The 55,694-nt window shown below is 63.6% G+C and carries 52 protein-coding genes, 1 tRNA gene and 1 riboswitch (2 of these 54 running past the window's edge); of the genes, 25 read left to right on the top strand and 28 right to left on the bottom strand.

Translation table 11 applies throughout. From position 1 onward, the window contains the following. A protein-coding gene (locus LB556_RS20620) for a GlxA family transcriptional regulator (protein WP_411908600.1) crosses the window boundary here: on the top strand, positions 1 to 349 show its 3' portion. 590 nt of this gene lie to the left of the window's left edge; the window shows 349 of its 939 coding nt (coding positions 591–939); its start codon lies off the left edge, out of view; its stop codon occupies positions 347 to 349. Positions 350 to 428: 79 nt separating this feature from the next. Here LB556_RS20620 and LB556_RS20615 read toward each other — a convergent pair whose 3' ends face one another. From LB556_RS20615 to LB556_RS20580, 8 genes are all read right to left on the bottom strand, one after another. Continuing rightward, positions 429 to 1,214, bottom strand: a complete 786-nt coding sequence (locus LB556_RS20615) for an ABC transporter ATP-binding protein (RefSeq protein ID WP_224569571.1) — start codon at positions 1,212 to 1,214, stop codon at positions 429 to 431. Next, positions 1,211 to 1,984, bottom strand: a complete 774-nt coding sequence (locus LB556_RS20610; protein ID WP_224569570.1) for an ABC transporter permease — start codon at positions 1,982 to 1,984, stop codon at positions 1,211 to 1,213. The genes LB556_RS20615 and LB556_RS20610 overlap by 4 nt, the downstream gene beginning before the upstream one ends. Positions 1,985 to 2,052: 68 nt before the next feature. Continuing rightward, a complete protein-coding gene (locus LB556_RS20605; RefSeq protein WP_224569569.1) occupies positions 2,053 to 3,003 on the bottom strand; it encodes an ABC transporter substrate-binding protein in 951 nt (316 codons plus the stop codon). Positions 3,004 to 3,166: 163 nt separating this feature from the next. Then, a complete protein-coding gene (locus LB556_RS20600; protein WP_224569568.1) occupies positions 3,167 to 3,508 on the bottom strand; it encodes a peptidase inhibitor family I36 protein in 342 nt (113 codons plus the stop codon). A gap of 89 nt (positions 3,509 to 3,597) precedes the next feature. Beyond that, positions 3,598 to 4,443, bottom strand: a complete 846-nt coding sequence (locus tag LB556_RS20595) for a DUF1194 domain-containing protein (protein WP_224569567.1) — start codon at positions 4,441 to 4,443, stop codon at positions 3,598 to 3,600. A gap of 94 nt (positions 4,444 to 4,537) precedes the next feature. Beyond that, a complete protein-coding gene (locus tag LB556_RS20590) occupies positions 4,538 to 7,099 on the bottom strand; it encodes an FAD-dependent oxidoreductase (RefSeq protein WP_224569566.1) in 2,562 nt (853 codons plus the stop codon). Positions 7,100 to 7,299: 200 nt separating this feature from the next. Continuing rightward, the gene (locus tag LB556_RS20585) at positions 7,300 to 7,563 is read right to left on the bottom strand and encodes a hypothetical protein (RefSeq protein WP_224569565.1); all 264 of its coding nucleotides are present in this window, start codon (positions 7,561 to 7,563) and stop codon (positions 7,300 to 7,302) included. 127 nt (positions 7,564 to 7,690) lie between these two features. Then, positions 7,691 to 10,177: a mechanosensitive ion channel family protein gene (locus LB556_RS20580; RefSeq protein ID WP_224569564.1), complete on the bottom strand. Its 2,487-nt coding sequence runs from the start codon at positions 10,175 to 10,177 to the stop codon at positions 7,691 to 7,693. A 198-nt stretch (positions 10,178 to 10,375) separates the two neighbouring features. Between LB556_RS20580 and LB556_RS20575 the strand changes: the two genes are divergently transcribed. From LB556_RS20575 to LB556_RS20555, 5 genes are all read left to right on the top strand, one after another. Then, positions 10,376 to 11,635 carry a sarcosine oxidase subunit beta gene (locus tag LB556_RS20575; RefSeq protein ID WP_224569563.1) on the top strand — a complete coding sequence of 420 codons (1,260 nt, stop codon included), beginning with the start codon at positions 10,376 to 10,378 and terminating at the stop codon, positions 11,633 to 11,635. A gap of 9 nt (positions 11,636 to 11,644) precedes the next feature. Beyond that, on the top strand, positions 11,645 to 11,941 hold the full coding sequence (locus LB556_RS20570; protein ID WP_224569562.1) for a sarcosine oxidase subunit delta: 297 nt from the start codon (positions 11,645 to 11,647) through the stop codon (positions 11,939 to 11,941). Then, entirely contained in the window at positions 11,938 to 14,931 is a 2,994-nt protein-coding gene (locus LB556_RS20565; RefSeq protein WP_224569561.1) for a sarcosine oxidase subunit alpha, read from the top strand. Before LB556_RS20570 ends, LB556_RS20565 begins: the two co-directional genes overlap by 4 nt. Continuing rightward, positions 14,924 to 15,511, top strand: a complete 588-nt coding sequence (gene soxG, locus LB556_RS20560; protein ID WP_224569560.1) for a sarcosine oxidase subunit gamma family protein — start codon at positions 14,924 to 14,926, stop codon at positions 15,509 to 15,511. Before LB556_RS20565 ends, soxG begins: the two co-directional genes overlap by 8 nt. A gap of 168 nt (positions 15,512 to 15,679) precedes the next feature. Then, the gene (locus LB556_RS20555; RefSeq protein WP_224569559.1) at positions 15,680 to 17,122 is read left to right on the top strand and encodes an MFS transporter; all 1,443 of its coding nucleotides are present in this window, start codon (positions 15,680 to 15,682) and stop codon (positions 17,120 to 17,122) included. A 27-nt stretch (positions 17,123 to 17,149) separates the two neighbouring features. On the opposite strand, the gene LB556_RS20550 is transcribed toward LB556_RS20555, so the two are convergent. Further along, the gene (locus LB556_RS20550) at positions 17,150 to 17,854 is read right to left on the bottom strand and encodes a nitroreductase (protein ID WP_224569558.1); all 705 of its coding nucleotides are present in this window, start codon (positions 17,852 to 17,854) and stop codon (positions 17,150 to 17,152) included. 171 nt (positions 17,855 to 18,025) lie between these two features. Here LB556_RS20550 and LB556_RS20545 point away from each other — a divergent pair, with 171 nt between their 5' ends. The 5 genes from LB556_RS20545 to LB556_RS20525 all read left to right on the top strand — a co-directional run bounded on the left by LB556_RS20545 (position 18,026) and on the right by LB556_RS20525 (position 25,687). Next, positions 18,026 to 18,622, top strand: a complete 597-nt coding sequence (locus LB556_RS20545; RefSeq protein ID WP_224569557.1) for a helix-turn-helix domain-containing protein — start codon at positions 18,026 to 18,028, stop codon at positions 18,620 to 18,622. Positions 18,623 to 18,710: 88 nt separating this feature from the next. Continuing rightward, on the top strand, positions 18,711 to 21,164 hold the full coding sequence (locus tag LB556_RS20540; RefSeq protein WP_224569556.1) for an FAD-dependent oxidoreductase: 2,454 nt from the start codon (positions 18,711 to 18,713) through the stop codon (positions 21,162 to 21,164). Then, positions 21,161 to 22,066 (top strand): homocysteine S-methyltransferase family protein, encoded by a 906-nt coding sequence (locus tag LB556_RS20535; RefSeq protein ID WP_224569555.1) that lies wholly within the window; start codon positions 21,161 to 21,163, stop codon positions 22,064 to 22,066. Before LB556_RS20540 ends, LB556_RS20535 begins: the two co-directional genes overlap by 4 nt. Next, the gene (locus LB556_RS20530; protein WP_224569554.1) at positions 22,059 to 23,240 is read left to right on the top strand and encodes a pyridoxal phosphate-dependent aminotransferase; all 1,182 of its coding nucleotides are present in this window, start codon (positions 22,059 to 22,061) and stop codon (positions 23,238 to 23,240) included. The genes LB556_RS20535 and LB556_RS20530 overlap by 8 nt, the downstream gene beginning before the upstream one ends. Beyond that, a complete protein-coding gene (locus LB556_RS20525; RefSeq protein ID WP_224569553.1) occupies positions 23,237 to 25,687 on the top strand; it encodes an FAD-dependent oxidoreductase in 2,451 nt (816 codons plus the stop codon). Before LB556_RS20530 ends, LB556_RS20525 begins: the two co-directional genes overlap by 4 nt. Before the next feature lie 167 nt (positions 25,688 to 25,854). On the opposite strand, the gene LB556_RS20520 is transcribed toward LB556_RS20525, so the two are convergent. Genes LB556_RS20520 through LB556_RS20490 form a run of 7 tightly spaced genes read right to left on the bottom strand, consistent with a single transcriptional unit; the run spans position 25,855 to position 32,401 of the window. Next, positions 25,855 to 26,442, bottom strand: a complete 588-nt coding sequence (locus LB556_RS20520) for an NAD(P)H-dependent oxidoreductase (RefSeq protein ID WP_224569552.1) — start codon at positions 26,440 to 26,442, stop codon at positions 25,855 to 25,857. After that, positions 26,442 to 27,023, bottom strand: coding sequence for an NAD(P)H-dependent oxidoreductase (locus tag LB556_RS20515; RefSeq protein ID WP_224569551.1), 582 nt, complete (start codon positions 27,021 to 27,023; stop codon positions 26,442 to 26,444). Before LB556_RS20515 ends, LB556_RS20520 begins: the two co-directional genes overlap by 1 nt. Then, positions 27,023 to 28,426: an FAD-binding oxidoreductase gene (locus tag LB556_RS20510; RefSeq protein ID WP_224569550.1), complete on the bottom strand. Its 1,404-nt coding sequence runs from the start codon at positions 28,424 to 28,426 to the stop codon at positions 27,023 to 27,025. Before LB556_RS20510 ends, LB556_RS20515 begins: the two co-directional genes overlap by 1 nt. After that, the gene (locus LB556_RS20505; protein ID WP_224569549.1) at positions 28,426 to 29,727 is read right to left on the bottom strand and encodes a cytosine deaminase; all 1,302 of its coding nucleotides are present in this window, start codon (positions 29,725 to 29,727) and stop codon (positions 28,426 to 28,428) included. Before LB556_RS20505 ends, LB556_RS20510 begins: the two co-directional genes overlap by 1 nt. A gap of 4 nt (positions 29,728 to 29,731) precedes the next feature. Continuing rightward, positions 29,732 to 30,580, bottom strand: a complete 849-nt coding sequence (locus LB556_RS20500) for an ABC transporter permease (protein WP_224569548.1) — start codon at positions 30,578 to 30,580, stop codon at positions 29,732 to 29,734. After that, entirely contained in the window at positions 30,567 to 31,385 is an 819-nt protein-coding gene (locus LB556_RS20495; RefSeq protein ID WP_224569547.1) for an ABC transporter ATP-binding protein, read from the bottom strand. The genes LB556_RS20500 and LB556_RS20495 overlap by 14 nt, the downstream gene beginning before the upstream one ends. Before the next feature lie 11 nt (positions 31,386 to 31,396). After that, positions 31,397 to 32,401 carry an ABC transporter substrate-binding protein gene (locus tag LB556_RS20490; protein WP_224569546.1) on the bottom strand — a complete coding sequence of 335 codons (1,005 nt, stop codon included), beginning with the start codon at positions 32,399 to 32,401 and terminating at the stop codon, positions 31,397 to 31,399. Between the two features lie 288 nt (positions 32,402 to 32,689). Here LB556_RS20490 and LB556_RS20485 point away from each other — a divergent pair, with 288 nt between their 5' ends. Next, a complete protein-coding gene (locus tag LB556_RS20485; RefSeq protein ID WP_224569545.1) occupies positions 32,690 to 33,073 on the top strand; it encodes a RidA family protein in 384 nt (127 codons plus the stop codon). 122 nt (positions 33,074 to 33,195) lie between these two features. After that, on the top strand, positions 33,196 to 33,999 hold the full coding sequence (locus tag LB556_RS20480; protein WP_224569544.1) for a creatininase family protein: 804 nt from the start codon (positions 33,196 to 33,198) through the stop codon (positions 33,997 to 33,999). A gap of 118 nt (positions 34,000 to 34,117) precedes the next feature. Here LB556_RS20480 and LB556_RS20475 read toward each other — a convergent pair whose 3' ends face one another. After that, a complete protein-coding gene (locus LB556_RS20475; RefSeq protein ID WP_224569543.1) occupies positions 34,118 to 34,627 on the bottom strand; it encodes a tyrosine phosphatase family protein in 510 nt (169 codons plus the stop codon). After that, positions 34,624 to 35,670, bottom strand: coding sequence for a threonine-phosphate decarboxylase CobD (gene cobD, locus LB556_RS20470; RefSeq protein ID WP_224569542.1), 1,047 nt, complete (start codon positions 35,668 to 35,670; stop codon positions 34,624 to 34,626). The genes LB556_RS20475 and cobD overlap by 4 nt, the downstream gene beginning before the upstream one ends. Here cobD and cbiB point away from each other — a divergent pair. Beyond that, positions 35,669 to 36,643 (top strand): adenosylcobinamide-phosphate synthase CbiB, encoded by a 975-nt coding sequence (gene cbiB, locus LB556_RS20465; protein WP_224569541.1) that lies wholly within the window; start codon positions 35,669 to 35,671, stop codon positions 36,641 to 36,643. The genes cobD and cbiB overlap by 2 nt on opposite strands. Here the strand turns inward: cbiB and cobO are convergent, their stop codons facing one another. The 4 genes from cobO to LB556_RS20445 are packed head-to-tail and all read right to left on the bottom strand — an operon-like array spanning position 36,644 to position 38,763. Next, a complete protein-coding gene (gene cobO, locus LB556_RS20460) occupies positions 36,644 to 37,258 on the bottom strand; it encodes a cob(I)yrinic acid a,c-diamide adenosyltransferase (RefSeq protein WP_224569540.1) in 615 nt (204 codons plus the stop codon). A 1-nt stretch (position 37,259) separates the two neighbouring features. Next, entirely contained in the window at positions 37,260 to 37,775 is a 516-nt protein-coding gene (gene cobU, locus LB556_RS20455) for a bifunctional adenosylcobinamide kinase/adenosylcobinamide-phosphate guanylyltransferase (RefSeq protein WP_224569539.1), read from the bottom strand. Beyond that, positions 37,768 to 38,568 carry a CbtA family protein gene (locus LB556_RS20450; RefSeq protein WP_224569538.1) on the bottom strand — a complete coding sequence of 267 codons (801 nt, stop codon included), beginning with the start codon at positions 38,566 to 38,568 and terminating at the stop codon, positions 37,768 to 37,770. Before LB556_RS20450 ends, cobU begins: the two co-directional genes overlap by 8 nt. Positions 38,569 to 38,583: 15 nt before the next feature. Beyond that, positions 38,584 to 38,763 carry a CbtB domain-containing protein gene (locus tag LB556_RS20445; protein WP_015317373.1) on the bottom strand — a complete coding sequence of 60 codons (180 nt, stop codon included), beginning with the start codon at positions 38,761 to 38,763 and terminating at the stop codon, positions 38,584 to 38,586. 35 nt (positions 38,764 to 38,798) lie between these two features. Then, positions 38,799 to 38,996, bottom strand: a riboswitch (cobalamin riboswitch). Positions 38,997 to 39,137: 141 nt separating this feature from the next. Here LB556_RS20445 and LB556_RS20440 point away from each other — a divergent pair. After that, positions 39,138 to 40,307 carry an aromatic ring-hydroxylating oxygenase subunit alpha gene (locus LB556_RS20440; RefSeq protein WP_224569537.1) on the top strand — a complete coding sequence of 390 codons (1,170 nt, stop codon included), beginning with the start codon at positions 39,138 to 39,140 and terminating at the stop codon, positions 40,305 to 40,307. Positions 40,308 to 40,310: 3 nt separating this feature from the next. On the opposite strand, the gene LB556_RS20435 is transcribed toward LB556_RS20440, so the two are convergent. Next, positions 40,311 to 41,510: an MFS transporter gene (locus tag LB556_RS20435; protein ID WP_224569536.1), complete on the bottom strand. Its 1,200-nt coding sequence runs from the start codon at positions 41,508 to 41,510 to the stop codon at positions 40,311 to 40,313. A gap of 236 nt (positions 41,511 to 41,746) precedes the next feature. Between LB556_RS20435 and LB556_RS20430 the strand changes: the two genes are divergently transcribed. Both LB556_RS20430 and LB556_RS20425 read left to right on the top strand, forming a co-directional pair. After that, positions 41,747 to 42,745 carry a heparan-alpha-glucosaminide N-acetyltransferase gene (locus LB556_RS20430; RefSeq protein WP_224569535.1) on the top strand — a complete coding sequence of 333 codons (999 nt, stop codon included), beginning with the start codon at positions 41,747 to 41,749 and terminating at the stop codon, positions 42,743 to 42,745. Then, positions 42,742 to 43,212: a methyltransferase family protein gene (locus LB556_RS20425; protein ID WP_224569534.1), complete on the top strand. Its 471-nt coding sequence runs from the start codon at positions 42,742 to 42,744 to the stop codon at positions 43,210 to 43,212. The genes LB556_RS20430 and LB556_RS20425 overlap by 4 nt, the downstream gene beginning before the upstream one ends. A gap of 6 nt (positions 43,213 to 43,218) precedes the next feature. Here LB556_RS20425 and LB556_RS20420 read toward each other — a convergent pair whose 3' ends face one another. From LB556_RS20420 to LB556_RS20410, 3 genes are all read right to left on the bottom strand, one after another. Next, positions 43,219 to 43,605 (bottom strand): MerR family transcriptional regulator, encoded by a 387-nt coding sequence (locus LB556_RS20420; RefSeq protein WP_006203215.1) that lies wholly within the window; start codon positions 43,603 to 43,605, stop codon positions 43,219 to 43,221. Positions 43,606 to 43,753: 148 nt separating this feature from the next. Next, entirely contained in the window at positions 43,754 to 45,172 is a 1,419-nt protein-coding gene (mgtE, locus tag LB556_RS20415; protein WP_224569533.1) for a magnesium transporter, read from the bottom strand. 15 nt (positions 45,173 to 45,187) lie between these two features. Continuing rightward, the gene (locus LB556_RS20410; RefSeq protein ID WP_224569532.1) at positions 45,188 to 45,379 is read right to left on the bottom strand and encodes a hypothetical protein; all 192 of its coding nucleotides are present in this window, start codon (positions 45,377 to 45,379) and stop codon (positions 45,188 to 45,190) included. Between the two features lie 287 nt (positions 45,380 to 45,666). On the opposite strand from LB556_RS20410, the gene LB556_RS20405 reads away from it, so the two are divergent. The 7 genes from LB556_RS20405 (at position 45,667) to LB556_RS20375 (ending at position 54,001) form a co-directional block, all read left to right on the top strand. Then, entirely contained in the window at positions 45,667 to 46,236 is a 570-nt protein-coding gene (locus LB556_RS20405; RefSeq protein WP_411908599.1) for a LuxR C-terminal-related transcriptional regulator, read from the top strand. A 121-nt stretch (positions 46,237 to 46,357) separates the two neighbouring features. Continuing rightward, complete coding sequence (locus tag LB556_RS20400; RefSeq protein WP_224569530.1) at positions 46,358 to 47,548, top strand: aminotransferase class V-fold PLP-dependent enzyme; 1,191 nt, start codon at positions 46,358 to 46,360, stop codon at positions 47,546 to 47,548. Between the two features lie 11 nt (positions 47,549 to 47,559). Further along, a complete protein-coding gene (locus LB556_RS20395; RefSeq protein WP_224569529.1) occupies positions 47,560 to 48,510 on the top strand; it encodes an HpcH/HpaI aldolase/citrate lyase family protein in 951 nt (316 codons plus the stop codon). A gap of 51 nt (positions 48,511 to 48,561) precedes the next feature. After that, positions 48,562 to 49,746: a malate--CoA ligase subunit beta gene (locus LB556_RS20390; protein ID WP_224569528.1), complete on the top strand. Its 1,185-nt coding sequence runs from the start codon at positions 48,562 to 48,564 to the stop codon at positions 49,744 to 49,746. 14 nt (positions 49,747 to 49,760) lie between these two features. Continuing rightward, on the top strand, positions 49,761 to 50,660 hold the full coding sequence (gene sucD / locus LB556_RS20385) for a succinate--CoA ligase subunit alpha (protein WP_224569527.1): 900 nt from the start codon (positions 49,761 to 49,763) through the stop codon (positions 50,658 to 50,660). 145 nt (positions 50,661 to 50,805) lie between these two features. Beyond that, positions 50,806 to 53,490, top strand: coding sequence for a phosphoenolpyruvate carboxylase (locus LB556_RS20380; protein ID WP_224569526.1), 2,685 nt, complete (start codon positions 50,806 to 50,808; stop codon positions 53,488 to 53,490). A gap of 163 nt (positions 53,491 to 53,653) precedes the next feature. After that, positions 53,654 to 54,001, top strand: coding sequence for a hypothetical protein (locus tag LB556_RS20375; protein ID WP_224569525.1), 348 nt, complete (start codon positions 53,654 to 53,656; stop codon positions 53,999 to 54,001). Positions 54,002 to 54,398: 397 nt separating this feature from the next. Here LB556_RS20375 and LB556_RS20370 read toward each other — a convergent pair. Beyond that, a tRNA-Leu gene (locus tag LB556_RS20370) sits at positions 54,399 to 54,483 on the bottom strand. 235 nt (positions 54,484 to 54,718) lie between these two features. Here LB556_RS20370 and lipB point away from each other — a divergent pair. Next, positions 54,719 to 55,462, top strand: a complete 744-nt coding sequence (lipB, locus tag LB556_RS20365; RefSeq protein ID WP_224569524.1) for a lipoyl(octanoyl) transferase LipB — start codon at positions 54,719 to 54,721, stop codon at positions 55,460 to 55,462. Positions 55,463 to 55,469: 7 nt separating this feature from the next. Here the strand turns inward: lipB and LB556_RS20360 are convergent, their stop codons facing one another. After that, positions 55,470 to 55,694 carry the final stretch of a site-2 protease family protein gene (locus tag LB556_RS20360; protein ID WP_224569523.1) on the bottom strand. It continues 1,026 nt past the right edge of the window, so 225 of the gene's 1,251 nt are visible here — the last part of the coding sequence; its start codon lies off the right edge, out of view; its stop codon occupies positions 55,470 to 55,472.

Here is a 55,694-nt window from a genome sequence, read left to right as displayed (position 1 = left end):
CCGCCTTGGCGTGCAGAATTCGAAGGTGCTGACGATCATCGAGCTGATGGAGGCCAATCTCTCCGAGCCGCTGTCGCTGATCGAGATCGCCGACCATGTCGACCTGTCGCGCCGCCAGATCGAGCGCCTGTTCCGGACAGAGATGGGACGCTCGCCTGCCCGCTACTATCTCGAAATCCGCCTCGACCGCGCCAGGCACCTGCTGATCCAGTCGTCGATGCCGGTGGTCGAGGTTGCGGTCGCCTGCGGCTTCGTCTCGGCCTCGCATTTCTCCAAATGCTACCGCGAACTCTACGCCCGCTCGCCGCAGCAGGAGCGCGTCGACCGCAAGCAGCTGCTGGCCGCGTGATCCCAGACCACCACGCGCAGACGACCGAGCTATCAGACGGATTGAGATTTAGGTCGACTCGACCTGAAATCATCCAACTCTAGTGCGCGTCTGCCGTCCGTATCGCTTCGACCCGGAGATCCTCCGTCAGCCGCGCCTTCAGCGCCGAGAATTCCGGGCTGGTTTTCAACGTGTAGTGGCGTGGATGCGGCAGCTCGACAACGACGTCCGACTTGATGCTGCCGGGCCGCGCCGTCATCACGATCACACGCGAGGCCATGAAGATCGCCTCCTCGATATCATGGGTGACGAACAGCACCGTCTTCTTGCGGCGCTCCCAGATGCCGAGCAGCAATTCCTGCATCAGCCCGCGCGTCTGGTTGTCGAGCGCCCCGAAGGGCTCGTCCAACAGGAGAATCTCCGGATCGTTCGCGAGCGCCCGCGCAATTGCGGTGCGTTGCTGCATGCCGCCGGAAAGCTGCTTCGGCCAATGGTTCTCGAATCCCTTCAGCCCGACGAGGTCGACATAGGAGGCAACGATCCCATCCCGTTCCTTTTCAGCCATGCCGCGCTCACGCAGGCCGAAGGCGATGTTTTCGGCGACCGTCAGCCACGGGAACAGCGTGTAGGACTGGAAGACCATGCCGCGATCCGGTCCCGGCCGAGTCACGGCCTTGCCGTCGAGCAGCACGCGGCCTTCGCTTGGCGCCTCCAGGCCGGCGACGATCCTCAGCAGCGTCGACTTTCCGCAGCCCGACGGCCCCAGAATGGTGATGAAGTCATTGGCGGCGACAGCCAGGTCGACCGGCATCAGCGCCCTGACCGGCTGCCCACCGCGCACGCCGGCGAATGTGCGCGAGACGCCCTCGATGAGAAGCTTGCTCACGCCAGGCTCCACGGAAAGAGCCAGCGGTTGAAGGCCTTGAAGGCGAAATCGGACAACAGCCCGATCAGGCCGATGACGATGATGCCGAAGATGATCTGTCCGGTCGCCAGCCGCGATTGGCTGTTGATGATCATATAGCCGATGCCTGAGGATGAGCCGATCAGTTCGGCAACGATGACGTAGGTCCACGCCCAGCCGAGCACCAGCCGCAGCGTCTCGGCGATCTCAGGCGCATTGGCCGGCATGATGACCCGCCTGACGATGCCATTGTTGGCCGAACCCAGCGTATAGGCCGCCTCGACCAGGTCGCGCCGCGTCGACCCGACCTTGACCGCGATGATCAGGATGATCTGGAACACCGAGCCGACGAAGATGACGAGCAGTTTTTCCAGTTCGCCAATGCCGGCCCAAAGGATGAGCAGCGGAATGAAGGCTGAGGCCGGCAGGTAGCGGGCGAAGGAGACAAAGGGCTCCAGGAAGGCTTCCACCGGCTTCCAGGCGCCCATGGCGATACCGAGCGGCACGGCGACGACCGAGGCCAGCACAAAGCCGCCGAAGACCCGCCAGATGGTGATCAATATGTCGAGCCAGAAACGGTCCTCGACCAGCAGCCGCCAGCCGTCCTTGAGCATCGACAGCGGGTCGGCGAGGAAGATGCGGTTGACGTGGCCGCCAAGCGTGATCCAGGCCCAGAAGGTCACGAACAGCACGAAGAAAGAAATGCCGAGCACTGTTCGCAGGCGCGGCGAGACCGGATGCAAGGGGCGCATCTTCGTCCTTTTTCAGCAGGAAAGCGGCGGCGCTGTGCGCCACCGCACCGTATCCAGGGTTTGAACCGTCAATTCGCCACGGCGCTGGTGTCGGCCAGCGTGGTGACGTCGGGCGCCTCCTTGATCAGCCCCATCTGCAGCAGCAGATCGCCGGCGGTCTTGGAAAAGTCCTGGAATTCCTTGGTGAAGAATTGCTTGTTGTCGGCCTTGTCGGCCCATTTCAGGTACTTCGCCGAATCCTCGAATTCCTTGGCCGACTGTTTCACGTCGGCACCCATGATCTCGTAGGACTTCTGTGGATCCTTCTTGATCAGGTCGAGCGCGTCGAAATAGCTGTCGGCCAGCGCCTTGGCGGCGTCGGGATTGGCCTTGAGGAATTCGGGCGTGCAGCCGACCGTATCGAGAACCATCGGATAGTCGAGCGTGGTCGCCAGGATATGGCCCTGGTCGGGCTTGTCGCGTACGGCCGAGATGAAGGGTTCGTAGGTGACTGCCGCATCGTTCTGGCCGGCAAGGAAGGCCTGTGCGGCCGCATCCGGCTCAAGATTGACGACCGTAACGTCCTTGGTCGACATGCCGTTCTTGTTCAGCACCCAGGCGAGCAGGAAATAGGGCGACGTGCCCGGCGCCGAGGACGCGACAGTCTTGCCCTTGAGATCGGCGACGGTCTTGATGTCATTGCGCGCGACGATACCGTCGGCGCCATAGGATTTGTCGAGCTGGAATATCTGCTTGGTGGTCACCCCGCTGGCGTTCCAGACCAGCCAGGTTTCGACCGTGGTGGCGGCGCATTGGAGGTCGCCGCTGGCGATGGCGAGCGGGCGGCTGGCCTGAGGCACCTTCTTCAAGGTCACGTCGAGGCCATGCTTCTCGAATAGCCCTGCGTGCTTGGCAAGCGTCAGCGGCGCGAATCCGGTCCATCCGCTGATGCCGATGGTGACCGATGTGGCGGCCATCACCGGCGCGGACAGTCCGGCGGCAAGCGTCAATGTTGCGGCAAAAACGGCGATCCTGTTCATGTGAGCTCCCCTTTTGTTTTATCTCGGGAGAATTGTCTCACAGACGCCAATCGGCTTGTCAATCAACAGGCTGGTGATGCGTATGCGGGCTGGCGCCTCAGATACAAGCGGGCGGCGGCCAACTGCCGCAATGAGCAGCGGCCGCCTGAAATCCGGAATGGCTTCAATAACCGTCGCAGACGCACTCGGCCGACGAGATGCGGTCGTTCCAGTAGTCCCCAAGCTGACGGGCCCTGCGCCTGATCTCGATCGAACGGCCGCCCATTCGCGCATCCTCATAGGCAATGAGGCTGCAGCCGCGGCGAACGAAGACCGACGACACCCGGTCATTCCAGAACTGGCCGCCGCGAAAACTGACCGAATCATCGGCCTGCATCTCGATCGACCGCCCGCGGAAATTCACATGCTCGAACATGACGCAGGCGGGCTGGTCGTTGTACTGAGCGCTGGCGCTGTCGACAAAAATTACGGACGCGACAGCCGCCAGGATGGCAAGGCGTTTCATCTGATGTCTCCTCGGTTCGACCGTGGCCCCACGGGCTGGATAGCGCGGTCCGGTTGTTTTGCCAATCCTTGCCGTTCTTGGGAATTGCCCTATCGGCTGTCGGGCATCCAGGTGCGGTTGCGCCACATTTTCTCGCCGATCTGGCAGTCGGCGGCGGTCCTGTCCTGCGCCAGCAGCACCGGCGGATGGTCAGCCTCTTCCGCCGCCCATCGCGGCGATCCCGGGCCGGCGAGTTCCAGCACCAGCTTGCGGCGGATGGCTTCGGGAAATTGTGTCCAGTCGTTGACCGGGATCATGAAGGCGCCGGGGCCGCCGATGACGCAGTCGCTGTAGTAACGGTCGAGATCGCTGACGTCATAGACACCGGACAAGCCGCCCCGGGTCATCAGCGGCAGGCCATTGATGACGATGCCTTGCCTGACTACCCCGTCACGGATGATATCGACGGGTGCGCCCTGGTTGTTGGGTCCGTCCCCGGAAATGTCGATGACACGCTTTGTCCCCCGGTAGCCGCTTTCCGCGAAAAGGTCGCTGCCGAACTCCAGCGCACCGGAGATCGAGGTGCGCCGTGCGCTGTTGGGCGGCTGGGCCGACAATTGCGCCACCACCCGCTCCGCGTCGGCCCGGGTTGCGATGACGGTCCAGGGAACGATGACGCGTTGCCACGTGGTGCCGGCCCATTCGACATAGGTGACGGCGATCTTGCCATAAGCGCCATCGGCGATCGCCCGCAGTACATTGTCATGCGTCAGCGCCGCCGCGTAGCCATGGCGCTGGATCTCGAGCTCCTCCGCCGACATCGACAGCGAAACGTCGACCGCCAGCACCAGTTCGACATCGACCGGCTCGTCCGCGCGGGATCCCCCCGACCAGATCATAACCGCCAACGCGACGGCGCTCGAAAGCAGATGTCTTGCAGGTGCAAAAGCAGACATGCCGCAAGGGTGAGCCAGAACCGGTTGCTGAAAAAGAGAAAAGCCCGACCTGGGTCGGGCTCATCCAAAACGCGCGCGCGATTCGTGGCGAGGCTCAGCTGCGCGGCTTGAGATTCTCCGGGTCATAAAGCGGCTTGTAGCCGACGCCGGCGACTTCGACCGGATATGTCTCGCCGAAATACTCGACCTTGAGCTTGCGGCCCTCCTGGGCATAGGCCCACGGCAGATAGGCGAGCGCGATGTTCTTGCCGATCGTCGGGCCATAGGCGACCGATGTGGTGAAGGAGCGACGGCCGAGTTCGTCGACCAGCGTTTCTCCGCTCTCGGGGTCCATCACCGGCATGATGCCCACCGGATAACGGGCAACACCCTTGGAATCCGTGTTCTCGGTCATCACCAGCGTGCACAGCATGGCGGGCTGATGCGCGCGTTCGCGATACTCCACATGCTTGGCCTTGCCGCAGAAATCATTCTCCTTGACCTTGGGACGGGCGAGATCGGCTTCCAGCAGATTGTATTCGGTCAAGAGGTCGGCGTTCTGCAGCCGCAGGCTCTTTTCCATGCGGCGTGTGTTGGCATAGGTCTCGACGCCGAACGGCATGACGCCGGTCGAGCGCAGCGCGTCCCAGACGGCCAGGCCATCCTCGTAGCGCATATGTAGCTCCCAGCCCTGTTCGCCGACATAAGAGATGCGGAATGCGGTTACATCCTTGCCGCCGATCCTGACCGGTTTGATTGCCGCGAAAGGAAAATTGTCAGGTGAAAGCCCATCCGGGTTTTCGACCACCTTCTGCAAGGTCGTCCGTGCGTTCGGCCCCCAGATGCCGATGGTGACGTATTTCTCGGTGACGTCGGTGATGGTGACGTCGAACCCCTTGTCCTGCGCCGTGCGCTGCATGTAACGGAAGTCGCGCGGTCCGGCGTCGGCGCCGTCGATCAGCCGGCAGCGGTCGGCCATGCGGATCACGGTGAAGTCCGCCCGCACCATGCCTTCCTCATCGAGGAAGTGGGTGTAGATGCCCTTGCCGATATTGTTGTCGCCGCCGATTTTGGCCGCGCACAGCCATTCCAGCAGCGCCACGTGGTCGGGGCCTTCGATGTCATACATCGAGAAATGCGAGAGGTTGACGATGCCGCAATCCTCGCTCATCGCCAGATGCTCTGCGTTGGAGACGCGCCAGAAATGGCGGTTGTCCCATTCGTTCTCGCGCACCGGCACACGGTTGCCGTACTTTTCAAGCAGATGCTCGTTGGCGGCATAGCCATGGGCACGCTCCCAGCCGCCCAGTTCCATGAAGTAGCCGCCGAGTTCCTTCTCGCGCTCCCAGAATGGCGAGCGCCTGATGTTGCGGCCCTTGGAGAAGGGTTCGCGCGGATGCACCGCCGGATTGTAGACCTTCATCGCGGTCTCGGTGCAGCGATCCCAGATGAATTGTTCCTTCGTCTGGTGCGGATAGAAGCGCGCATAGTCGATCGCGTGGTGGTCGATCCCGGTGCGGCCGTCGGTCATCCAGTCGGCGATCAGCTTGCCCATGCCGGGGCCATCCTTCACCCAGATGGCGACGGCATACCAAAGGCCCCTCACCTTCTGGCTCTCGCCCATCGATGGACCGCCATCGGCGGTCACTTGCAGCAGGCCGTTGAAGGAATGGCTTTCATTGTAGCCGAGTTCACCGAGGATCGGCGTCAGTTCCATGGCGCGCTCGAGCGGCGCCAGGATCTGCTCCATGTCCAGATCGCGCTGCGATGGCGACAGCCGCGCCTGATCCTTCTCCAGAAGATCGCGCGGGTGGCAAAGACGTGGATTGGTCTCCTCGTAGTAGCCCCATTCGATCTGCCCGCCCTCGGCGGTCTTCGGGTCGCCGGTGTCGCGCATATAGGCGGAATTACCCTGGTCGCGCAGCAGCGGCCAGCCGATCTCCTTGCCCGTGCCGGCGAACTCGGTGTACGGGCCGAAGAAGGTCAGCGGATGGTCGATCGGCATGACCGGCAGATCCTCGCCCACCATCTCGGCGATCAGCCGGCCCCAGATGCCGGCGCAGACGATGACATAATCCGCCTCGATCGTGCCGCGGTCGGTCACCACGGCGCTGATGCGGCCGTCCTTGACGACAAGCGACTTCGCCGGCGTGTTGGCGAAGGATTTGAGCTTGCCGGAGGCTTCCGCCTGGTCGACCAGCTTGCCGGCAACGGTCTGCGAGCGCGGGATGACGAGGCCGGCGTCCGGATCCCAAAGGCCGCCTTGCACAAGATCCTGTTCGATCAGCGGGAATTTTTCCTTGATCTCGTCGGGTTCGACCAGGCGCGCGCGCGTGCCGAAAGCCTTGGCCGAGGCGATCTTGCGCTTGATCTCGTCCATGCGGCCGTCATCGCCGACACGGGCGACCTCAAGGCCGCCGACGCGCGCATAGTGGCCCATCTTCTCGTAGAAATCGATGGAATAGAGCGTCGTCCAGCAGGACAGGAAGTCATGGCTGGTGGTGTAGCAGAAGTCCGACGCGTGCGCGGTCGAGCCGATATCGGTCGGGATGCCCGACTTGTCGATGCCGACAATGTCGTCCCAGCCGCGTTCGATCAGATGATAGGCGATCGATGCGCCGACAATGCCGCCGAGGCCAATAATGACGACCTTCGCCTTTTTCGGAAACTCTGCCATTGCCCGCGACTCCAGAATGCTGCTGCGGGCGGCGTCGGCGCCCGTTTGATCGGCGCACAATATGCAGGCGACGGGCACGGCGCTACCGCCTGTTTGCGACACGCCGCGGATGCGGCGCGACCCGACATGAACCAGGAAGATCGAGGCTTGTCAGGCGAAGGCCGGACAGAACCCCGGCCCTTCTAGTCATACCACCAGGATTACTTGATGCGGGCGACGCCGCCGGAAATCTCGACGGTTTCCGAACCGGTCAAGGCTTCGAGGTCACCGTTCGGCAAGGTGACGAAGCAGCCGTTCTGGCAGAACTCGACGGTTTCACCGCCAGCCAGCGCGAGCTCGGTCTTGCTGCCGCCCTCGGTCACGATCAGCGTGCGGGTCTCGGCGTCCTTGTTGACCGCGCTTGCGGCATGGGCCGAGCCGCTCACGGCGAGCAAGGCCAGGGCAGAGACGAGAGACTTCCACATATCGCAATATCGGTGTTCCCACCGCCTCTGTTGCATTTCACAAGGCATTTTCGCCTTTGCAGGGAGCTTATATGAGATGGAAGCTGAACCGCAACTGAATGCCGCATTCATGCCACAGTTCAACGGATCAGGCCGGATCCGGTCTTCGGCTTTTGCGCCTGGTCTTTGGCGGAAGCTCGGCAGCCTTGGCCCTGGCAAGCTCGCGTTCCACGAACTCCGCTTCGGCCTTCTCGTCGTCGGCGGGCCATTTCGCAGCCGTGGTGCCCGACTTTACATGGACGTCCCTTTGCGGGAACGGGATTTCGATGTTCGCCAGCCTGAAGGCATCGAGGATGGCGAAGCGAATATCGTTCTGGACGATCACGCCGTTGCTGACATCGGCAAGAAAGACCCTGATCTCAAAGTTCAAGGAAGAGTCGGCCAGTGCGGCAAACAGAACGAAAGGTTCAGGGTTCTTGAGCACCAGCGGGTGGTTGCGGGCAATATCGAGCAGAAGATCATGCACGCGCCTCGCATCCGAGCCATAGGCGACGCCAACCGGAATTTCGATGCGGCCAAGCTTGTTGCGGTGCGTCCAGTTACCCACCGGTCCGTTGATCAGATCGGAGTTCGGCAGGATCACCGACTGTCGCTGGAAAGTCTCGATCTCGGTGGCGCGCACACTGATCCGTTTCACTGTGCCGGACACTTGGCCGGCGACGATCCAGTCGCCGACCTTGAACGGCCGCTCGGCCAGAAGGATCAGGCCGGAGACGAAATTGGACACCACATTCTGCAGGCCAAAACCGATACCGAGGGAAAGCGCACCCGCGACCAGCGCCAGGCTGGAGAGGTCGATACCGGCGGCCGAGATGCCGACCAGCGCGGCGAGCGCCACGCCGGCATAGCCGACCGCCAGCCGGATCGAGTTGCGGACCCCGGTGTCGACCTTGCCGCGCGCCATGACCGAGCCGTCCAGCCAGCCCTGGAACCAACGCGTCAGGAAATAGCCGATGACGAAGACGACGATGCCCGACAGGATGCCGGTAACCGAAATCGTCACCGAACCGATGTTGATCCCGGTTGCCAGCCTGTACGCCCACGCCTCGATGTCGCCAGGCTGGAAGCCCCACATCAAAAGGATCAGCGGCAGGAACACCAGCACGATCATCAGGTTGATGGCAATGCTGACGACAAGGCCGAGCTGGTCGAGTGCGGTATCCTCATAGCTGGAATTGGCCGACAACCAGCGCCCGACCGAGGTGTTGGCGAAAGCGCCCTCCTCGCCGATCGCCCTGGCCGACAGGAAGCCGATATAGGCGGTGACGAGCGCCGTGCCGGTGACCACGACCTGCAGCGAGACGAACAGCGCAAGGCCGATATAGCCGAGCAGCGCCGCGATGATGGTGAAAAGCCCGAGCCCGAGCGAAGTGTAGCGTAGCCATGCCGGCCACGGGCGCCAGCTTCCGTCACGCGCCTTGAACGGCCTCAGCATCGCCATCAGGATGAGAATGACGCCGACGATGATGGTGGCGACGAAACTGCGCGCGATTGTCAGCGACAGCGGCGATCCCATCTTGTCGTTCACGACCGATAGAAAGGTGTTGAAGCTGATGACCACCGCCATGGCAGTGGTCAGGCGCACCAGCCAGCGCGCCGGCCCGGTTTCGACGGGGATGAGGCGCCAGTTGGGTAACTGCGGCTTGAGTGCCGCGTTGGTCAGCCGGTTAACGCAGAACACAACGCCGATGACGGTGGCCAACGCATTGAGGAAGAGGCCAATGTCGCCGCGCAACACGTTGTAATAATTGAAAAAGAAAATCGTCGACCCAAGAAAGGCGCCGACCGCAAGCGTCGGCAGCAAGGTCGACCAGAAGGCCACCGACAGGCGGCTGAGATAGGACGGGTCCTCGTTGGTGGGATCGGCCTCGAACACCCGACCGAACAGGCGCCGACCGCCAACCAGCAGCACCAGCGCCAGGCCGAGCGCCACGAAGGTTGCCGCGAGGATGGCCCGGAACTTGAACTTGATGGCGAAGCTCAGCCAGGAGGAAACCGCCTTGTAGAAATTGCCGAACTCGTCGCGCGCGTCGGAAAAAACCTGCGGGCTCAAGGCGTCCGAGAGTACGTAGCGCTTGGTCAAAAGGTTGCGGAACAACTCGCTGCGCATGTTGCCGATCTTGTCGATCAGCCCGCTGATGCGGATCGACAGGGTCTGGGCCTGCGCGATGACCGCGTTGATCTCGGCCTTTTCCGACGTCAGCGCCTGGCGCTCGCTGCTGACGATGTCGGGCTCAGCCGGCTGGCCGGCGGCGGGAGCAGGCCCAAGCTGTTCGAGCCTTGCGTTGATCTCGCCGAGGCGCGAACGGAAGGCCAGCGCGCTGTTTAGCGACTGCCGCGACAATTCCTCCAGTTGCAACCGAATACCGACAAGGCTGGCGTCGTCTTCGCCGTCTTGATGTATCTGCTTGTCGAAATTGTCGGCCTTGGTCGTCAGGCTCTGGATGATCTTCTGCTGGTCGGCGACCAGCCCCGCGGGCGCTTGGCCAACGCCCTGCGCCGCCGCCTCGAACGACAGCGGCGCCGAAACGACAAGCGCCAGGACCAATATGAGGCGAAGCAATCGAAAAAACATGACGGATCGGCGACTCACGGGCGGCAAAGGCATTCAAAAGCCTGTCCTTGATAAAGACGGCCATATCATGGGGCAAGTCGCCGCGACCGATCGTGCAAATGAAGCGTCGGCCAGTCGAAAGGCGATGGCGCAATATTGGCTTTGCGTCGGCACCCTGCTCTATAGTCTGCCGCATCGCCCGCAACGGACACCAAACACATGGCAGAGTACTCGGCCCTTTCGCTGCTTGCGAATGCGCTCAAGGGAAACAAGGATTGGAAACCGGCCTGGCGCAAGCCGGACCCGAAGGCATCCTACGACGTCATCATCATCGGTGGTGGCGGGCATGGCCTGGCGACCGCCTACTATCTCGCCAAGGAGCACGGCATAACCAACGTCGCGGTGCTGGAGAAAGGCTGGCTGGGCTCCGGCAATGTCGGCCGCAACACCACGGCTGTTCGCTCGAACTACCTGCTGCCGGCCAACACCCGCTTCTACGAACATTCGATGAAGCTGTGGGAGAACCTGTCGCACGAGCTCAATTACAACGTCATGTTCTCGCAGCGCGGCTGCTTGAACCTGGCGCACACGCCGGCCCAGTTCGACGACTATGCAAGGCGCGGCAACGCCATGCGCCATCTCGGCGTCGATGCGGAACTGATGGCACCAGCCGAGATCAAGCGCCTGATCCCGGCACTCGATATCTCTAACGATGCACGCTTTCCCGTGGTTGGCGGCCTGATGCAGCGGCGCGCCGGCACAGCCAGGCACGATGCAGTAGCCTGGGGCTTTGCACGCGGCGCCGACCGGCGCGGCGTCGACATCATCGAGAATTGCGAGGTCACCGGCTTCCTGCGCGACGGCGACCGCGTCACCGGCGTCACCACCTCGCGCGGCGATATCAGGGCAAAGAAGGTAGCGGTCGCGGTGGCCGGCAGCACCGGCCGCGTCATGCAGTTGGCCGGCGTCGAGACGATGCCGATCGAAAGCCATGTGCTGCAGGCCTTCGTCACCGAATCGCTGAAGCCCTTCATCGACACGGTCGTGACCTTCGGCATGGGCCATTTCTACATGTCGCAGTCCGACAAGGGCGGTCTCGTCTATGGCGGCGACATCGACGGCTACAACAGCTACGCCCAGCGCGGCAACCTGCCCATCGTCGACGAGGTGATGAGCGAGATGCTGGCGCTTTTCCCGGGCCTCGCGCGTGTGCGCATGCTGCGTTCCTGGGGCGGCGTCTGCGACATGTCGATGGACGGCTCGCCGATCATCACCATGGGGCCTCTGCCCGGCATGTATCTTAATTGCGGCTGGTGCTATGGCGGCTTCAAGGCAACGCCCGCTTCCGGCTGGTGCTTTGCCTGGACCATCGCCAAGGATCAGCCGCACGACTTCAACGCCCCGTTCACGCTGGACCGTTTTCATCGCGGCCTGGTGATCGACGACAAGGGCCAGGGCGCGAACCCGCGGCTTCATTAGGAACATTCCGTGCTGATAACTTGCCCCTACTGCGGCCCGCGCGACGTCATCGAGTTCACCTACCAGGGTGACGGCAACCGCGAGCGTCCCGAACCCGCCTCGCAGAATTTCGAGGCCTGGAATGCCTATGTCTACGACAGGCTGAACCCGGCCGGCGACCACAACGAGATCTGGCAGCATTCCGGCGGCTGCCGGGCTCACCTGAGGGTTATGCGCAACACGCTGACGCATGAGATTTCCAGTGTCGCCTTCGTACGCGGCGATCACGCCTCGCCAGCACGCGGCAGGGCGGAGGACAAGCCATGAGCCCGCGCCGCACCGACACCGGCGGCCGCATCGACCGGTTGAAGACCATCCGCTTCACCTTCGACGGCGTTGCCTATACCGGGCACGGCGGTGACACGCTGGCGTCCGCGCTGCTGGCCAATGGCGTCACGCTGTTCGGACGTTCTTTCAAATATCATCGCCCGCGTGGCTTGCTGAGCGCAGGCGTTGAGGAGCCCAACGCGCTGGTAACGGTGCTGAAGGGCGAGGTGCGCGAACCCAACATTCCGGCGACCATGATCGAGATCCATGACGGACTGGTCGCCGTCAGCCAGAACCGCTTTCCCTCGCTCGCCTGGGACGTCAATGCCGTCAACCAGCTCGGCGGCAAGATCCTGTCGGCCGGATTCTATTACAAGACCTTCATGGGACCGGTCATCGGCCCGCTGAAAGGCACGCGCTTCTGGATGTTCTGCGAACACTTCATTCGCCGCGCGGCCGGCCTCGGCAGCGCCGGATCGGCAAAGGATCCGGCCCGCTACGAACGCATGAACGCCTTTTGCGACGTGCTTGTGGTCGGCTCCGGCCCAGCCGGCCTGATGGCGGCCAAGACCGCCGCCGACCAGGGCGCCCGCGTCGTACTGGCCGATCTGGAGCCGCGTTTGGGCGGTTCGGCCAACTGGTCCGGCGAAACCATCGATGGCGCACCGGCTGCCGATTGGGTGCGGCGCACCGTCGCTCAGCTTGAAGCGCGAGACAATGTCCGGCTTCTGCCGCGCACCACCGTCTGGGGTTACTACGACAGCAACACACTCGCCGCGCTCGAGCGGGTCAGCGACCACAAGGCACAGCCCGCCAAGGGCGAGCCGCGCCATCGCTACTGGGCGATCCGCGCCGGGTCCGTGGTGCTGGCCACCGGCGCCTTCGAAAGACCGCTGGTGTTTCCGGGCAATGATCGGCCCGGTGTCATGCTGGCGCACGCGGCGCAGCGCTACGCCAACGAATTCGGCGTGCTGCCGGGCCAGCGGGTCGTGCTGTTCACCAACAATGACAGCGCCTACCGGTCGGCGCTGGCGCTGAAGCAGGCAGGAGCTGCGATCGTTGCCATCGTCGACGTGCGCCCGCAACCGTCCGCCGAGATGAGCGCCCTGGCCGGCGAAGCCGGGGCGGAATTGCTGTCCGGCCACGCGGTGGTCGCCACGGAAGGCGGCAAGGCCTTGTCCGGCCTCAAGGTTCAGCGTTTCGACATGGTCGCGGGTGGGCTGAGTGGCGATGCACGCAGCATCCATACCGATTGCCTGCTGATATCTGGCGGCTGGTCGCCGACCATCCATCTGGCCAGCCAGGCCGGCGCCAAGGCGGAATGGAATGCCGGGCGCCAAGCTTTCCTGCCGCCGAAGCCGACACAGAAATGGATCGGCGCCGGTGCCTTCACGGGCAGCTTTTCCACCCTCGAGGCGATCGCCGAAGGGAGCGCCTCCGGCCTTGCGGCAGCCGGAGGCACAGGCACACCGGCGGCATTGCCCGCTTTCGAAGCCGTCCCCGGCGATCCCGATCCGGCGCCGGTGTTCGAGATCAGGGCCAAGGGCAAGAGCTTTGTCGATTTCCAGCATGACGTGACGGCGGAGGATGTCCGCCTGGCGCATCGCGAAGGCTTCGTCTCGGTCGAGCACCTGAAGCGCTACACCACGCTTGGCATGGCGACCGATCAGGGCAAGAGCTCCAACATTCCCGGTCTCGCCATCATGGCCGAGGCGCTGGGCAAGCCGATCCCGGACGTCGGCACGACCCGCTTCCGGCCGCCTTTCGCGCCGGTTTCGATCGGTTCGCTGGCGGCGGAACGCTTTGGCGACCTGAAGCCCGAACGGCTGACGCCGATGCACGACTGGCACCTCGCCAATGGCGCGACCATGTATTCGGCCGGACTCTGGTACCGGCCGATGATCTACGGGCTTTCAGGCGAAACCGTCGAACAGGCGTATGTACGCGAAGCCAAGGCGACGCGCGAAAGTGCTGGCATCGTCGATGTCTCAACGCTGGGCAAGATCGCCGTGCAAGGCCCCGATGCCGCCGCCTTCCTCGACCGTGTCTACACCAACATGTTCTCGACGCTCGCCGTCGGCAAGGCCCGCTACGGGCTGATGCTGCGCGAGGACGGCTTTGCCTTCGACGACGGCACCACCTGGCGGCTGGGCGAACAGGATTTCCTGATGACCACCACCACGGCCAATGCCGGCAAGGTGATGCAGCATCTGGAATATTTCCTCGACGTGATCTGGCCGGACCTCAAGGTCCACGTCACCTCGGTGACCGACGAATGGGCGGGAGCCGCGATCGGCGGGCCGAAGGCGAGGCAGATACTGGCCGCCTGTGTTACCGGTACGCATGTCGACAATGCGACGCTGCCGTTCATGGGCATTGTGCACGGCGAGATATCAGGCGTGCCGGTCATGATTTGCCGGCTATCATTCTCGGGTGAAATGGCTTTCGAGGTCTATTGCGGCGCTGGCCACGGCACCCATGTCTGGGAAGCCCTGGTCGAGGCCGGAAAGCCGTTCGGGCTGGTCACTTACGGCCTCGAGGCCTTGGGCACGATGCGCATAGAGAAGGGTCATGTCACCGGCGCCGAGATCGACGGCCGCACCACGGCGCGCGATCTGCATCTCGATTGGATGCTGTCGAAGAAGAAGCCGTTCATCGGCTCGGCGATGATGGACCGGGAAGGTCTGGTCGCGGCGGAGCGGCTGGAACTGGTCGGCCTGATCGCGCTCGACAACCGGCCGCTGAATGGCGGCGCGCACATTGTCGAGGAGGTCGACGAAGCCAATCCGCACGGCTCGATCGGGCACATCACCGCCTGCTGCTATTCGCCGGCGCTCGGCAGGCATATCGCGCTGGCGCTGGTCAAGGGCGGCAAGGCCAGGCACGGCACGCGCGCCCATGTCTCCGATCCCCTGCGCAACCGCTTCGGGCCAGTGGAGATCGTCTCCAACCACTTCTACGATCCGGAAGGGACCCGCATGCATGGCTGAGCGTCAATCGCCCCTCGAGCCGGAATTCCATGTCGGCTCGCATGGCAATTTCGAACATGGCGTCGAGATCCTGCTCACCGAAACCAGGCCGGGCTCGATCGTTCAACTCGCGGCGTGGCCGGGCGAGGAAAAGAAACTGATGGAAGCCATCCGCGGCGTCACCGGGCTTGCGCTGCCTGACGGGGCCGGCGGCGGCTTGAGCGACGGCGTGAAATCGGTGTTCGGCTTCGCGCCGGGAAAATTCACCGTGACCGACGAGGCCGAAGGACTGGCCGCGGCCTTGGCCAAGGCGGTGACGCCGGCCATCGGCACGGTGACGGACCTGTCGCATGGCCGCACCGCGATTCGCATTGCCGGACCGAAGGCCGAATGGGTACTGTCGAAATTCTTCGCCATCGACTTCGCCCTGCCCGCCTTTCCGGTCGGCGCCGGCCGTTCGACAGCGCATCACGATGTCTTCGCCCAGATCCAGCGCACCGGCGCCGACCAGTTCGACATCCATGTCTTCCGCTCCTTCGCCCGCTCGTTCTGGAAGGCGCTCTGCCATGCCAGCGAGGAAGTCGGCTACGAAGTGCAGTAGGCGGTGCGGCCGGATAGCCGCTCGGCCGCTGCCTGTGGCCTCAATGCCGGCCGGTTCTGCCGCTAGAGAATCCTGCCGCGGGCGACGATGATGGGGACGGGCCTCACGACAGGTCCAGGGGGTATGAAGACCCCGTCTTACAGCCGGCATATTGGTTCGAACATCCGCATGACTGCTGAACTTTCCGCCGGCGCCGGCGATCGCGCCGATGTGCCGGCCAGAACCTTGCTCCTGCTGCCGCTGACGGTCGCCTGTGGCGTGTTCATGACCAGCCTCGACCAGAATGTCGTGGTGACGGCGCTGCCGGGCATCAGCGAAAGTCTTGGCCGTCCGCCAAGCCAGCTCGGCTTGCTGATCACCGCCTATGTCGCCAGCCTGATCATCTCGATGCCGCTCGGCGGCTGGGCGGCCGACCGTTTCGGCCTGCGCAACGTCTACTGTTTTGCGTTGCTGGTGTTTGCCGCCTCATCGGCCTTGTGCGGCCTGTCCGACAACATCTGGATGCTGGTCGGCGCCCGCGCGCTGCAGGGCTTCGGCGGCGCGCTGATGGGCACGCTCGGCCAGGTCGTCATCCTGTCGACCTTTCCGCGCAGCCGGACCTTGAAGATCAACATGTATATCTCGCTGGCCGGTCAGTCCGGGCCGCTGGTCGGTCCGCTCGTCGGCGGCGCGCTGACCACTTATATTTCCTGGCGCTGGATTTTCTTCATCAACGTGCCGTTCGCGCTCGCGGCGGCAATCCTTGCCGCGTCGCTGTTCCCGACAGTCACCAAGCCCGTGCGCACGCGGTTCGATTTTCCGGGCTTTGTGCTGGTCGGCAGCGGCATGGTCCTGCTGGTCTTCGGCATGGACTCGCTGGCGGCGAAAGACGCCGCCAGCAGCATGATCGCGGCTGAGCTCGCGCTGGCGCTCATCATCCTGGCGGCCGCCTCCTTCTATTGCCTGCGCGTACGCAATCCGCTGCTCGATCTCAAGCTCCTGCGCATCCGCACCTTCCGCATCTCCTTCCTTACCGGCGGCGGCCTCGACACGATCGGTCTCAGCTCCGTGGTCTTCCTGCTGCCGCTGATGTTCCAGCTCGGCTTCGGCATGAGCGCGGTGCAGGCGGGATCGCTGACCTTCGTTGCGGCGGTAGGGTCGGTGGGTATGCGTGTCTTCATGCCGCGCCTGCTCAACCGTTTCGGGTTTCGCCGCGTGCTGGTCTTCAACACGCCGGTGGTTGCCGCCATGGTCGCCGGCTTCGCCTTGATGCAAGCAACGACCCCGGTCTGGATCACACTCACCTATCTCTTCGTCTTTGGCGCCTTTCGCTCGGTGCAATGGGCTTCGACCGGAAACCTCGCCTATTCCGACATCGCGCCCGAACAGCTCGCCCGCTTCAGCGCACTCTACTACATCCTCTGGCAGCTGGCGGTCGCGATCAGCGTTGGCCTGGCGGCGGCGATGCTGTCATTCCTGGCCGGTAACGGGCGGGCCGTCGCCAGCGACTTCCGGATCCTGTTCATCATCGAGGGCGTCATCACGCTCTGCGCGCTGCTCGCTTATCTCAAGCTGACGCCGCAGGATGGCGCTCATGTCAGCGGCCACGGCGCACACATGACTACGGAATAGCGGCCCTGCGCGGTTGCCGCAGGAAACCTATTCGCGGAACGTCACCCATTGCTCGAGCGGCTCACGGTCGGTGCGGAAGGCGTTCTCGGGCTTGGAAGTGTCTTCATAGCCGAGCGCCATGCCGCAGACGACGATCTCCTCATCGGGAATGCCGAGCACCGGCCGGATCTGCCGATGATAGGGTGCGAACGCCGCTTGCGGGCAGGTGTGCAGCCCCCTGCCGCGCGCCGCGACCATGATGTTTTGCAGGAACATGCCGTAGTCGATCCACGAACCCTGGTTGAGCCGGCGGTCGATGGTGAAGATCATGCCGACCGGCGCGTCGAAGAAGACGAAGTTGCGGTCGTGCTGGGCGCGCATCTTGTCGACTTCCCGGCGGCCTATGCCGAGCGCGCCGTAGAGGCCGAACCCGTTGGCCCGGCGCCGGGTAAGATAAGGTTCGAAGAATTGAGTCGGATAATAGCGATACTCATCCCAATCGGCCTTTTCGGCCCGGATGCCGGAATTCATGATGGCATCGGTGATCCGTTGTTTGGTCCCGCCCTTGGTGACGTAGACCCGCCATGGCTGCATATTGGTGCCGGAGGGAGCACGCGCCGCAACAGCCAGTATGTCACGGATCGTCTCGTCGCCGACCATGTCGGGCAGGAATGCGCGCACCGAACGGCGCGACATGATCGCGTCGTCGACGATCTCGGCATCACCCGCGATTCGAGCCTTCTTTTCCAGCATGGGCCGTCCCTTAGCCTTTGTGTCGATCGGACGTCCCCACTCGCCGCTCGCGGCGGAGCCTTTGCATGAACCTTCAAAATCCTGCAAGCAAATCTTGAGCATAGGTGAAAATCTACTTGATTTTTTCATGAGCTTCATTTCTCATGAAATTCAACTGCAATTTTTCATGAAGTGAGCGATTTGGTCTCCCCTATCGCACGAACATTACAGGGACCTGACGAGCGAGTCCTGGCCGGCGATATCAGGGCCTTGCGCCGGGTGCGCGGGCTGACCCTGGCCGAGATCGCGCTGAAACTCGGTCGTTCGGTCGGCTGGGTCAGCCAGGTCGAGCGCGGCCTGTCGACGCCATCGCTCAGTGATCTCCGGGCCTTCGCCGAGTTGTTCGGCGTGCCGATCAGCCTGTTCTTCAGCCATGACGTGCCCGTCGAAAGCGAGCGCGGCGTGGTGGTGCGCGCCGGCAAGCGCCGCTCGCTTGGCACCAGCGAATCCGGCCTCGTGGAGGAGCTTCTGTCACCGGACCTCGGTGGTAGCTTCGAGATGGTGCGGTCTGTCTTCGCACCGGGCGCGGAGTTGAAGACCGAGGCGCGACGGCCGACCGAAGAGGCCGGATACATCGCGTCCGGGCAGTTCGACATCGAAATAGCCGGGGTATGGCACCGGCTTGGCGAAGGCGACTCCTTTCGTTTCGAAGGCAAGCCTTACCGCTGGCGCAATCCGGGCACCGAGCCGGCGGTTGTCATCTGGGTGGTCTCGCCGCCGGTCTATTGAATGCTTGTTGCCCAAACCATGCGGCGGTCTTGGGATAACGACAAAACAAAATTAGAAGCGCGGCGCGCTTGAAGTTTGGGAGAAGAACATGGCGGGTTTGCCGAGCACGGCGCGCGTGGTGATCATCGGAGGCGGGGTCGTCGGCACCTCCTCACTCTATCATCTCGCCAAGGCCGGCTGGACCGATTGCGTGCTCCTGGAAAAGAACGAGCTGACCTCCGGCTCGACCTGGCATGCCGCCGGCAACGTGCCGACTTTCTCCTCGTCCTGGTCGCTGATGAACATGCAGCGCTATTCGACCGAACTCTATCGGGGCCTCGCCGAGGCGGTCGACTATCCCATGAACTATCACGTCACCGGCTCGCTGCGCCTTGCCCACTCGAAGGAGCGCATGCAGGAATTCCAGCGCGCCAAGGGTATGGGGCGCTATCAGGGCATGGACATCGACGTTGTTGGCGTCGACGAAATCAAACGCCGCTACCCCTTCATCGAGACCCATGATCTCGAAGGCGCGCTCTACGACCCGAGCGACGGCGACATCGACCCGGCGCAGTTGACCCAAGCGCTGGCCAAGGGCGCGCGCGACATGGGCGCCAGGATCATCCGCTTCTGCCCCCTCACCGGCGTGCGCCGCGAAAACGACGAGTGGGTAGTGGAGACGCCGCAAGGCGAGATCCGTTGCGAGATCGTCGTCAACGCTGCCGGCTACCGCGCCGCCGAAGTCGGCAGGATGTTCGGCCGCGAAGTGCCGATGATGGTGATGAGCCATCAGTATATCCTGTTCGAGGAGATCCCGGAACTCGCCGCATGGTCGAAGGAACAGGGCAAGAAGCTGCCGCTGCTGCGCGACGTCGACACTTCATATTACTTGCGGCAGGAAAAAACCGGCATGAATCTCGGCCCCTATGAGCGCAACTGCCGCGCGCATTGGGCCACTCAAAGCGATCCGATGCCGGAAGACTTTTCCTTCCAGCTCTTCCCCGACGATCTCGACCGGCTGGAACATTATCTCGCCGACGCCGTCGCCCGCGTGCCGATCCTGGGAACCGCCGGCCTGTCCAAGGTCATCAACGGCCCGATCCCTTATGCGCCGGACGGCAACCCGCTGATCGGACCGATGCCCGGCGTGCCCAACGCTTTCGAGGCTTGCGTCTTCACTTTCGGCATCGCCCAGGGCGGTGGTGCCGGCAAGGTGCTGGCCGAATGGATCACGCAGGGCCAGACGGAATGGGATATGTGGTCGTGCGACCCCCGCCGCTTCACCTCTTTTGCCGCCGCACCGGACTACTGCGTCGCCAAGGGCATGGAAATCTACGGCAACGAATACGCCATTCAGTTCCCGCGTCATGCCTGGCCGGAAGGCCGCGACAGGAAATTGTCGCCGATTCACGATCGCATCAAGGCGCTCGGCGCTCGCTTCGACGCCTATAATGGCTGGGAACGCGCCATCTGGTACGCGCAGGACGGCGATGACGTCTCCGAGCAGGCGACGCTGACCTTCCGCCGCGATGGGCCCTGGCAGCACCGCGTGCGCGAAGAGTGCCTGGCCGTGCGTGACGCCGCCGGCATCCTCGACCTGCCCGGCTTCTCGCGCTTCAACCTCGAGGGCCCTGGTGCCGCCGAGTGGTTGAGCCGGCAGGTGACGGGCCTGGTGCCGAAGCCCGGACGCATCGGCCTCGTCTACTTCTCCGACGACAAGGGCCGCATCGTCACCGAAATGTCGGTGGTGCGCCATGGCGAGGAGTCCATGACGCTGATCACCGCGGCGGTGGCCCAGTGGCATGACTTCGAATGGCTGAAGTCGCACATGTCCAGGGATGCGGCATTCACCCTGACCGACCGGACGGAGGAATATTCCACGCAAATCCTCGCCGGCCCCAACTCGCGAAAGATTCTCGCCGATGTCTGCGCCGCCGACCTGACCCTGCCCTGGCTGACGCACCAGGAAACGAAGATCGCCGGCCGCTGGGCCCGACTGGTCCGCGTCTCCTTTGCGGGCGAGCTCGGTTGGGAAATCCACACCAAGGTGGACGACACGGCTGCCATCTTCGATGCGATCTGGGCCGCAGGCCAGAAATACGGGCTGAAGCCGTTCGGCATGTACGCGCTGGATTCGCTGCGCCTGGAAAAAGGCTACCGCACCTGGAAGGGGGATCTGTCGACCGACTATTCCATTCTGCAGGGTGGGCTGGAGCGCTTCGTCAAATGGGAAAAGCCGGACTTCCGCGGCAAGACGGCGCTCCAGAGCGAGAAACAGCAAGGCGTGAAGAAGCGCTTCGTCACACTGGTCGTTGAAAACCCCGGCGACTGCGACGCTCCCTACATGTCGACGCTCTGGCATGGCGGCCAGATCGTTGGCGAGACCACGTCAGGCGGCTGGGGTCACCGCATCGACAAGTCCATTGCGCTCGGCATGCTGCGCGCCGACCTGACCGAGCCGGGCACCTCTGTCGAGCTTGAAATCTTCGGTGACCGGTTCAGGGCGGTCGTGCAGAAGGACGAGCCCTTGTGGGATCCCATGAACGAAAGGCTGCGCGCATGAAATCCGTCATTCTCACCGATGGCGGCATGGGCCAGGAGTTGGTCCGGCGCAGCAAATCCGAGCCAACGCCGCTGTGGTCGGCCAGGGTGCTGATCGACGAACCGGACCTCGTGCGCGGCCTGCATGCCGAATTCATCCGCGCCGGCGCCCGCGTCATCACCACCAACACCTATTCGGCGACGCCCGAACGGCTGGCGCGCGAGGGCGCGGAAGACCTGTTCAAGCCGTTGCAGAGGCGTGGCATCGACCTCGCCAGGCAGGCGCGCGATGAGGCCGGCGACGCGGCGATCGCCGGCTGCCTTTCGCCGCTTTTCGGCAGCTATGCGCCGGCGCTAACCATCTCCTACCACGACACGCTCGACATCTACCGCCGTATCGTCGCCGAGCAGGTTGATGGCGTCGACCTCTTCCTGTGCGAGACCATGGCGTCGGCACAGGAAGCGCGCGCAGCTGTCACCGCGGCGTCGGAAAGCGGCAAGCCAGTATGGGTATCGTGGACGCTAGCCGACCACGGTGAGCCTCGGCTGCGCAGCGGCGAGACAATTGCCGCCGCGGCCAGCGCCCTTGGCGGTTTGCCGGTGGCGGCGCGGCTGCTCAACTGCTGCCGCCCGGAAGCGATCGCGGCGGCCTTGCCGGAGCTGATCGAGCTGGGCGGCCCGGTCGGCGCCTATGCCAATGGCTTCACCTCCACGGAAGCGCTCAAGCATGGCGGCACGGTGGATGTACTGCATGCCCGCCATGACCTCGGTCCGGACGCTTACGCCGAACAGGCCGTCGGCTGGGTGGAAGCGGGTGCGGACATCGTCGGCGGTTGCTGCGAGGTCGGCCCTGCCCATATCGCTGCCTTGCGCGACCGGCTGCTACAGGACGGCTACGCCATTTCGGGAGTCTCTTATGCCTAAGCCATCATCGCGCATCACCGGCATCGTGCCATCGGGCAAGGACGGCTGGGAGGTCCATTTCGCAGCCTGGCACCGCAAGGAAGCCGGCGAGGATATCATCATGCTGTCGGTCGGCGACCATGATTTCGACACGCCGTCGCAAACGATCGAAGCCTGCGTGACCGCGGTTCGCGGCAGCAACCATCACTACACGCCGCTGCCCGGCCTGCCGCGTCTGCGCAAGGCGATGGCCGCGGCCTCCAGCGCCTGCACCGGTGTCGAGACGACACGGGATCAGGTGATTGCCACGCCGGGTGGCCAGGCCGCACTTTACGCGGCCGTGCAGGCTGTTCTCGACCCGGGCGACCACGCCATCGTGATCGCCCCATACTATGCCACCTATCCCAACACCTTCGGTGCGGCTGGGGCCAGTTTCACCGTCGTCGAGACGCCCGCCGAGGATGGATTCCAGCCCCGCGCCGACATGATTCGCGCCGCGCTCAAGCCCAACACTCGCGCCATCCTGATCAATACGCCGAACAACCCGACCGGTGCTGTCTATTCGCGCGAGCACCTGGAACAGTTGGCCGAAATCTGCCGCGAGCACGATCTCTGGCTGTTGTCGGACGAGGTCTACTGGACGCTGGGCGGCGGCGAGCATGTCTCGCCACGTTCGCTGCCTGGCATGGCCGAGCGCACGCTGGTCATCAATTCCATGTCCAAGAGCCATGGCATGACCGGTTGGCGCATGGGCTGGCTGACAGGTCCGGAAGAGATGATCGCATTGCTGATCAACCTCAACCTGGTGACGACCTACGGCCTGCCGGCCTTCATCTCGATCGCCTGCGCCGAGGCACTGGAAAACCATTATGGCGTGACGGACATCGCCGAACGCTATGCGGGCCGCCGCACCGTCTTCCTCGACGCCGTGCGCGGCATGAACCATGTCACGGTGCGCGGTTCCGAGGGCGGCATGTATGTCATGCTCGACATATCCGAGATCGAACCAGACGACGAGAAATTCGCCTTCGCCTTTCTCGACAAGGAGAAGGTCGGCGTCATGCCGGGCTCGAGCTTCGGCGAAGCCGCCGCCGGCCATATTCGTATCAGCCTGTGCCAGCCCGAACCCGTGCTGCGGGAAGCGGCCGCGCGGCTGCGCCGTTTTGTTTCCAGCTACCGCCGTGAGGCCGCATGACCGCCAAGACCATCCCCACTAAGGCGCGGGCCGTCATCATCGGCGGCGGTGTCTCCGGCTGCTCGGTCGCCTATCACCTGGCCAAACTCGGTTGGACCGACGTCGTGCTCTTGGAGCGCAAGCAGCTGACCTCCGGCACGACATGGCATGCCGCTGGGCTGATCGGCCAGTTGCGCGGCTCGCAGAACATGACCCGGCTGGCAAAATATTCGGCCGATCTCTACGTCAAGCTGGAAGCCGAGACGGAGGTCGGCACCGGCATGCGCCAGGTCGGCTCGATCACCGTGGCGCTGACCGAGGAACGCAAGCACGAGATCTATCGGCAGGCGTCGCTGGCCCGCGCCTTCGATGTCGACGTGCGCGAGATCTCCCCCAATGAAGTCAAGGAGATGTACCCGCATCTCAACGTCTCCGACGTGGTCGGCGCCGTGCATTTGCCGCTCGACGGCCAGTGCGACCCGGCCAACATCGCGATGGCATTGGCCAAGGGTGCGCGCCAGCGCGGCGCCACCATCGTCGAGAATGTGAAAGTGACGAAGGTCCACACCAAAAATGGCCGCGTCTCCGGCGTTTCGTGGGCGCAAGGCGAAGGCCAAGGCACGATCGAGGCCGACATCGTCATCAACTGCGCCGGCATGTGGGCGCGCGACCTCGGCGCACAGAACGGCGTGAACATCCCGCTGCACGCCTGCGAGCATTTCTATCTCGTCACCGAGCCGATCCCCGGCCTCAGCCGCCTGCCGGTGCTGCGCGTGCCGGACGAGTGCGCCTACTACAAGGAAGATGCCGGCAAGATGATGCTCGGCGCCTTCGAGCCGGTGGCCAAGCCCTGGGGCATGGACGGTATCCGCGAGGATTTCTGCTTCGACCAGTTGCCCGAGGACATGGACCATTTCGAGCCGATCCTCGAAATGGGCGTCAACCGCATGCCGATGCTGGCCACCGCCGGCATCCACACCTTCTTCAACGGCCCCGAAAGTTTCACGCCCGACGACCGCTACTATCTCGGCGAGGCGCCCGAGCTGCGCGGCTACTGGATGGCGACAGGCTACAACTCGATCGGCATCGTCTCCTCCGGCGGCGCCGGCATGGCGCTGGCGCAGTGGATCAACGATGGCGAAGCGCCCTTCGACCTTTGGGAAGTCGACATCCGCCGCACCCAACCGTTCCAGAAGAACCGTCGCTATCTCAAGGAGCGCGTCTCCGAAACGCTCGGCCTGCTCTATGCCGACCATTTCCCCTATCGCCAGATGGCAACCTCGCGTGGTGTGCGCCGTTCGCCCCTGCACGAGCATCTGAAGGCACGTGGCGCCGTGTTCGGCGAGGTCGCCGGCTGGGAGCGCGCCAACTGGTTCGCCCGGGAGGGACAGGAGCGCGAGTACCGTTATTCCTGGAAGCGGCAGAACTGGTTCGACAACCAGCGAGAGGAACATCTTGCAGTCCGCAACAAGGTCGGCCTGTTCGACATGACCTCGTTCGGCAAGATCCGTGTCGAGGGCCGCGATGCCTGCGCCTTCCTGCAAAGGCTTTGCGCCAACGACATGGACGTGGCGCCGGGCAAGATCGTCTACACGCAGATGCTCAACCAGCGCGGCGGCATCGAGAGCGACCTGACCGTGTCGCGGCTTTCGGATACGGCCTATTTCCTCGTCGTCCCCGGGGCCACGCTGCAGCGCGACCTGGCCTGGCTGCGCCGGCATGTCAGCGACCAATTCGTCGTCATCACCGACGTAACCGCTGCCGAAAGCGTGCTCTGCGTCATGGGCCCGGATGCGCGAAAACTGATCCAGAAGGTCAGCCCCAACGACTTCTCCAACGAGAAAAATCCGTTCGGCACGTTCCAGGAGATCGAGATCGGCATGGGCCTGGCCCGGGCGCATCGCGTCACCTATGTCGGCGAACTCGGCTGGGAGCTCTATGTCTCGACCGACCAGGCCGCCCATGTCTTCGAGGCGATCGACGAGGCCGGCGCCGATGTCGACTTGAAACTCTGCGGGCTGCACACGCTCGATTCCTGCCGCATCGAAAAGGCTTTCCGCCATTTCGGCCACGACATCACCGACGAGGACAATGTGCTGGAAGCAGGCCTCGGCTTCGCGGTGAAGACGGCCAAGGGCGATTTCATCGGCCGCGATGCGGTGCTGAAGAAGAAGGAAGCCGGATTGGCTCGCAGGCTGGTGCAATTCCGGCTGAAGGACCCGCAGCCCCTGCTCTTCCACAACGAGGCGATCCTGCGCGACGGCAAGATCGTCGGTCCCGTCACCTCGGGCAATTACGGCCACCATCTCGGCGGCGCCATCGGATTGGGTTACGTGCCTTGCCAGGGCGAGAGCGAGGCGGATGTGCTGGCCTCGTCCTACGAAATCGAGATCGCCGGCGAACGTTTCGCGGCGGAGGCATCGCTGAAGCCGATGTATGATCCGAAGGCCGAGCGGGTGAAGATGTAGCGGGCCACTTTTCCCTTCTCCCCCTTGTGGGAGAAGGTGGATCGGCGCCGAGACGGTTGAGGGGTGTTGGAAGGAATGAGACGCTGGTGTTCCCTGGAGCACCCCTCATCCGACCGAGCTTCGCTCGGCCACCTTCTCCCACAAAGGGGAGAAGGGAAGCCCGGCGCTCAAAACCGCTCCAGCTTCGCCCGCACCTTGACCAGAAACGCCGTCCGCGTCCGTGGCGTCGAGGCATCCATCAGATAATGCGCCAGGAAGAATGTCCGGCAGCGCGTCGCACACAGCGCCCGCATGCCGCGCAGCAAGGTCTTGCGCCCGGGCTGGCCGACCACGACGCTCCACCAGGTCGGCGCACCGCAGGTGGTGATGACGCCGACCTTGGTGACATGCGTCATCAACGACTTGATCCCTCCCCTGCCTACCGGCAGCTTGAAAGCGATGTCGGCCGCCCACACCCGGTCGAGCCAGCCCTTCAGCATCGCCGGCAGCCCGTACCACCAGGTCGGATAGACGAACAGGATCGCCTCGGCCCAGTTGAGCAGTTCGAAATGCGGCTTCAGCGCCGGGTCTTGCGGTGCCCGTTCATTATAGGTCCGCCGCTCCTCGCAGCTCATCACCGGATCGAATTTCTCGGCATAGAGGTCGAGCAGCCGTACCTCCCAGCCTCTTCGCCTCAGAACGTCCATGGCGGTGTCGCGGATTGCGGCACAAAAACTTTCCGGCACGGGATGGCAGTAGACGACGAGAACCCGCATCAGAACGCGTCCATGCTCGCCGCGACCTTCGTCATGAAGGACTTCCGTGTTTCGTCGGTCGACAGGTTCGTCGCGTAGTGCGCGAGGTAAGTCACCGGTGCGCCGGGCTTCACCGTGGCGCGCAGCATGCGCTTGATCAACTTGCGCGGCGGATCGCCCATCAGAATGGCGCGGAAGCGGCTGCCGCCATAGGTGGTGATCGCCGCGACTTTCCTGATGTTATGCAGCGACGGCTGCACCTTGCCGTCGACCAGCGTGAACGACACGCCGGGCAGGAAGACGCGATCGAAAAAGCCCTTCAGGATCGCGGGGAAGCCGTAGTTCCAGACCGGATAGGAAAGCACCAGCGCATCGGCTCGCAACAGGCGCTCGACATAGGGCGCCGCCGGGTCCTTGGCTCCGCGTGGGTTATGATAGTCCAGCCTCTCCCTGCGGGTCAGCCGCGGATCGAAATCCTCGGCGTACAGATCGCAGTCGTCGACCGTATGGCCCGCCGCAGTCAGCCGCTCGACGATCATCCGGTGCAGGCCGGCATTGAAGCTGGTCTCGACCGGATGGGCGTAGAGGACGAGGATCTTCATCAGCCTGTCCTCTGCAGCCCCTTGAAGAGGAAGGTCCGGCCCGAACGATAATCGTAATCGGGGTTTTCCCAGGCGATCATCTTGCCGGGGTTGAGCAGGCCTTGAGGATCGGTCTCGCGCTTGAAGGCGAGTTGCACCGCGTCGGTCTGCTTCATGCCGCCCTCTTCCAGCGTGTAGCGATGCGGGTTGAAGATCGGGCAGCCATTGTCCTCATGCAGGCGGATGATCTCGTCGAGCCGCGCCTCGGTGGTGAACCTGACCAATGGCAGGCCGAAGCAAGTGATGTTGCCATCCAGCCGCACGAATTCGAGATGCGAGAACACCTCGCCGGGAAACATCGCGTCCATTTTCTCGACCAGCGCCAACTGGTTGGGAAAAGGATAGAGCGACTGCAGATAGGTGATGTCGGGATCGACCCGCAGCGCCCTCAGCGTCGTATGATTCCAGGCCAGTTCATAGGCCGGCGGCAGACCCTTTTTCTCCTCCGCCGTCGCCGTGGCAGCGCTATAGATCACCGCGCCGCCGGCCCGCCGGGTGAAGGCAAGAAAGGCATCCAGCCCATGCCGAGCTACCATGACGACGCAGATGCTTTGCCCTTCCCTGAAAAACTTCTGGTGGCGCTTGAAATAGAGCTGCGGCACCGGCGCGGCGATCGGCGTGATCAACTTGGTCAGGATGCCGTCCTGGCAGGCCAGCGCATTGCCGTAGCGCGCCGCGCCCATGAAGGCATCGAAGCCGACGATGATGTCGATCCACTCATAGGCGGCCGTCAGCGGCATCTCGACCTCTGATATGATGCCATTGGTGCCATAGGCATGGGTTACCTTGTGCAGGTCTTCGCCGGTGAGTTCGAGCACCCTCGGCTCAGCCTCCATGGTCACCACGCGCAGGCGCAGCACATTGCCGAAATCGCGCAACCCGCCGAAATTGATCGAGCCGACGCCGCCAGAGCCGCCGGCGATGAAACCGCCGATCGAGGCTGTGTTGTAGGTCGAGGGCGACAGCCGCAGTTCCTGCCCGGAATGTGCGCGCGTCGCCTTGTCGATGTCGGCCAGGATCGCGCCAGGCCCGGTCACCACACGGCCTGGGCTGATCGACTTGATCTCGTTCATCTCGGCGAGGTTCAGCACCACGCCGCCCGAAAGCGGCATCGCCTGGCCGTAATTGCCCGTGCCGCTGCCGCGCGGCGTCACCGGAATGCCGTGGCGATGGCAGGCGGCAAGCACGCGGATCAGCTCGGCCTCGGTCTTCGGCGTGGCGATCAGGTCGCCGGTGACATGGTCGAGCTGCTGTTTCAGCACCGGGCTGTACCAGTAGAAGTCGCGGCTCTTCTGCTGGACGATGGCCGGATTGTCGTCGAGTTTTATCCCGTCGAGGTCGCGTTTCAGCGCGGCGATGTCCATCAGTCCACCATCAGTTCGTCGAGTTCGGCATAGTCGGGCAATTGCCGGTCGATCGCGCGCCCGGCACGCACGACGATGCGATCCGATTCGGGCCGCGACAGCAATTCCGTCCAGCTCCGGCCTTTGAACAGGATGAAATCGGCATCGCCACCGGCGGCAAGCGTGCCGAAGCCGTCGAGCCGCATCACTTTCGCCGGCGTCGCGGTGACTGCCTGTGGCCAGTCGGCGACCGGATGGTCGAAATGCAGGATGCGCGTCGCCATGCGGTAGACCTCCAGCATGTCGAGATCGCCATAGGCATAGAAGGGATCACGCGTGTTGTCGGAAGCGACCGCGACCGCAATACCCCTCGCCTTCATCTCGTGCAGCAGCGTCACCCCACGCCAGCGTGGTGTCGTCTGGTCGGTGCGACGGTCTTGCAAATAGAGATTGCACATCGGCAGCGACACCACGGCCAGCCCGGCCTTCGCCACCTTATCCAGCGTGTCCAGCACCTCAAGATCGGGCTGGCGCGCCAGCGAGCAGCAATGGCCGACGAGGATATTGCCCTCGAACCCGCTCCACAGAGCCGCCTCGGCGATCTTCTTCAGCGAAATGGCCGCGATGTCGGCGGTCTCGTCGGCGTGGAAGTCCAGATCGAGCCCATACTCGATCGCTTGCGCGAAGACGTGGTCGAGCAGCTCTTCCAGGTCCGGCACCATATAGGTTACGACGCCCAGAACGCCCTTGGCCGCGGCCACCCTCTTTGCCAGCCGGTCGAACCATTTTTTGTCACGCACACCCTCGATGCCGAGCAGGCAGGCGCCCTGCAGTTCGATACGGCCACGCCATTCCTGGCGCATCGTCTCGAACACCGGCCAGGAGATCTCCTCTTGCGGCGCGACACTGTCGATATGGGTCCTGAGCGCCCTGGTGCCATGCGCGTAGGCCGAGCGCAGCGAAAAATCCATGCGGCGCGCCACGTCCTCGGCGCTCCAACGCGCCGCCCTGTCGGCGCCCGTGGCACTCAGCGCGCCTATGAACGTACCGTCGGGATTGGGCTTCCGCGGCCAGATATGACCCTTGTCGATATGCGTATGGCAGTCGACGAAACACGGCAGCACGATACGGCCGCCAAGGTCGACGGAACCGGCCGGAACCTTCGACGCGGCATGCGCAGCGATGCTGGAAATCTTGCCCTCCGCGACGGTGATGTCGGTCAGCGCGAAACCATCTCGGTCGAAGGACGCGACCAGGTCCGGCGTCAGCGACACGTGAAGCCGGACGTTGGTTAGGTGGTAGGGACCGGAGGTCGGTATCAAGGCACTAGCGCTCCTGCTTCAGCGCGCTCTCATGCCAGCGCCGCAGAATGAGATGCGAGATCAGCGACAGCACCAGGAAGATCAGGATGCCGGTGAGCGAAATCAAAAACAGCGCCGCGAAAAGCCTGGGAGCATTCAACCGATAGCCCGCTTCGATGATGCGCGAGGCGAGCCCGGACGACTGGCCGGTCGAGCCGGCGACGAACTCGGCCACCACGGCGCCGATCAGCGACAGGCCGCCGGCGATCTTCAGCCCGCCGAGGAAATACGGCATCGCCGCCGGCAGTCTGAGGTAGCGCAGCTGCTGCCAGCGCGTCGCGCCGTTGAGCTTGAACAGGTCGCGCAGATTGCGGTCGACGGAGTTGAGGCCGAGCGTGGTGTTGGACAGGATCGGAAAGAAGGCGACGATCCAGGCGCAGAGCAGAAGCTTGGTCGTCTGGTTGTCTACATAGATGTTGATCAGCGGAAAGATCGCCACGATCGGCGTCACCTGCAGCACGATGGCGAACGGGAAGAACGACATCTCCACCCATTTCGACTGCGCGAACAAGACCGCCAGGCCGACGCCGCCAACAACGGCGAGGAGCAGGCTGAGGAAGGTGATGCGCAAGGTGACCAGCAGCGCCGAAAACAGCAGGCCCGCATCGTTGTAGAGCGTCGACAGCACCACACCGGGCCGCGGCAGGATGTACCGCGGAATCTCGTTCCAGACGCAGATGCGGTCCCAAAGCCAGATCGCCAGGATCATGATCGCCAGCGGCAGCACCCAGCGGCCGATCCGCTCGAGCCGCTCCTGGCGCACGCGGCGCGCTTCCTCGGGGTCGAGTTTCAACGTGCCGTCAATGACCGTCATGGTGCGAGCCCGCTGTTGAATTGATGGCATTGACCAGCACATCCGAGGCTTGCCGGCAAAGGGCTGCATAATCCGGCGAGGTGCGAAACGCCTCGTCGCGCGAATATGATGCCTCGATGGCCAGTTCGTCGAACACCCTGCCCGGTCGCGCCGCCATGACGACGACGCGGTTGGACAGGAACACGCTTTCGAACACGCTGTGGGTGACGAAGACGACGGTGAAGCGCTCGTCCTGCCACAGTTCCAGCAGGTCGTTGTTGAGCTTGAAGCGGGTGATCTCGTCCAGCGCGGCGAACGGCTCATCCATCAACAGCACACGCGGCTTGGTCACCATGGCGCGTGCGATCGAGACGCGCATCTTCATGCCGCCGGACAGCTCGCGCGGCACCGCGTTCTCGAAACCGGTGAGGTGAACCCGCGCCAGCATCTCGTTCACCGCCGAGGCGGCGTTGGCACGGCTGATGCCTTTCAACCTGAGCGGCAGCCAGACATTGTCGAAGACGCTGGCCCAGGGCAGCAGCGTCGGCTCCTGGAAGACGAAGCCGATATTGGCACGGTCGAGCGAGCCGCCGCCGCGCCAGTCGAGCACGCCCGAGGTCGGTGTCGACAGGCCGGCAATCAGCCGCAGCGCCGTCGATTTGCCGCAGCCCGACGGTCCAAGCAGGCTGAGGAAATCGCCTTCCCGGATCGTCAGGCCGACATCGCTGAGCGCCGTCACGCCGTTGGAAAAGACCTTGCCGACGCCGCGCAGCGCCAGCAAGTCCGACGCAGCGGCCCGCCCTTGCACCACCTGTTCCCGCATCATGCCGGGCCGGCCTATTTCTTCAGCTCGAGCCCGACGCCCTTGTTGATGAATGCCAGCGTGTAGGCCTTCTTGATGTCGATCCCCTCGGGCGTCACCTTGGCCTTGACCATCTTGTCGTAGAAGCTCTTGATCCGTGCATCGGTCATGGCGCCGATGCCGAGCTTCTCGGTGTCGCCGGAATCGGCAAGGCCGAATTTCTTCATCTGCTCGATCGAGAAGGCGATCTGCTCGTCGCTCATGTCAGGATTGTCTTTCTTGATCATGTCGTTGGCGGCCTTGTTGTCGCCGTAGAGATATTTGTACCACCCCTTGGCCGAGCCATCGACGAAGCACTGGACCACCTCGGGCTTCTTGTCGATCGTGTCCTGCATCACCTCGATCGTGGTCGAATAGGTGTCCCAGCCATAGTCGGCGAGCAGGAACTGGTTCGGCACGAAGCCGCCTTCCTTCTTGACCGCGAACGGCTCCGAGGTGACGTAGCCCTGCTGGATCGACTTCTTGTTGGCGAGGAAAGGAGCGGTGTTGTAGGTGTAGGGCACGCGCTTCGAAGCGTCGAAACCAAGTTCGATGACCATCCACTGGAAGAAGGTCTGCACGCCTTCGTCGCCCAGAATGTACTGGTCGGCGTTCTTCAGGTCCTCCCATTTGTCGAGCCCCTCGCCAGGGTGGGACATGATGACCTGTGGGTCCTTCTGGAAGTCGGCGGCCACAACGCGCATCGGAATGCCTTGCTGGACGGCATCGAAGGCCGACAGCAAATTGCCGCCCATGTAGAAATCGATCTTGCCGGCCAGGAGCATCGGCCGGCCGCTGACCTGCGGACCGCCCTGCATGATGGTGACATCGAGACCGCAGGCGGCATAGGTGCCATCCGCCACGGCCTGGTAATAGCCGCCATGTTCCGGCTCGGCCAGCCAGTTGGTGCCGAAAGTGACTTTCTCATTCGCCGCCGCACCCAGCGTACCGGCCGCAAGCAGGGCCACCGCCACCGCCGAAGTCTTTTGTCTCACATACATCGAAAACCACCCTCTATTTGCACCGGCGCGCTGCGCGCCATGCTTGACACCAAAGATTCGAGAAGCAAGACACATGCCACCGGCGTCGCACGCCGGGACCCGCCCGCCTGCACCACAGCCATCTGCGAAAGCCGGAAAGGTCGTGCTGCACCGAGGGCATCGTGCCTATTTTTTGAACGCCTGTCCACAATCGCACCGGCGGCATGCACCGCCATCTTGAAGCTGTGCACTGCCATCTTGAAGCTGTAATGAAACCCGTCCTAGGCTGCCCGCAAACCGGAGATTGCCATGTTCAAGTTCCTCACCCCGAAGTCGATCAAGGCGCCCTTTGCCCGCTATAGCCACGGCGTCGAGGTGCCCCCCGGCAAGCGGCTGGTGTTGTGCTCGGGCCAGGTCGCCATCACGGCGGACGACGAGATACCGGAAAACGCCGGCGCCCAGGCCGAGCTCTGCTTCAAGAACATCGCCGCGATCCTGAACGAAGCCGGACTGGGGTTGCCGGACATCGTTCGCATCAACGCCTATGTCACCGATCGCGCGCATCTGCGACCCTATATGGAGGTCCGCGACCGGCTGTTTTCAAGCCCGGCGCCGGCTTCGACGCTGATGATCGTTTCCGGCTTTGCCCGCCCCGAATTCAAGGTCGAGGTCGAAGCCATTGCGGCTGGGTGAGAAGCGCAGGCTTAGCGCTACGAATCGACGGGCCGATGGTCTAAGGTCAAACTGAAGGTCGGCGCCGCCCCTCATCCGCCTGCCGGGCAGCGCCGACGCGCTTCAGTTTCTTCGAGGTCAGAATGGACAATACAAAAAGACGCGTCTGGTGGGGCGACTACCGGACAACCGAATATGCCTCGATCGATCCCGAGTCGACGATAGCCGTGCTGCCGGTCGCGGCGATCGAGCAGCACGGGCCGCATCTGCCGGTTTCGACGGACACCTCGATCATGAACGGCATGCTGGACACGGTCGTTTCGCGGCTGCCCGCGGACCTCGACATCCGCATCCTGCCGGTGCAGGCGATTGGCAAATCGAACGAGCATCTGCACGCGCCGGGCACGCTGACCCTGCCGGCAGCGACACTGATCGAGGCGTGGACCGAGCTCGGCCTGTCGATCGCGCGCGCTGGCGTGCGCAAGCTCATCGTCATCAATTCGCATGGCGGCAATGAAGAGATCATGGGCATCGTCACGCGCGAATTGCGCGTGCGCGAAAAGATGCTGGCGGTGAAGACGAGCTGGCAGCGCTTCGGCCGCCCGGCCGGCATGTACACCGAGCTCGAGGACCGTCACGGCATCCATGGCGGCGATGTCGAGACCTCGCTGATGCTGCATTTCCAGCCGGATCTCGTCGACATGGGCAAGGCCGACAATTTCATTTCCAACGTCGCCGAGGCCGAGCAGGAGTTCTCGCTGCTGCGCCAGACCGGCACGCACGCCTTCGCCTGGATCGCCAGCGATCTCAATCCGAACGGCGTGGTCGGCGACGCCAGCATTGCGACAGCCGAGAAAGGTAGGCTGACCGCGGAACATCAGGCCGAAGGCTTCATTAGCCTGGTGCGGGATGTGCGCAAGGCCAGGCTCGCTGAGTGGCTGAAATAGCAGCCTAGAGCCGGATGTTTTCAGGTCGAGTCGACCTGAAAACTGAATCCGTCTCTAAATCAAAGAGATAGAGCATGATGTCGTCCGAAAACCGCTTCACACTTTTCGGCATCATGCTCTAGATATCGATCTTGAGCGCGAACGGCGTGCCTTCGAAGGCGTCGGCGCCGCGCCCGATCGACTCGATCGCCTCGATCATGCGGCCGTTGCGTCCAAGCAGCGTATCAGCCACGGCAATCAGCCGCGGATTGGGCGTCGCCGAAGGCGACAGCGCGCGCAGCGTCTGCGCCAGTTCCAGCTCGTTGCGCGTAGGCGCCAATGCCGCGGTGATGATGTAGGCGGAGGCGGTCGAGCGGCTGATGCCGGCATAGCAGTGCACCAGCATCGGCTTCGCCCGGTCCCACCGGCGTGCGAAATCGAGCAGGTGGCGTACATGCTCCTCGCCCGGCATGGTCATGCAGTCCTGCGCCACCGCGATATCATGCATGACCAGATGCAGGTGGTTTTCCCTACGGATCGAGGCCGGGCGCACCACCTCGGTACCGGCGGCAAGCAGCGACAGCATGCGGTCGGCGCCGGTCCTGGCCACCGTTTCCTCGATCTTCGCCAGCGAGCAGACATGGATCATTGTTTCGAACCTTTCGATCGATCCTCGCGCCGCGACGTCCAATCGGCAAGGGCGGATTCGAGCCTGCGCCATTCCTCCTCGCTCCCCGGCAGGCCTGCGCGCAGGACATGCGGCCGGTCGGAGAAATGTCGGAGCAGGATGCCGCTCTCGCCAAGCGCGGAAAACAGGGCGCCGGCGTCGGGCAGGCTGAGATAGCGGAACAAGGTGGTGCCGCCCGCGACGGGAACGCCGAAACGGCCGAACAACGCATCGAGCCGCGCCGCCGCATCGGCCAGCGACGCCCGCATCGCATCCTGCCAGTCGAGATCGGCCAGCGCGCGGATGCCGTATTCCAACGCCGGTCCGGCAACGGCCCAAGGCCCGAACTGCATGCCCAGCCGTTCGGCCGTCGGCGCATCGGCAAGCGCGAACCCCAGTCGCAGGCCGGCCAGGCCAAAGAACTTGCCGAACGAGCGCAGCACGACGATGCCGCCTTGGGCGACATCGCCGGCAAGGCTGTGTTCGCGTGGACCGACATCCATGAACGCCTCGTCGACGACCAGCAGCCCGCCCTTGGCGCGAAGCGCGGCGGCCAGCACCAGCAGCCGGTCGCGCTCGACGATGCGTCCATCCGGATTGTTCGGATTGACGATGATGGCGAGGTCCGCGTCGGCCATCGCCGCGAAATCGCGGACCCCGGCCACCTCGTGCCCGGCGGTTGCAGCGGCTCGCGCATGTTCGGCATAGGTCGGCCCCAGCACCAATGCCTTGCCGGGCCTCACCAGTGAAGCCACGCGCGGCAACAGAATCTGCGTACCGGGCGCCGCCACGACGTTTCCAGCGGAAGGCGCGCCGTAGGTGTTGGCCGCAATTTCTGTCAGTTCGCGACCGCGCGCGGCCTCCGGCAGTCGGCAAAGGGAGGTGGCGGGCAGGTCGAAAAGCGGGTAGGAGTGCGGATTGATACCGGTCGAGAGGTCGACGTAAGGCAGCACGGCATTGGGGAAGAGCGCCTTTGCCCGGCCAAGACTTCCACCATGGTCCACCCCTCCATCAAGAAGCTTCATGTCAATCCTGATCGCTTTCCTGTCATTGGTTGTCGAATTCGCCCTCGGTTATCCCGACTGGCTGTTTCGCGCCATCGGCCATCCGGTGACGTGGTTCGGCAGGCTGATATCCTTTCTCGACGTGAGGCTCAACCGCGCCACTGATCCCGACGCGCTGCGTCGTCAACGTGGCGTCCAGGCGCTTCTGGTCATCGTGCTGGTGCCGGCGACAACCGCTCTTTGCATACAGCTTGTTCTGATCTGGTTCGTCCCCTTGGGATTGATCGTCGCTGTCCTTCTGGCAACGTCGCTTCTATCGCAGAAGAGCCTTTACGAACACGTGGAAGCCGTTGCCGACGCGCTCGACAGTGGAGGCCTCGACATGGGCCGGGCCGCCGTCTCGCGGATCGTCGGCCGAGATCCCGAGACGCTGGACCGCGCCGGGGTCTGCCGCGCGGCGATCGAGAGCCTGGCCGAGAATTTCTCCGACGGCATCGTCGCCCCCGCCTTCTGGACTGGCGTCGGCGGGCTGGCTGGCGGCGCCGCCTACAAGGCGGCCAACACCGCCGATTCGATGATCGGCCACCATACCCCCCGCCACGAAGCCTTCGGCTGGGCGGCGGCGCGCTTCGACGATTGGATCAACCTGCCGGCATCGCGGCTGACGGCGCTGCTGATCGTGCTCGCGTCCTTCCTGGTCGAGGGCGCCGACCCCAGCGGCGCCCGGCAAGCGGTATGGCGCGACGCGAAGAAGCACCGCTCGCCCAATGCAGGCTGGCCGGAAGCGGCCATGGCCGGCGCGCTTGGCCTGGCGCTTGCCGGGCCACGCAGCTATGGCGGCATCGTGGTCGACGACGTCTTCATGGGCGAGGGCGGCCGCCGCGATGTCGATAGCGGCGACATCAGGCGCGCGCTCAAGCTTTACCGGGTCGCCGACTATCTGCTGATCGGGCTGTTCGGTGTGGTCTCCGTGATCGTGATCCTGGCATTCTAGCTAGAACTCGATGCCTTGCTGCGCCTTCACGCCAGCCGAAAAATGATGCTTGGTCACGCCCATCTCGGTGACCAGATCCGCCGCCTCGACCAGCGCCGGCTTGGCGTTGCGGCCGGTGACGACGACATGCAGGCCTTCGCGCCGGCCCTTGAGCGCCGCAACCACCTTGTCGAGATCGAGATATTCGTAGCGCAACGCGATGTTCAACTCGTCGAGCACGACAAGGCTGATCGAGGGATCGGCGATCAACTCGAGTGCCTTGGCCCAGGCGGCTTCGGCAGCGGCGATGTCGCGCTTCAAATCCTGCGTCTCCCAGGTGAACCCCTCGCCCATCGCATGCCAGACGACTCGGTCGCCGAACGCGGCGAAGGCATCTTTTTCGCCGGTGTGCCATTTGCCCTTGATGAACTGGACGACACCAACACGCTTGCCGTAACCGAGCATCCGCAGCGCCAATCCGAAGGCGGCCGTGGTCTTGCCCTTGCCGGGACCGGTGTTGACGATCAGCAATCCCTTCTCGACGGTCTTGCTTGCCACCTCGGCATCCTGCACCGCCTTGCGGTTGGCCATCTTGGCGCGATGGCGTTCTTCGTCCTTGTCGTCGATATCGGTCATGTCACTTCACCTTGAGCGGTAGCCCCGCAACCATCAGCAGCACCGTGTCGGCCACCGCCGCGGCCTGCTGGTTGAGCCGGCCGGCGTCGTCGCGAAAACGCCGCGCCAGCGCATTGTCGGGCACGATGCCTTGCCCGACCTCGTTCGACACCACGAACCACGGCCCACGCGGCCGCGACAGCACGTCCGCCAGCCGCCGGCACTCCGCCTCCACGTCGCGATCGGCCAGCATGTGATTGGTCAGCCAGAGCGTCAGGCAGTCGACCAGCACCGGCTGATCATCCGGCAACGCCTCCAGCGCATCGGCAAGGTCGAGTGGCGCATCGATGGTCGACCACCCCTCGCCGCGCCGCGAGCGGTGCATTGCGATGCGCTCATGCATCTCGTCGTCATAGGCTTGCGCGGTGGCGATATAGGCCCATGGCGCGGGCGAGGCCGTCACCAGCGTTTCGGCGTGGGGGCTCTTGCCGGAGCGCCCACCGCCGATGATGAAGGTCAGCTTGCCGCGATCAGGCAAAGCTGTCGCGCAGGCTGGTCGCCGTGCCGGTGAAGCGTCCACGCACCACGCCGACGACCGCGCCAAGCACCAGCCAGAACACCAGATTGGTCAGCGTCACCGCCACCACGAACTGATGGTGCAGGCCTTCCGGGACCGGTGTCTCGAAACTGTCGGGCTGCGGCGCGCCGACGATGTGCGGCGCAACGATCAGCAAGACGGCGAGGATGGTCAAAGGCAGCGATCTGCGAAACACGATCAGGCCAAGGCCGATCGCGGTCGCTGCCGCCGTCGCTATCCACCAGACCTGGCGCGGAAGCAGATCGGCCGCCGGCATTGCCGGCAATTCCGGCTGCAGGCCGAGGCCCGGTGCCAGCGTGAACACGGCAAAGCCGGCCAGCCCCCAGAACACGCCCTGGCGCCAGTTGCCGATACCGCCGGCAAACTCCGAAACCGCGACCAGAACCAGCGCGAAGCCAATGCCGGTGACGATATTTGCAACCACGCTGAAGGCAAAGCGCTCGAAACCGTCGGCCGGGGCCCAGCCTTCGTCTTCCTGTGCCGACGCCAAGTCGTCGGCTGCTGGCGCAGCGGAACTCATGGCATTGCCCGCCGGAGCGGCCGTGCTCATGGCGTCGCTGTTCGCCGCCGGTGCGGCCGCGTGATCATGGTGATGGCCGCCGCCGGCCTTTTCGTAGGTTTCCGCCTTGAGGATCAGCGGCACCGTGGCATAGGCCTGCATACAGGCGAGGACGACGCCGGCCACGAGCCCCGCGATCGCCGCGACGAACACGACGTTGCGAAACAGATTCATGATGGCAGACCTCCGTCAGTGGCAGGGAAATGCCATCGAGTGGCGATAGTCGTGGGCGGCATTGTGGACGGCATCGATATGCGAGAAGCCGACAAAGCCGACGACGAAGATGCCAAGCAGCGCCGCGAGCGCCAGCTGCATGAAGCGCGACTGCGAAGAGACCGAGGCGCCGAGGGAGACGGAAGCGGTAGTCATGTCTTGTCCTTTCGCCCTCCACCCGAGGGCATCGAAGTCAGTTTCCTGTCGCCGGCAGGTCTCCTGGCTCGCGGATCAGCGCCCTTCCCCACCTTCCCGAAGGAAAACCTTCAGTGGTCTATGGAGAGGGCTACCGCACACAGTTGCGGGGGCAGCCACGGCATTGGGCGAAACCTCGCCCGCACCGCATTCCCTCTTGGCTCCAAAAAGGAACCGACGACGTTGGCGACTATAAGGAAATTCGCCGAGCCCGGCAAACCAAATTCCGACAGCCGTTGGCGCAGCAGCGTCGTCTCGTAGAGCCGCTCCCATGTTGTCATGATTGACAAACGTCATGGCCCGGTGTCGGCTGGCAACCTCACAGGAAGCCGGTCATGCAGCCCAATGCCAGCGAGCGCGATCCCTATAACGGCCTGACCCGAACCGAGCCGACGCTGCCCTCATCGGCATATTGGGATGAAGCAGCTTATCAGTGTGACCTCGACGCCATCTGGTACAGAAGCTGGCTGCTCGTCTGCCGCGAGGCCGACCTCGCCCAGCCTTTGGCATTCCGCACCTTCCGCGTCGGCACGCAGGAAATTGTCGTGCTGCGCGACGACACCGGGGAGCTGCGCGCCTTCCACAACACCTGCCGGCACCGCGGCTCGCAGCTTTGCCAGGAAAGCGAAGGGCGGCTGAAGGCGCGGTTGATCACCTGCCCCTATCATGCCTGGTCCTATTCGCTGCGTGGCGATCTGGTGCGCGTGCCGTCGAAATCGTTGCCTGAAGGCTTCGACAAGGCCGATCACCCGCTTTATCGCGTCGCCCTTTCGGTGTGGCGGGGCTTCGTCTTCGTCAATCTTGCTGAGGATTCCGCCGGCTCGGCGCAATCCTCCTTCGATCCCGCTTCCGGCGACCTCGGCAACTGGCCGCTCGAATCGCTGGTATCAGGCCATGTGCTGCGCAAGGTGATGAACTGCAACTGGAAGATCTTTTGGGAAAACTTCAACGAATGCCTGCACTGCCCGGGCGTCCACAAGGACCTGTCGCGGCTGGTGCCGATCTATGGTCGCGGCCTGATGAGCCGGCATGACGACCCCGAATGGACCCGCCAGGCGGACAATGACGCGCCGGAATTTTCCGGTGGCCTTCGGACGGGTGCCGAAACCTGGTCGCGCGACGGCAAGGCGCATGGCCCCGTCTTCCCGGACCTGACGCCGGCCGAACGGGCCGCCGGCCAGACCTACGCCACCAGCCTGCCCTCGATGTTCATCGTCGGCCATGTCGACTATGTCCGAACGGTGAGGCTGGTGCCGCTCGGCGCCGATCAGACGGAGCTTGTGGCGGAATGGCTGTTCGCGCCCGAGGCGCTCGCCGAGACCGATATCGACAACATCGTCGCCTTCGGCACCCAGGTGCTGGAAGAGGACGCAGCGATTTGCGAGGTCAACCAGAGGGGCCTGCGCTCGATGCGCCATCAAGCCGGCGTGCTGATGCCCGAGGAATACGACCTGCATCGCTTCCACAATTGGGTGCGCGAGCGCCATACGGCGCTTTCGCCGTGATTTTTAGAGGGATTTCGGCAGATATCGCCAGGTCATGAAGCCGCAAAAGGCTGCCAGCAGGCCGAGCGTGACGAACACCGAACCCAGACCGAAGAAGGCCAGCACCATCGAATAGACCAGCGGCGGCGTCAGTTCGGAAAAGTCGAGATAGGTGCGGTAGACCGCCGCCATCTGCGCGCGCTCATAGGAGCGCACCGACCGCATGAAGGCGGTCGAACCGAGTGCGTCGAGCGCGATGGTGAAGAAGGCGCCGCACAGCAGGAAGGCGCCCGTGAGCAGCGGCACGGTTTCGCCGACCGTCCCCGCGGCCAGAAGCATGGCCGACATGGCGAAATAGGCAAATGTCATCGTCCGCCGACCGCCGAAGCGTTTTCCCGCCTTGCCCCAGAAGATCGCCATGAACAAAAGCGCATTGCCGGCCGAGACCAGCAGGCCACCGGCCAATTCGCCCTCGCCGGTGATGACCATGAACAGCGGTCCATAGACGAAGAACGTCGTCCAGAAGCAGGAACGGCCGAAGGCGATCAGCCACGCCAGCCTCAATCTCGGCTGCGCCACGAAGCGCCCGATATTGGCGAGCGGATTGGCCGGCCGCGTCTTGCCGGGCTGGATGGAGGTATTGTCGCTGAGCCGATAGAACCAGAACAGCGCCAGCAGGGCCATGGCGAATACCGCCACCGCGCCATGCGCGGCATAGATGCCGAAATGCGCGTAGAGGAAGATGCCCAGCGTCGGCCCACAGGTCCAGGCAACCATCGACCACGCCATGCGCAGTGATTCGGCCTGCATGAAGTCGGGCTTGCGGATGTGGTCCATGATGTAAAGGTTGAGCGTGATCGATAGCGCGCTGGCGCCCATGACCCGGCACAGCATCCCGGCCAGCTGTCCGGCAAGTGTGTGGGTGACGAAGAACAGCGAGCCGATGGCGAGCAGGCAGGCGCCTGCCGTGTAGACCCAGCGCCGCGCAAAGCGGCGGATCAGCATCGGCATGAACAAGGTCACGGACAGGCCGATCATCGAGACGACGGTGTAGAGGATCGAAACGATCTGCTCGTTGTGGAGAATCTCGTAGGCCTGGATCGGGATGACGCTCGAAACCATGGCGCGGGCGAAGGATTCGACCGCGTAGAGCGAGGCGAAGGTGCGCGCATCCGTGGCCTTGAGGGCCGGAAGCCAGATCGGATGGCGAACATGGGTGGACATTGCTTCCCCAAAGCAGAATCGCGGCGTCAAATCTGCCTTGGACATTTCAGGCCCATTAAGAGGAAACCGACGCACACCCGGCAAAAAGCGAAGCCGGTCAAAGGCTTTCCCGCGCTGGCCCAACCTGTTGGCCGGCGCGGGTGCCGCCGAGCGGTCCAGGCCAATGCGACCGGCCTTCTTCTATCCAGGGCAACCGTGATAGTCGTCTTGCAGGGGCTGAATCAGATCGCGAGACCATGAGCATCCACACGCCGACCGCACCCGTTCCGGAGCTATCGAAGCGCATCGTCGCCATCGATATTTTGCGCGGCATCGCCCTGATCGCGATGGCGAGCTACCATTTTACCTGGGACCTGGAATTCTTCGGCTACACCGATCCCGGCCTCACTGCCTTCGGCTGGTGGAAGATCTACGCGCGCTGCATCGCCTCGACCTTCCTGTTCCTGGTCGGCGTCAGCCTCTATCTCGCCCATGGCCGGCAAATCCGCTGGAACGGCTTTTGGAAGCGGTTCGCCATGGTTACAGGCGCGGCGGTCGCCATCTCGATCGTTACCCGCATCGCCACGCCCGACGGATTCATCTTCTTCGGCATCCTGCACGAGATCGCGCTCGCCAGCCTGCTCGGCCTGGCCTTCCTGCGCCTGCCGGCGCTGCTGACGCTTGTCGTCGCCACGCTCGTCATCGCGGCGCCTTTCTACCTGCGCTTCGAGGCGCTCGATCACCCCTGGCTGTGGTGGATCGGCCTGTCGGCGATCAACCCGCGCTCCAACGACTATGTTCCGCTGTTCCCCTGGTTCGGCGCCGTGCTTGTCGGCCTCGGGATAACGAAACTCGCTTCCGCTTCCGGCATAAGGGCGCGCCTGGCGAATCTGGCCCCCGGGCGCTGGTCGAACCCGCTGGCCTTCATCGGCCGCCACAGCCTGGCCTTCTACCTGATCCACCAGCCGCTGCTGATCGGTGGCGTCTGGCTGTTCTCGCAGGCGATGCCGGCGAAGGTCGACCCGCCGCAGGTCAATTTCCTGAAAACCTGCCAGCGCTCATGCGAGCAGATGCGCAACGCAACCTTCTGTTCGAGCTATTGCGGTTGCATGCTCGAGACGCTCCAAGGGGACGCCTCTCTTGATCGGCTCTACAACAACGATCAGACTGCGGACTTCAGGGCGCATCTGTCCGATCTTGCCGCAACGTGCACCGCCAAGACCGATGACAAGATGACGGAGGGAGGGACACAATGATCGAGCCGAAGCCTGGGGTGGTACCGTGGCCGCCGGTGATCTACGCCGCCGCGATCGCCGTCAGCATCATCCTCGGTCTGCTCTATCCCTTGCCCTGGATCGGCGACCTCCTGGGCGACATGCTGTTTGCAGCCGGCTGGGTGGCCTTGTTCGGCGCCGCCGCACTTTGGTTCACCGCGATCCGCACCATGATGCGGGCCAAGACCACGCTCAGCCCCACCGCCCTGCCGGACCATCTGGTTACATCCGGCCCATTCGGCATCACCCGCAATCCGATCTATCTGGCGCTGACGCTGATGCTGATCGGCGTTGCCTTCGTCTCGGGCATCGCCTGGTTCTTCCTGCTTGGCTTCGTCGCGGCCTTCGTCACGCAGAAGGTCGCCATCGAAAGCGAGGAAAAGATATTGGCGGCGAAATTCGGCAAGAAATACCGCGATTATTCCAAACGGGTGCGGCGCTGGATCTGAGCAGGATTAGGTGTTGACGCCGAGCTCGACCAGCCGCTCGACGCAAGACTCCTCTGCCTGGTCGAGTTCGGCCAGCGTCTCCTCGAGGTCGCGGCGTTTCTGCCTGAGATCCTCGCGCTTTTCCTCGATGCGCTTGATCATCAGCTTGAGCTGACCGACCTCGCCGGGCGGCTCCTTGTACATCTGGATGATCTCGCGGATCTCGTTGATCGAGAAGCCGAGCCGCTTTCCGCGCATGATCTGCCGGATGAGATGGCGGTCGGACGGGCGAAACAGCCGCGTGCGGCCCCGCCGCACCGGCTGCACCAGTCCCTCGTCCTCATAGAAGCGCAGCGTGCGCGTCGACACGTCGAATTCGCGGGTCAGTTCGGTGATCGAATAATATTCCCGCATGGTCGCTCCACCCAGAGATTGGCGATTGCCGATCAAGCGCCTCGCCTCCTCTCCTCCCCACGAACAGGCCCAGCCGTGCCGGAATCGGCGAGTGGCCCTGCCCTGTGAGCGTCGCACAGCATTTACGTAAAAGTCAATTAAGGTCTGTTTAGCGGATAGCGAACCACCAGGTCGCAAGGCCAAGGAAGGCAAAGAAGCCGACGACATCAGTGACAGTGGTGACGAAAACCGCCGATGCCACGGCGGGATCGATCTTGAACCGGTCGAGCAGCAGCGGGATCAGGATGCCGGCCAGCGCTGCCACGAACATGTTGATGATCATCGCCGCCCCGATGATGCCGCCCAGATTGGGATCGCGAAACCACGCTGCCGCGACGATGCCGATCAGGATGGCGAAGACGATCCCATTGATGAAGCCGACCCCCAATTCGCGACGAATGATGCGGCCGGCATTGTAGATGTCGAGGTCCTTGGTCGCCAATGCCCGAACGGTGACGGTCATGGTCTGCGAGCCGGCATTGCCGCCCATGCCTGCCACGATCGGCATCAGCACGGCGAGCGCCACGATCCGCTCGATCGTGTGGTCGAACAGGCCGATCACCGATGCCGCCAGGAATGCCGTGACAAGATTGACCAACAGCCAGGGAACGCGCGAGCGCGAGGTTGCAAGCACGGTGTCGGAGAGTTCTTCGTCGCCGACGCCGCCCATGCGCAGCAGATCCTCCTCGGCCTCCTGCTGAATCACGTCGACGACGTCGTCGATGGTCAGCACGCCGACCAGCCGCTCGTTCTCGTCGACCACGGCGGCCGAAAGGAGGTCGTACTGTTCGAATTCCCGCGCCGCCTCTTCCTGGTCCATGGTCGCCGGAATGGCATGCCGCGTTTCATGCATGACTTCCTCGACCTTGACCGCGCGCTTCGCGCGCAGGATCTGGTCGAGATCGATGGCCCCTAACAGCTTGAAGGTCGGGTCGATGACGAAGATCTGGCTGAAGCGGTCGGGAAGGTTTTTGTCCTCGCGCATGTAGTCGATGGTCTGCCCGATCGTCCAGAAGGGCGGCACCGCGACGAACTCGGTCTGCATGCGCCGCCCGGCGGTCTCTTCCGCGTAGTCGAGCGAGCGGCGCAGCCTGATCCGCTCGGTGAAAGGCAGTTGCGACAGGATCTCGTCCTGGTCTTCCGGTTCGAGGTCTTCGAGGATGTAGACCGCGTCGTCGGAATCCAGCTCCTGCACCGCCTGCGCGATCTGCGCATTGGGCAGGTGGTCGACGATATCCATGCGGATCGCCTCGTCGACTTCGGTCAAAGCGGAAAAGTCGAAATCGGCACCCAGGAGTTCGACCAGAGCCCGTCTTTGTTCGGGATGCAGCGCCTCGATCAGGTCGCCGAGCTCCGACTGGTGCAGATGATCGACTTCATGCTTGAGGGTCAGCGTATCGCGGTCGGCGATCGCAGCCCCGATCTGCGCAAGGAAGGACGAAAGGACCGCACCGCCCTCGCCATAGATGTCGGCGCGGGCCTCGTCAGCCCCCTTTGCGGAGGTCGTCTGCTTGTCCTGGCTTTCCACCAGCGCCTCCCGCCATCAGAATCCCGAAAAGGTGCCTGTCAGGTCTAGACCATGATTCCCAAAAGTGGAAACCGGTTTTGGTTCGATGCTGAAACAAGAAAAACGAGCGGGCCTCGGCATGATTCCATTTTGCAACCTGTCGCTACAACCGATGGAAATCCCTGACGAAACGCGCACTTCCCAATTGGCGTTGATCTGCGCCGGCATGGCTGTCGCCTGGCGAACCGCACCTGATATTTGTCAAAAGAAGTGGCGTCTGGGTTCAGGGGCGCGCGACAGCGCATGTCGCTGGGGAAAGAGCACCCCTATGCAATTGGGGCAGAATTGTCATGATGCAGGTCCATGCATCGGCCGGACCCATTCAGGCCGTAACCCCGAACAACCGGAAGCCCTTGAAGATCACGTCGAAGACACCGAGCGAGGCAATCGAACAGCGGCGCGTTCGCGTGGTCGTGGCCGAACGCAATCCGCTCGTCATATCGGCTCTGCGCGAAATGCTGCAATGCGACGGGCGCTTCGAACTTTTGGCCTCGGTACAAAGCGGCAGGCATTTCCTGAAGCTTGCAGCGGTGCAGGAGTTCGATGTCGCCGTGATCGGCTGGAAGCTGTCCGACATGGATGGCGCGGACGTCCTGGCCGAGGTCCGAGACAGCAAGCTCAACGTGCGCATCGCGGTCTTTTCAAACGACCATGACATCGGCATCCTGAAACAGTGTGTGCGCCTGGGGGCTCAGGGCTACTGCTTCCAGTTCGACGATCCCGCCATCATCTTCGACACCATCCTGGCTGTCGCACACGGCCGCATCTGCATTCCCTATATCGACATCAACAAGGTCAACGACACGCCGCTGTCCCGGCTTACCGTGCGCGAGCGTGAACTGCTGGCTGTGCTGTCCGATGGCTGGACCAATCTGCAGATCGCGACCCGGACCGGCATCTCCGAGAACACGGTGAAATATCATCTCAAGAATCTTTACGACAAGCTCGATGTCCGTAACCGCGCCATGGCGGTCGCGCTCTATTCGAGCGAGAGCCGTCGAAGCCCCAAATCGCCTGTCGGGTAGGCCAACCGGGTAGGAGCCCCCCACCCGCGCGGGCCAACAACTTACCCGGCAAGGTGTTGTTGGCGGGCCTCTTCGACGCGACACTTCCTCCACAATCCAAGACGATCGGAGGAGTTCGCGCATGGCTGGGTTCACTCATCTCTTTATCCCCGGGCCCACAAACATTCCCGAGCAGGTCCGGCAGGCGATGAACCTGCCGATGGAGGACATGCGCGCGGCCACCTTCCCCGACCTCACCCTGCCGCTTTTCGAGGACATCAAGAAAGTCTTCAGGAACGAGACGGGCCGCGTCTTCATCTACCCTTCTTCGGGCACCGGAGCCTGGGAAGCAGCGATGACCAATGTGCTCAGCCCCGGCGACCGCGTGCTGATGTCGCGCTTCGGCCAGTTTTCGCATCTTTGGGTCGACATGGCCGAGCGCCTCGGCTTTGAGGTCGACGTGATCGACTGCGAATGGGGCACCGGCGTGCCGCTCGAACTCTACGCTGAGCGGCTGAAGGCGGACAAGGCGCACCGCATCAAGGCAATCTTCTGCACGCAGAACGAGACGGCGACGGGTGTCACCAGCGACGTCGCCGGCTGCCGCGCCGTGCTCGACGATGCGAACCACCCAGCGCTCCTCTTCGTCGACGGCGTCTCGTCGATCGGCTCGATCGACTTTCGCCAGGAGGAATGGGGCGTCGACTGCGCCGTCAGCGGCTCGCAGAAAGGTTTCATGCTGCCGGCCGGCCTCGGTTTCCTCTCGGTCAGCAAGAAGGCTCTCGTCGCTTCGAGAACCGCCACCCACCGGCGCTGCTTCTTCTCCTTCGAGGACATGATCCGCGCCAATGATGCCGGCTATTTCCCCTACACCCCTGCGACGCAGTTGCTGCGCGGCCTGCGCGCCTCGCTCGACCTGATCGCCGAGGAAGGGTTGGACAATATCTTTGCCCGCCACCATCGGTTGGCCGAAGGCGTGCGCAAGGCGGTCGACGCATGGGGCCTGAAGCTCTGCGCGAAGGCGCCGAAATGGCATTCAGACACGGTCAGCGCCATTCTCGTGCCGGAAGGCATCGACAGCGGCGACGTCGTCAAGCGCGCCTACCAGGCCTACCAGACATCGTTGGGCGGCGGCCTCAACAAGGTATTCGGCAAGGTTTTCCGCATCGGTCATCTCGGCTGGCTGAACGAGGTGATGGTGCTGGCCTCGCTGTCATCGGCCGAAATGGCGCTGCTCGATTGCGGTGTGCGGCTGGCGCCGGGCTCCGGCGTCGGCGCCGCCATCCAGCACTTCCGCGCCTCCGCCGCGATGCCCGTCGCCGAAGCGGCATAGGGGGAACCGCGATGAGCCACACCATCCATCACCTCAAGAAACTCAGGCTGCAGCGCAGCGAGCTGGCGGTTCCCGGCTCCAGCCCGGAGATGATCGACAAGGCGGCCAACAGTGCCGCCGACTTCGTCTTCCTCGACATCGAGGACGCCGTGGCCCCGCCTGACAAGGAACGCGCCCGCAAGAACATCATCCAGGCCCTGAACGACATCGACTGGCGCGCCAAGGGCAAGACGGTCTCGGTGCGCATCAACGGGCTCGACACCCATTACATGTACCGCGACGTCGTCGACGTGATGGAACAGGCCGGCGACCGGCTGGACACGATCCTGGTGCCGAAGGTCGGCGTGCCGGCCGATCTCTATATGGTCGAGGCCATGGTCAACCAGATCGAGATGGCCAAGGGTTTCAAGACCCGCGTCGGCCTGGAAGCGCTCATCGAGACCGCGCTTGGCATGGCCAATGTCGAGGCCATTGCCGCGACCCCGGGCCGGCTGGAAGCGATGCATTTCGGCGTTGCCGACTATGCCGCCAGCAACAAGGCGCGAACCGTCAACATCGGCGGCCTCAACCCCGATTATCCCGGCGACCAGTGGCATTTCGCCCTGTCGCGGATGACCGTCGCCTGCCGTGCCTATGGTCTGCGCGCCATCGATGGGCCGTTCGGCGATTTCTCCGATCCGGAAGGCTACAAGGCGGCCGCCAGCCGCGCCGCCGCACTCGGCATCGAAGGCAAATGGGCGATCCACCCCTCGCAGATCGCTTTGGCCAACGACGTGTTTTCGCCGCCGGAGAAGGAAGTCACGCGCGCCCGCCGCATCCTCGAAGTGTTGAAGGAAGCCGAGCAGCAGGGCAAGGGTGCTGCCGCGCTCGACGGCAAGATGATCGACGCCGCATCGGAACGCATGGCGCGCAACGTGCTGGTGGTCAACGACGCCATCGAACGCGCCGGCCAGCTCAATTAGCCGACAAGAGCCGCGCGTCGCCGCGCTTTGACGATTTGGGGAGGAGAAAAAATGGACATCCACGAATATCAAGCCAAGGAACTGCTCGCCCGGCATGGGGTGCATGTGCCGCGCGGCGGCCTTGCTTACAGCCCAGAGCAGGCGACCTACCGAGCCCGCGAGATCGGCGGCGGCAAATGGGTTCTGAAGGCGCAGGTGCATTCCGGCGCGCGCGGCAAGGCCGGCGGCATCAAGGTCTGCACCAATGACGAGGAGATTTCCAACGCCGCCGAAGCCATGCTCGGGCGCAAGCTGGTGACCCACCAGACCGGCCCGCGCGGCAAGCTGATCTCGCGCCTTTATCTGGAGGAAGCCGTCGACATCGCGCAGGAACTCTATCTCGGCTTCGTGCTCGACCGTAAGGAAGAGCGCGTCATGATCGTGGCCTCGGCCGCCGGCGGCATGGAGATCGAGGAGATCGCCGAAAGAGCACCGGATTCCATTATCCGCGCCACCGTCGATCCGGGCGTCGGCATGCAGCGCTTCCAGGCGCGCGAGATCGCCTTCGGGCTCGGGCTGGAGGACAGCCTGATCGGCAAGGCGACCGAGACCATCTTCAGCTGCTACCAGGTGTTCCGCGACTACGACGCCTCGATGCTGGAGATCAATCCGCTGGTGGTGACCCGCGACGGCAGCCTGGTGGCGCTCGACGCCAAGATGTCGTTCGACGAGAACGCGCTGTTCCGGCGGCCTGAAATCTCCGAGCTGCGCGACAAGAGCCAGGAAGACCCGCGCGAAACCTTCGCCAGCGACCGCGGCCTCTCCTATGTCGGCCTCGACGGCAATATCGGCTGCATCATCAACGGCGCGGGGCTCGCCATGGCGACCATGGACATGATCAAGATCGCCGGCGGCGAGCCGGCCAACTTCCTCGACATCGGCGGCGGTGCTTCGCCCGAGCGGGTGGCGAAATCATTCCGCGCCGTTCTCGGCGACAAGAATGTCGAGACCATCCTGGTCAACATCTTTGCCGGCATCAACCGTTGCGACTGGGTTGCCGAGGGCGTCATCAAGGCGATTCGCGAGGTCGGCGTCAACGTGCCGCTGGTGGTGCGGCTCTCCGGCACCAGGGCCGAGGAAGGGCGCAAGATCCTGGCCGATTCCGGCGAGGCGGTGATCGTCGCCGACACGCTCGCCGAAGCCGCCGAAAAAGCCGTGGCCGCATGGCGCGCGGCCACCAAGAAAAAAGCAGCCTGAGGGAGGACGGAAAAATGGCAATCCTGCTCAACCGCAGCACGCGCGTCATCGTGCAAGGCTTCACCGGCAAGATCGGCAGCTTCCATGCCGAGGACATGAAGCGCTACGGCACCAAGCTCGTCGGCGGCGTTACCCCCGGCAAGGGCGGCCAGACGCATCTCGGCCTGCCGATCTTCAACACCGTCAAGGGCGCGGTACGCGAAACCCGCGCCGAGGCCAGCATCGTCTTCGTGCCGCCGCCCTTTGCTGCCGATTCGATCATGGAGGCGGCGGATGCGGGGATAAAGCTCTGCGTCTGCATCACGGACGGCATTCCCTCGCAAGACATGATGCAGGTCAAGCGCTACATGCGCCGCTACCGCTTCGAGGACCGCATGCGGCTGGTCGGGCCGAACTGCGCCGGTATCATCACGCCCGGACAGGCGCTGATGGGCATCATGCCCGGCTCGATCTACCTTCCCGGCCGCGTCGGCATCGTCGGCCGCTCGGGAACACTGGGCTACGAGGCCGCCTCGCAGATGAAGGCGCTCGGCATCGGCGTCTCCACTAGCGTCGGCATCGGCGGCGATCCGATCAACGGCTCCTCCTTCAAGGACGTTCTGAGGCTCTTCGAACAGGACGACGAAACCGACGCCGTGGTGATGATCGGCGAGATCGGCGGCCCGCAGGAAGCCGAAGCCGCGATCTGGGCGCGCGACGACATGCGCAAGCCGTTGATCGCCTATATTGCCGGCCTTTCGGCACCGAAAGGCCGGCGCATGGGTCATGCCGGCGCCATCATCTCCGCCTTCGGCGAATCGGCGCAGGAAAAGGTCGAGATATTGAAAGAGGCCGGCGTCGTCATCGTGCCGACGCCGTCGTCCTTCGGCGACGTCGTGGCCGATACCCTGGCGCGGAGGAAGCAGGCGGCTTGATGCCGACCGGCCGAAGGCCGCATAGCGCGAACGCAAGCGGTGCATAAAAACAAATATTTAGAGCGGTTCAGCGTCTCACGCAGTCACTGAACCGCTCCAAGGGCGCGGCCACAGCGGCAATCAATGGACGGGTCAGGAAACTGGTTTGGAACAGAGTAGGCGCATCAGATTTCGTGAGGACGAGCGCAGCCTTTTGTTGCGCCTGCTGCTTCAGGTCGCAAGCGCGCGTGAGCCCGAGATCGCCGCTGTTCTAAGCGGACGCAGGTCGCTTGTCTCGGTTGCCGCGGAGCAGCGCATCCCGGCGCTTCAGGCGAGCGGCGTGTGGTTCCAGTTGCTGACGATTGCCGACGAGTTGTTTGCCATGCGAACGCGTCGCGAACTCGAACAAGGCGCCGGTGTCGACGAAGTGCCCGGGTCGTTCGCCAGCGTGATCGCGCAAATGGCGGCGAACGGCCACTCGGCGGAGGAAGTCCAGGCGGCGCTCGATGAGCTTTGCGTCGGCCCGACCATGACCGCGCACCCGACAGAGGCCAAACGCGTCACGGTTCTGGAAATCCACCGCCGTATCTATCGCAAGCTGACCGAACTCGACCAGCCGCGCTGGGCGCCGGGCGAACGCGACCTGTTGGTCGCCGATCTGGAAAGCGAGATCGAGCTTCTGTGGATGACGGGCGAACTGCGGCTGGAGCGCCCGACGGTCGAACGCGAAATCGCCTGGGGCCTGCATTTCTTTCGCGAAGTCATCTTCGAGGCGACGCCGCAGCTCTATGGCAAGCTTCAAGGCGCTTTCGAGCGTCACTATCCGGGAGAGCCGATCAGAATCCCCTCTTTCATGCGCTATGCCTCGTGGATCGGGGGCGACCGCGATGGCAATCCAAACGTGACGGCCGCGGTCACCGCCCATGCCGTGGCCGAATACCGCAATACCGCCATAGGCTGGTATCTGACGCAGGTGCAACGGCTGGTGACGGTGCTCAGCGCCAGCTCGAACGTCATTGAGCTGCCGGCCAGCTTCAAGCCGGTGCTGCAAACGGCGCTTGATAAAAGCGGACAGGCGCAAGAGATCGCCGCCCGCAATCCTGACGAACCGCTTCGCCAGTTCGCTTCGGCCCTGCTTGCCCGGCTGGAGGCTACGCGAGACGGCGGCACGGCGGCGTACCTCTCGGCGGAGGCGTTTCGTGCCGATCTGAGCAGCCTGTCATGTGTTCTCGAAGCGATTGGAGGGCGCGCGGTTGCCAGGCGTTTCGTGCAGCCCCTGCTTTGGCAGGTCGGAAGCTTCGGCTTCCGTACCGTCTCGCTCGACATCCGGCAGAACTCCACGGTCGTCAACCGGGTGCTGGCCGAGCTGTTTACGCTGACAAATCCCACAGATCCGGTCGCGGCCGGCACGCCGCAATGGTCGGCGCGCATTCGCGCAGCCTTAAGTGGGGGCGAACGGCTGGAGATCGACGCAGGCCGGCTTTCGCCGGAAGCAGGTGAGCTGCTTTCGACATTCTCCGTCATCCGCGAGCAGATCTCCAGCTCGGATGCCGACGCCTTCGGCTCTTTCGTTCTCAGCATGACCCGCTCGGCCGACGATCTGCTCGCGGTCTATCTACTGGCCCAATATTGCGGACTTTCAACCGCGCCTGGTGGCGGCGGCACAATCAGGCTGCGGATCGTGCCATTGTTCGAGACCATCGCCGATCTGCAGGCAGCACCCGTCATCCTGAACGAATTGCTCGGCGTTTCGCTAGTAAGGCGGACGGTGCGGGATTTCGGCGCGCGCCAGGAGATCATGCTTGGCTACTCGGATTCCAACAAGGACGGCGGTTTCCTGGCTTCCAATTGGGAATTGGCAAAGGCGCAAAAGCGCCTTGCTGCCATCGGCCGTAAGCATAGGGTCAGGATCAGCTTCTTTCACGGTCGCGGCGGCTCTGTCAGCCGTGGCGGTGCGCCGACCGGCCGGGCAATCGCGGCACAGCCGGCAGGCACCGTTGCCGGAGCCATGCGGGTAACGGAGCAGGGCGAGGTCGTATCGTCGAAATTCGCCAATCGCGGCACCGGCCTCAACCAGCTCGAGGTTCTCGCCGCTGGCGTGCTGGCCCATAGTGTCGGATCGTCCGGCGATGTCGTGCCGAAGGAAACGCCGGAGTTCGACGAAGCGCTGGAAGCGCTGGCAGGCATGTCGCAGGCATCCTATGCCAGGTTGATGGCCGAGCCCGGCTTCCTCGATTATTTCAACCAAGCGAGCCCGGTCGCGGAACTGGCGCTCCTGAAAATGGGCTCACGGCCGGATCGCCGTTTCGGCGCCAGCGGCATTGCCGACCTGCGCGCCATTCCCTGGGTGTTCGCCTGGAGCCAGAACCGGCACCTGTTGACCGGCTGGTACGGCATCGGCAGCGCACTCAGCTCGTTCGTCGCGGTGCGCGGCGAGGCCGGGCGCGAGCTTCTGGCCCGCATGTTCGAGCACTCGCGCTTCTTCCGCCTGATCGTCGACGAGGCCGAGAAGACGCTTTACCAGTCCGACATGGAGATTGCGCGGCTCTACGCCGGCCTGGTGTCCGACAGCCAAGCGGCTGAGCGAATCTATGCCCGCATCGCCGCCGAATACGAGTTGACGCGACGCCTGATCGGTGACCTCACGGGCGGCGATCTTTCCGCCCGCTTTCCGATGTTCAAGCGGCGTTTCGACAATCTGCGGCGGCAGATGGATGACATTCACCGGCTGCAGGTCGAGCTGTTGCGCGAAGCCAGGTCAAATACCGGGACAGCGGATCAAAAGCGGGCGACCGACGCGCTGCTCGTATCGATCAATTGTATCTCGGCTGGCCTCGGGTGGACGGGATAGGCGAGGTTTTCGCTGGGCTACCTACGTCACCTAGCGTCGTTTGCCCTTCGATTGGAAAGTCGGGTGTGCTGGGGCTACCCGGCGACCCCGATTCGCTGATTTCTGTGATTAGGCCTACGTAGGAACATCAGCTTCTAATCGTGTCAATTTCGTGAGCCGGTTCATGTCCTTCGAAATGCGCCTCCGCCGTATTGAGCAAATTGAGCAAGAAATTCTTCGGAAGGCATCGGCGCTGATGGAAGACGGCGCCAGCGTCTATCAATCAGATTTATTTGTCATTGGAGCTACGAAGCGCGTTCTTTCGCTCGCATCTGGGTTCAGGATACTGATGGCCGCGCGAAATTTCACTTGCGGCGCCGCGCTGCTTCGAATGCAAATCGATACTGCGGCAAGAGTCCACGCGTTGAAACTCGTGGATAGCATGGACGCCCTCTGCAAGGCAGTGCTCTCCGGCCAGCGATTTGATAAGCAGAAGGATAGAGAAGGTGAATTCCTAGGGACAATCGGCTGATTTCGAAGCTGATGGAAGAATTTCCATGGGTCGAGAATGTCTACAAAGAAACGTCGGGTTTCGTCCACCTATCAGAACGGCACATATTCTCTTCAATCGCCAAAACCGACGACGCCAGCAGAACGGTTCAGTTCGTCATTAGCGCCGAAGACCCTGAACGACGGGACGAGGACTATTTTGAGATACTGGACTGCTTTTTTGAAGCTACCAAGATGGCTGGCACCATCATACTTGGATATGTCAAATTCCGGAGCCTAACAGCGCAGGAGAAAGAGTTGACCGCAGAGGCCTCATAGCCGTGAGAGACCAAAGCCAAACCCGGCGCAGACTGCTAGGTCAACAGGTGGAGGAAAACCTTCATTTGCAAAGGTTTCAAGGCTTTGGCTAAGCGAGCATTTGGTGCGGTCGAGAAGACTCGAACTTCCACGGGTTGCCCCACAGCGACCTCAACGCTGCGCGTCTACCAATTCCGCCACGACCGCACGTGGTAGGAGCCGGAACCGACCGGCTCGCGGCGTGTAGCAAATCGTTTCCGGCGAAACAAGTGCGTGGCGAGCAATAATCTCAAGCGATTGGCATAACGGTCCACAGGATTGGAATGAGCGCCCGCAACTGGACGTTTGCGCCCGATATCGCCATATGGAGGGCGGATGCATGTCGCCCGGACACATGCTTCGGGCTTGACCCGTGGGATGCACAAGCGAAAAACGAAAAGCCATGCCAGAACGCAGCCAGATCGCCACGTCGTTCCTGCCGCTCCCCGGTTCGGCGCCGGTCGAATGGCTGGTCGAACCCGGCCTTACCGCCTATCCCGATGCGCTGGCTTTCATGGAGGCGCGCGCCGAGGCGATCCGCAGCGGCGCAGCCGGTGAAATGGTTTGGCTGGTCGAACATCCTCCACTCTACACCGCCGGTACCAGCGCCCGCATCGAGGACCTGATCGATCCCGACCGCTTTCCGGTCTTTTCGGCAGGACGCGGCGGCGAATACACCTACCATGGGCCCGGCCAGCGGGTCGCCTATGTCATGCTCGACCTGAAGCGCCGGCGCGAGGACGTGCGCGCCTTCGTCGCCGCGCTCGAACAATGGATCATCGGCACACTCGCCGCTTTCAACGTGCGCGGCGAGCGCCGCGAGGACCGGGTCGGTGTCTGGGTCGTGCGGCCCGATCGCCCTGCTTTGCCGGATGGCTCACCGGGCGAGGACAAGATCGCGGCGATAGGCATCAGGCTGCGGCGCTGGGTCAGTTTTCACGGCATCGCCATCAATGTCGAGCCGAACCTCTCCCATTTCAGCGGCATCGTGCCCTGCGGTGTCCAGGACCACGGCGTCACCAGCCTCGTCGACCTCGGCCTTCCCCTGACGATGGCCGATCTTGATCTCGCGCTGAAATCCGCTTTCGAGGATGTGTTCGGTCCTGCCGAGGCCTTGCCCGCCGAAGCGGCCCGCAAGACCGGCTGACCGCGCTTCAGATCAGTTGGGCGGAAGCCCACATCACGCCGCAGCCATGGATGGCGAACACCGCCAGCAAGCCCCCCGCGATGACCAAACGATCGGTGGTGCCGATCGGCTCCAGTTCGTGACGTGGCTTCACCCCGCTGCCGACGGTGAGCAGGCTGAGGATCGAAAAGACCGCGCCGGCCGCCAGCAGGAAACCGGAGGAAAACCCCGCCTGCCAGCCAAGCGCCAGAAA

The organism is Mesorhizobium sp. ES1-4 (assembly GCF_020164745.1).
Lineage (GTDB): Bacteria > Pseudomonadota > Alphaproteobacteria > Rhizobiales > Rhizobiaceae > Mesorhizobium.
This window is presented reverse-complemented; position numbering and strand designations above follow the sequence as displayed.

What these genes read in the sequence shown, in the direction of transcription:
- LB556_RS20510 (WP_224569550.1), bottom strand. Translation starts at nt 28,426, where the DNA reads ATGGACATCGCCGCGCTGAAACGCGACCTCGACGGGATAAAACTCGAC.
- LB556_RS20550 (WP_224569558.1), bottom strand. Translation starts at nt 17,854, where the DNA reads ATGCTGGAAAAGAAGGCTCGAATCGCGGGTGATGCCGAGATCGTCGAC.
- LB556_RS20425 (WP_224569534.1), top strand. Translation starts at nt 42,742, where the DNA reads ATGATCGAGCCGAAGCCTGGGGTGGTACCGTGGCCGCCGGTGATCTAC.
- LB556_RS20555 (WP_224569559.1), top strand. Translation starts at nt 15,680, where the DNA reads ATGACTGCTGAACTTTCCGCCGGCGCCGGCGATCGCGCCGATGTGCCG.
- LB556_RS20485 (WP_224569545.1), top strand. Translation starts at nt 32,690, where the DNA reads ATGTTCAAGTTCCTCACCCCGAAGTCGATCAAGGCGCCCTTTGCCCGC.
- LB556_RS20400 (WP_224569530.1), top strand. Translation starts at nt 46,358, where the DNA reads ATGGCTGGGTTCACTCATCTCTTTATCCCCGGGCCCACAAACATTCCC.
- LB556_RS20530 (WP_224569554.1), top strand. Translation starts at nt 22,059, where the DNA reads ATGCCTAAGCCATCATCGCGCATCACCGGCATCGTGCCATCGGGCAAG.
- LB556_RS20520 (WP_224569552.1), bottom strand. Translation starts at nt 26,442, where the DNA reads ATGCGGGTTCTCGTCGTCTACTGCCATCCCGTGCCGGAAAGTTTTTGT.
- LB556_RS20595 (WP_224569567.1), bottom strand. Translation starts at nt 4,443, where the DNA reads ATGTCTGCTTTTGCACCTGCAAGACATCTGCTTTCGAGCGCCGTCGCG.
- LB556_RS20575 (WP_224569563.1), top strand. Translation starts at nt 10,376, where the DNA reads ATGGCAGAGTACTCGGCCCTTTCGCTGCTTGCGAATGCGCTCAAGGGA.
- LB556_RS20445 (WP_015317373.1), bottom strand. Translation starts at nt 38,763, where the DNA reads ATGACTACCGCTTCCGTCTCCCTCGGCGCCTCGGTCTCTTCGCAGTCG.
- LB556_RS20580 (WP_224569564.1), bottom strand. Translation starts at nt 10,177, where the DNA reads ATGTTTTTTCGATTGCTTCGCCTCATATTGGTCCTGGCGCTTGTCGTT.
- LB556_RS20565 (WP_224569561.1), top strand. Translation starts at nt 11,938, where the DNA reads ATGAGCCCGCGCCGCACCGACACCGGCGGCCGCATCGACCGGTTGAAG.
- LB556_RS20585 (WP_224569565.1), bottom strand. Translation starts at nt 7,563, where the DNA reads ATGTGGAAGTCTCTCGTCTCTGCCCTGGCCTTGCTCGCCGTGAGCGGC.
- LB556_RS20430 (WP_224569535.1), top strand. Translation starts at nt 41,747, where the DNA reads ATGAGCATCCACACGCCGACCGCACCCGTTCCGGAGCTATCGAAGCGC.
- cobD (WP_224569542.1), bottom strand. Translation starts at nt 35,670, where the DNA reads ATGAAGCTTCTTGATGGAGGGGTGGACCATGGTGGAAGTCTTGGCCGG.
- LB556_RS20525 (WP_224569553.1), top strand. Translation starts at nt 23,237, where the DNA reads ATGACCGCCAAGACCATCCCCACTAAGGCGCGGGCCGTCATCATCGGC.
- LB556_RS20395 (WP_224569529.1), top strand. Translation starts at nt 47,560, where the DNA reads ATGAGCCACACCATCCATCACCTCAAGAAACTCAGGCTGCAGCGCAGC.
- LB556_RS20610 (WP_224569570.1), bottom strand. Translation starts at nt 1,984, where the DNA reads ATGCGCCCCTTGCATCCGGTCTCGCCGCGCCTGCGAACAGTGCTCGGC.
- LB556_RS20535 (WP_224569555.1), top strand. Translation starts at nt 21,161, where the DNA reads ATGAAATCCGTCATTCTCACCGATGGCGGCATGGGCCAGGAGTTGGTC.
- LB556_RS20605 (WP_224569569.1), bottom strand. Translation starts at nt 3,003, where the DNA reads ATGAACAGGATCGCCGTTTTTGCCGCAACATTGACGCTTGCCGCCGGA.
- LB556_RS20435 (WP_224569536.1), bottom strand. Translation starts at nt 41,510, where the DNA reads ATGTCCACCCATGTTCGCCATCCGATCTGGCTTCCGGCCCTCAAGGCC.
- LB556_RS20440 (WP_224569537.1), top strand. Translation starts at nt 39,138, where the DNA reads ATGCAGCCCAATGCCAGCGAGCGCGATCCCTATAACGGCCTGACCCGA.
- cbiB (WP_224569541.1), top strand. Translation starts at nt 35,669, where the DNA reads ATGTCAATCCTGATCGCTTTCCTGTCATTGGTTGTCGAATTCGCCCTC.
- LB556_RS20490 (WP_224569546.1), bottom strand. Translation starts at nt 32,401, where the DNA reads ATGTATGTGAGACAAAAGACTTCGGCGGTGGCGGTGGCCCTGCTTGCG.
- LB556_RS20540 (WP_224569556.1), top strand. Translation starts at nt 18,711, where the DNA reads ATGGCGGGTTTGCCGAGCACGGCGCGCGTGGTGATCATCGGAGGCGGG.
- LB556_RS20475 (WP_224569543.1), bottom strand. Translation starts at nt 34,627, where the DNA reads ATGATCCATGTCTGCTCGCTGGCGAAGATCGAGGAAACGGTGGCCAGG.
- LB556_RS20495 (WP_224569547.1), bottom strand. Translation starts at nt 31,385, where the DNA reads ATGATGCGGGAACAGGTGGTGCAAGGGCGGGCCGCTGCGTCGGACTTG.
- sucD (WP_224569527.1), top strand. Translation starts at nt 49,761, where the DNA reads ATGGCAATCCTGCTCAACCGCAGCACGCGCGTCATCGTGCAAGGCTTC.
- LB556_RS20600 (WP_224569568.1), bottom strand. Translation starts at nt 3,508, where the DNA reads ATGAAACGCCTTGCCATCCTGGCGGCTGTCGCGTCCGTAATTTTTGTC.
- lipB (WP_224569524.1), top strand. Translation starts at nt 54,719, where the DNA reads ATGCCAGAACGCAGCCAGATCGCCACGTCGTTCCTGCCGCTCCCCGGT.
- LB556_RS20450 (WP_224569538.1), bottom strand. Translation starts at nt 38,568, where the DNA reads ATGAATCTGTTTCGCAACGTCGTGTTCGTCGCGGCGATCGCGGGGCTC.
- LB556_RS20515 (WP_224569551.1), bottom strand. Translation starts at nt 27,023, where the DNA reads ATGAAGATCCTCGTCCTCTACGCCCATCCGGTCGAGACCAGCTTCAAT.
- LB556_RS20405 (WP_411908599.1), top strand. Translation starts at nt 45,667, where the DNA reads ATGCTGCAATGCGACGGGCGCTTCGAACTTTTGGCCTCGGTACAAAGC.
- LB556_RS20375 (WP_224569525.1), top strand. Translation starts at nt 53,654, where the DNA reads ATGTCCTTCGAAATGCGCCTCCGCCGTATTGAGCAAATTGAGCAAGAA.
- soxG (WP_224569560.1), top strand. Translation starts at nt 14,924, where the DNA reads ATGGCTGAGCGTCAATCGCCCCTCGAGCCGGAATTCCATGTCGGCTCG.
- LB556_RS20500 (WP_224569548.1), bottom strand. Translation starts at nt 30,580, where the DNA reads ATGACGGTCATTGACGGCACGTTGAAACTCGACCCCGAGGAAGCGCGC.
- LB556_RS20480 (WP_224569544.1), top strand. Translation starts at nt 33,196, where the DNA reads ATGGACAATACAAAAAGACGCGTCTGGTGGGGCGACTACCGGACAACC.
- LB556_RS20390 (WP_224569528.1), top strand. Translation starts at nt 48,562, where the DNA reads ATGGACATCCACGAATATCAAGCCAAGGAACTGCTCGCCCGGCATGGG.
- LB556_RS20590 (WP_224569566.1), bottom strand. Translation starts at nt 7,099, where the DNA reads ATGGCAGAGTTTCCGAAAAAGGCGAAGGTCGTCATTATTGGCCTCGGC.
- LB556_RS20410 (WP_224569532.1), bottom strand. Translation starts at nt 45,379, where the DNA reads ATGCCGGCGCAGATCAACGCCAATTGGGAAGTGCGCGTTTCGTCAGGG.
- LB556_RS20420 (WP_006203215.1), bottom strand. Translation starts at nt 43,605, where the DNA reads ATGCGGGAATATTATTCGATCACCGAACTGACCCGCGAATTCGACGTG.
- cobO (WP_224569540.1), bottom strand. Translation starts at nt 37,258, where the DNA reads ATGACCGATATCGACGACAAGGACGAAGAACGCCATCGCGCCAAGATG.